The sequence below is a fragment of the Epibacterium ulvae genome (assembly GCF_900102795.1).
In the GTDB taxonomy this organism is placed as follows: domain Bacteria; phylum Pseudomonadota; class Alphaproteobacteria; order Rhodobacterales; family Rhodobacteraceae; genus Epibacterium; species Epibacterium ulvae.
On record NZ_FMWG01000006.1, the window covers coordinates 114,318 to 168,614 of the forward strand.

Consider the following 54,297-nt stretch of genomic DNA (forward strand, 5'->3'; position numbering starts at 1 on the left):
CTTCGCGACGGAGCCCGAACAGATCACCGCCAATGTGCTGCGTGTTGTTGGTATCGGAGCGGTTGGGGTGAATTTTGAAGATCAGATCATCGGAGAGACCGGGCTTTATGGTATCGCGCGACAGGCGGAACGGGTCGCGGCGGTGCGTGCGGCCCATCAGGATCTGTTTGTGAATGCACGTACAGATTTGTTTTTGAAAGAAAAAGATCCGTTGAAACATGCGGATCTTTTGCCTGAAGCGCTGGAGCGTGCCGCAGCTTATAGCGAAGCGGGGGCAAGCGGTTTTTTTGCGCCGGGCCTGCGGGATCCTGATCTGATCGCGCAGCTTTGTGAAAAGCTGGCCTTGCCCGTGAACGTGATGATGCGCGGTCTTACACTTGATATCGTTCGCGAAGCGGGCGTGGCCCGCGCCAGCTATGGCCCCTTGCCATATGCCGATGCGATGCAAGCGATTGCGGAGCGATTTACAAACCTAGCTTAGCTCTAGCTGGTTTCGAGACAATGCCGCCGGAAGGCACGTTTTAGCATGTCAAGCTCTGCGCGCAGCAACTCCACCTCTGCGCGCAGATCATCCGCTGGGGGTGGTCCGCCATTCAGGGTGAAATGACCCAGAGTTTGGTTGGTCTCTGGATTGATGATCAGGAAGACCTCGGCACTTTCGCACACGGCTTCGGAAGGGATTGGAACCACAAGATCCCAGTCCAGCCCGGGCGTTACCATCTCGATTGCAACACCTTTTAGGGGAGCATCCTGCCACATCACCTGTACGGCAGGTGGTGTGCTGCGCTTTTTGCGGCTTGAAACACGGCCTTCCCATCTGGCGTTTTCAAAACGGATTGGAGCAAGGGTCAAATCAGTCATCTTCGGCTCCTCAGAAAGCGGCGCGAGGCTGGCGCAAAAAGGTCAAATCACGCAGAATGATTTCATTCATTTCCGCCGCTTCAAAGATCAGGTCTACCCAGATTTTTTCCAATCGATTTTCATTCAGACTGGTATAGGCAAGATCAAATTCTACTTTGATGTCTTCGTCATCTAACGGTAGCTCACGCACCAATTGTTCCGTGTTTGGGCCGTGTTTGATGTTGAGGCGGATAAAAATCTGTAATGGTTTTTCAAATTCCACAATACTGTTGACGCGCAGGATATGCTCTTTGGTGAGGCCGGTCAGCGCAGTTTCAGGCAGATCAATGGCCAGGCTCAGGAACGATCCATCAAATTTGAAAACATCCAGTCGCAGCCCAAAGGGGGCAATATCCGCAGCGCGCCGGTTGCGTAATTGCCGCAGGGTCAGCTCGGATGTGCTGCAGTCATGAAAGATCTGAACGCCGTCGCCAAGCTGCGCTTTTGTGCTGACAGAAGAGATACCGCGTATTTCCAAAGGGCTGCGCCAGAGGGCAGGGCGCCAGCTCCAATCGGTGCCATGCGGGCGCGCGAATGCGTTTGTGCCGGTTTGCGGCAACGCAAGGCGGGTATCCGCAGTAAAGAGGAATCGATCTAGCTGTTGACGGAGCAGGCGCGCCTTATCCCGGATGCGGCGGAGTTCGGGAAGGGAGCGCTTGGTTGCCATGTCCGCTTCAGAACGCCAATGATGCAAGCTGCGCCGGAATAACAGCCAATTGAGCCTATGCCCCATGTTGCCCTCAAAGTGATGCAGCCGATCTGACTGTTGGAAGTGATTTTACTTAAATTAGCGAAGGACGTGTTGGAAACAAACCAGCAATTTGCTGCTCTGCCCAAGTTTTCCCAAGCGCGAGACTAAGATGATTTGGCAAACGCTTTCAAAGCACAGGGCGCAAACGGGGGCGCAGTACAGCTGCGGCAGTGCTTTTCTGTGCGACGTGATCAGCGTTCTTTGTTTGGGGCGCGCGCGCATTTGATCGTTGGGCCATCTCGCTTAGCAAAAGCGCGCCTTGTTTGGTCAGAAGGTGGCCGCGATCCGGGGCATAAAGTGTCAGCGCGATCATATGCCTGTGTTGGGTGAAGACGCCCCGCCAATGGGTTTGCGCAGCCTGTACCGGATGTGTTGTATCGGCTTTGACCTGGACCAAAGGCAGTGCGAGATCTTCGCGTATGTCAACAATCTCTCCTGTCGGAACAGCGGCTTTTAAAGCCGCGATGTCAGGCGGCGTTTGATTTTCCGCTAAAGGCGCAACAGAAGCAGTGATGAGCCCAAGATCGCGTGCATTGCGTGACTGTGTATTTGCAGAAAGCACGTCGCAGCGCGCCAAGAGCGCAAAACCATTCTCGCGGGTCTCTGCCAGAGTTTCACGGTCAAAACAAAATCCTGCCGGGGCAGATAAGACAACATTTTCCTCGGCAAACCGAATTGTTGTAAGCCCTGTTGCATGAGATCGAGAAGGCGATTCTGTCGTTGCAAAGGAGAGCCCTGTCGACTGCAGGCAGCCGCTGAGCGCAATGATTGCGCCAATCTGTCCGGTCAGCTTGGTAAAATTCAGAATGCGGCGCACGTCTCTGTCCCTTGGGCTTTTTGAATAAAATCATATGGTAAGTGATGTGTGTCACACAAGAACGGAGTTGGCGGAACTGAGACATCAGGTTCCAAAGCACCGCCATTGTCTTCGGAAGGGTCGGTGCAAGTGGCGAAATTCCCCGCGTCGAGGCTATTTGGAGGGCAGGCGTTGATTGCAATTGCAGACAAGGCAGCTTATTTGATGGCCGAAACAGCACCGAGCGAAAGCAAGCAATGAACTGGATCAACAACTACGTCCGGCCGCGGATCAACTCAATCTTTTCGCGCCGCGAAGTCCCTGAGAATTTGTGGAAGAAATGCGGTGAGTGCGGCACCATGCTGTTTCACCGTGAGCTGAGTGACAATCAGATGGTGTGCACCAATTGCGGGCACCATATGCATATCACGCCACGTGCCCGGTTTGAGGCGCTGTTTGATGGCGGTGTTTTCACCGAAGTGGACGTGCCTGAGCCGATCACGGATCCGCTGAAGTTCAAGGACCAAAAGAAATATCCCGACCGGATGAAGGCTGCCCAAAAGAAAACCGGTGAAGAAGAGGCCATGCTGGTCGCTGCCGGTGAAATTGGACGCACGCCTATTGTCGCTGCTGCGCAGGATTTTTCCTTTATGGGTGGCTCCATGGGGATGTATGTGGGCAATGCCATCATTGCGGCGGCTGAGGAGGCGGTGAAATTGCATCGTCCTTTGGTGCTGTTCTCTGCTGCAGGTGGCGCGCGCATGCAGGAAGGTATTCTGTCTTTGATGCAGATGCCCCGTACCACCGTGGCTGTGCAGATGCTGAAAGAGGCGGGACTGCCCTATATCGTGGTTCTGACCCACCCCACTACGGGTGGTGTGACCGCCTCATATGCAATGCTTGGGGATGTGCATATTTCAGAACCCAATGCATTGATCTGTTTTGCAGGACCACGCGTGATTGAACAGACCATTCGGGAAAAATTGCCCGAAGGCTTCCAACGCGCAGAATATCTGCTGGATCACGGGATGTTGGACCGCGTCACGCCACGTACTGAATTGCGGGATGAGCTGATCACCATCACACGTATGATGATGGGGCTGCCGCCGCAGATCGTTGGGGATCTGCCTGCACCGGACGAGGCTGCTGCGCCAGATCCTGCGCCTGTGGAGGCGGCATCTGAAGCGGTTGAAGAGACCGCACAGACGAGCAGCTGATCGTTTTGAATATCATTTAATAAAACAGCCCGTTTCCTATTCAGGGGCGGGCTGTTTTCACATTGTCCGCGTGTGAGGCGCGTAACCAGCTGTCAGAGGCATATATGACCGCATCTTCTTCCTCCGATCAGATCCTGGCCCGTATGATGGCACTGCATCCAAAGATCATTGATTTGACGCTTGACCGCGTCTGGCGTCTGCTGGCTGCGTTGGAAAACCCACAGGAAACATTGCCCCCGGTCATCCATATTGCCGGCACCAATGGCAAAGGATCGACACAGGCGATGATCCGGGCTGGTCTGGAGGGCTGGGGAAAATCGGTGCATGCCTATACCTCCCCGCACTTAGCCCGTTTTCATGAACGCATTCGACTGGCGGGTGAACTGATCACAGAAGCGCATCTGACGGACATTCTGGACGAATGTTACGCGAAAAATGGCGGCGAAAATATCACCTATTTCGAGATCACCACAGTTGCAGGTCTGTTGGCGTTTTCCAGAATGCCAGCGGATTTCACATTGCTTGAGGTTGGTCTGGGGGGGCGTTTGGATGCCACCAATGTGGTTACACCAGAGGTTTCGGTGATCACGCCGATCTCGATCGATCACGAACAGTTCTTGGGCGATACGATTGCCAAGATTGCGGCAGAAAAAGCGGGGATTATCAAACGCGGAGTGCCGGTGATTGTGGGTCCGCAGCCAGAGGATGCGCTGGAGGTGATTGAGGCCACGGCGCAGAGACTGGGCGCACCCGTGATTGCCTATGGCCAGCACTGGCATGTCTATGAAGAGCGGGGGCGTCTGGTGTATCAGGATGAGCGCGGCCTGTTGGACCTGCCTCTGCCGAACTTGCTAGGGGCACATCAGATCCAGAATGCCGGGGCCGCGCTTGCGGTCTTGCGCCATCTTGGGGCGGATGAAACCGCCTGTGAGGCGGCCATGACAGAGGCGAGTTGGCCTGCCCGCATGCAGCGGTTGCAAAAGGGGCCTTTGGTTGAGACAGCTGGCGCGGCCGAGCTTTGGCTGGATGGCGGTCACAATGCAGCGGCGGGCCAGGCTTTGGCAGCGGTTCTGGCGGGGCTGCCCAAACGCCCAACGCATTTGATCTGCGGGATGCTGAACACCAAAGATGTGAGCGGGTATTTGCGCCCTCTGGCGGCACAGGCTGATCGCCTGATTGCGGTTACGATCCCGGAGGAAGTGAATACGCTGCCTGCTGAGGCCACCTGTGATGCGGCACGCGCGGTGGGTTTAAACGCAGAGACTGCTGCGGATGTTAATGCTGCGCTAGAGGCGATTGTGGCCCAGACGCCGGAAGCGCGTGTGCTCATCTGTGGATCGCTCTATCTGGCGGGGCATATTCTGCGGCAAAACAGCTGATGTTGCCCCCGGCCGCAAGCGAGGGCTCCCGCCCGGCTGCGATCTGAAGATCTTATCCCGTTGGGCCAAGCGCCGCTGGCGCGGCGCGGTTGGGGTTTCTTACTTAGAGCCTGCCCCAATCCCGGTCCTGCATTTCGCGCAGACGGCTGGCTGTACGTTCAAATTCAAACGCGCCATCGCCCTCAACATAAAGAAATTCTGGCGCAGCTGCGGCGGAGCAGATTAGCCGGACCTTGGCCTCATAGAGGGCATCAATGAGGGTCACAAAGCGTTTTGCTTCGTTGAAATTGCTGCGGCTGAGTTGGGGAATGTCTTCGAGGATCAACACTTTGACGGCATCTGCGACGGCCAGATAATCTCCGGGACCCAGCATCTTGCCGCAAAGATCAAAGAAACTTGCACGGGCCACCCCATTGCGGAAGGCAGGCAGGGTTACCTCACGTCCTTTGACCTCTAGGATCAACGGTTCAGCAGGGCCGCCGGATAGATCTGACCAGATATCAGACAGTTGCTGGCGTGTGGTGGCGTTGATCGGGGTGAAATAGACATCCGACCCTGTGAGGCGATCTTGCCGGTAGTCCGTGGGCGAGATCATCTCCCAGACTTCCATCTTGTCTTTGATCAGGTCAATGAAGGGCAGGAAAAGCTGGCGGTTCAACCCGTCTTTATAAAGGTCGTCTGGCACCCGGTTGGAGGTTGTGATCACGGTGACGCCAGCCGCAAACAGAGCTTCAAACAAACGACCGACGATCATTGCGTCGGTGATATCGGTGATCTGCATTTCATCAAAAGCCAAGAGGCGCACGGATTGTGCCACCTCTTTGGCAACGGGAGCCAGCGCGTCTTCGATATTGTTCTGGCGCGCTTCATGCATCTTCGCATGGATTTCCTGCATGAAGGCGTGAAAATGCACGCGTCGCGCAGGAATGCCACCCAGACTGTCCACAAAGAGATCCATCAACATGGATTTGCCGCGACCGACACCGCCCCAAAGATACAGGCCTTTTGGCGCAGGGGAGGGGGTGTTGCGTCGAAACAGGCCACGTTTGACCGGAGGCGCTTTGAGCGCGGTGCCGATGCGGTCAAATTCAGGCAAAACAGCCTCTTGCGCGGGGTCTGTGCGCAGCGTGTTTGCGTCTATTTTGGCTTTGTATAAGGTCTGAAGGTCGGTCATGGCGTAGGGATAACGCGGTCGATCGGGGATGAAAAGCTTTCTGCGCCCGCCACAGGATCACGTATCAGTTTTTCTTAAGTCTGTGTTCAGAAGCTTTGATTTGACCTGCTGCCGCTGCGCGGTCAGACATAAGCAGGCTGTCTGGAGACCTTTGAAATGCCAAGTCGCGTGCCTTTGTTTACGCCTGTTTTGATCGTGGGCTGTATTATTATCATGATCAGTTTCGCAGTGCGGGCCTCTTTTGGGGTGTTTCAAATTCCAATCGCAGAAGAGTTTCAGTGGCCCCGTACAGAGTTTTCGCTGGCGATTGCGATTCAAAACCTTGCCTGGGGTATTGGCCAGCCGATTTTTGGTGCGGTCGCCGAAAAGATTGGTGACAGAAAAGCAATTATCATCGGTGCGATTATATACGCGGCTGGATTGGTGCTGAGCGCAGGTGCCACAACCCCGTTTGAAATGCAGGCCTATGAATGGCTGGTTGGGTTTGGCATTGCGGGTACTGGTTTTGGTGTTGTGCTGGCTGTGGTGGGGCGCGCAAGTGCGGCACAGCATCGCTCGATGTCGCTTGCGATTGTCACGGCGGCAGGCTCTGCCGGGCAGATCATTGGGGCCCCAACCGCCGAAGCCCTGTTGGGCTGGATGTCGTGGCAAATGGTTTTTGTGGTCTTTGCGGGTGTCGTTCTGGCCCTGATTTTGACTTTACCTTTGATGAAAGCGCCTCAGATGGCGAGCCAGGATGAGCTGGAAGAAAGCTTGGGAGCGATCCTCGTTAAGGCCTTCAAAGACCCCAGCTATACACTGATTTTTCTAGGCTTTTTCAGTTGCGGATATCAGTTGGCCTTTATCACAGCGCATTTTCCCGCCTTTGTGACTGAAATGTGTGGGCCGATCATGCCCGGTGGGCTGCTACACGGTCTGGGCATCACAACGACATCGGCGCTAGGCGCGGTGTCCATCGCGTTGATTGGAGCAGCCAATATCTGCGGAACCCTGTTGGCGGGCTGGGCTGGAAAACGCTACAGCAAGAAATATCTTCTGGCAGGGATTTATCTGGCGCGCACCGTTGTTGCTGGCGCGTTTATCCTGCTGCCTATTACACCGCTATCAGTGATTGTTTTTTCTATCGTCATGGGGTCGTTGTGGCTGGCCACTGTGCCGCTGACGTCGGGTTTGGTGGCCCATATCTACGGGCTGCGCTATATGGGAACGCTTTATGGCATCGTCTTCTTCAGTCATCAGCTGGGCGGCTTTATGGGTGTTTGGCTGGGCGGACGTATGTATGACGTCTATGGAGACTACACCCTTGTGTGGTGGATTGGCGTCGCCGTCGGGGCCTTTAGCGCGATTGTGCATTTGCCGATACGAGAGAAGCCTTTGGTCGCTGCTGCTGCCTGATCCGCATGCATTTCAATGGGTGTCTTGGGCCTTCCATAGATCCAGAATATGGCGGCCGGTGATCAGATCCAGATGCGCACCGCCGCCGTTTTTAAACAGTGTGATTTGATTGGGATCATATTCTGGAAACTGGTCGAGCGCATAGAAATCGGCCCGCACATCGCTGCGCGTAATCTTGCCTTGCGACAGGGGAATTTTAAATTCCCCGATGTGGTCAAGCGTGGTGTCAAAGCTATCCGTATAGATCTGTGCACGTGACAGAGCCTGGTCATCGGTTTCCCGCATGTCTGGGCGGTAGGCACCGATCAGGTTGAGATGCTGCCCCGGACGCAGCCAATCGCCTAAGACAAGTGGCGTAGATGACATCGTGCAGGTCAAAATAATATCTGCAGCTTCCACAGCGGTGCGTAGATCCGGCACAGCTGCAGTTTCGGGGTATTGCGCTACCAAGGTTTCCGCCTTTGCATTTGTGCGATTCCAGATTTGGAATTGGGCTTTGGGGTAGCAGGCTGAGAAGGCTTCAATCAGGGAGGCACCCACTGTGCCTGCGCCGACAATGAGAATACGGCGGCTGTCGGGATTAGCGAGGCGCAACGCACCAAGCAGACTGTCGCCTGCTGTTTTCCATTTGGTAACCAGATGGAAGTCAATCAGGGCTTCGGGCATGCCATTTTGATCAGAATAAAGCGTCACCGCGCCGTTCACCATCGGGCTGCCTGTTTTGGGGTTGCCGGGAAAGATCGTGGCCGTTTTCACCGCCATGCCCAGCCCATCAATCCAAGCCGCGCGGCTTAATAACGTGTCCTCGCCGCGATATAGAAATGTGTCATCAACTGACGCTTTTGGGTGTTCGTGCCCCTTTGCAAGAGCTTTGGCAAAGCCGGGCCAGTCCAGCAGGGCTTCGCCCGTTTGAAAATCTACGAACGGCAGACTCATGCTGCTTCCTCTTTGGTGAGTAGCCCGTCTTGAACAAGACGCTCTGCCCAGCCTTCTGGTGTGGTGAACAGATGCGTTTGCCAGCCACGCTTTGCGGCGGCTTCAATATTTTCCGGGCGATCATCCGCAAACAATAATTCTGTTGGCGAAACGGCGGTCTCCCGTTCCAGAATTTCATAAATTTCCGCATCGGGTTTGATGCATTTCAGATGGCCCGAGATAAATGCCTGATCAAATTCGGTTAGCACCGGATATTCCACCTTGGCGATTTCAAATGTTTCAATCCCGAAATTTGACAACGCAAGGACAGGAATGCCTTTGGCACGCAGTGCCCGCAAAAGGCGCGCAGAATGTGGAATATCCGGGGTTACCATTTCAATCCAGTGGTCGTGCCACATCATGATTTCACGGGCCCATTCAGGGTGGCGTTCTGCCAGATCCGTGATGGTTTTTTTGAAGGGCGCACCGCGGTCTACCTCTAGATTGGCGTCGTGCAGGGGCACGCTTTCCAAAAGGGTGATACGTTTGTCTTTGCCAATTTCACGGTCGTAAAACTGTTCAGGTTCCCAAGCGATCAGAACGCGCCCGATGTCAAAAACGACGGCAGAGATGGTCATGTGAAAATCCTTTTGAAACAAATAAGCGGGCTCCAAAGCCCGTGAATAACGGTGGCGTATCGACGTCTATTCTACAATCATAAACACAAAAGAGCGCCCTAAAAACGCGGATAGATCTACCTTTTGGCGGCGCGCAATTCGCGCTCCAACGCATCCAGAAACCGGGACCGGTCCGCTTTGGAAAAGGATTTGCCGCCGCCTTGCATGCCCAAAGGGTTGGCGGCGCGCAGATCGGCCATCAGATCACGCATGGCCAGCTGTTGGCCGATATTGGCCTCGGTGAACCGTTCCCCGTTGTGGCGCAGCACACGGGCACCAGCTTCGATGCATTTGGCCGCAAGCGGGATGTCTCCGGTGACCACAACATCGCCCGGCCCGCAGCGCTCAGCGATCCACATATCCGCCACATCTGCGCCCTGATCCACGATGATGGTTTGCACCAATGGATTTGCTGACGGGCGCAGGCCGCCGTTTGACACCACAAACATAGAGAGGCCGTGGCGGGTGGCGACCCGCTCGGCCTCTGCTTTGACCGGACAGGCGTCCGCATCAATATAAAGCGCGCTCACTCGGCGGCCTTTTTGGCTTTGGGGGCAGGTTTTTCTGCGGGTTTTGCCTTGGCTTTCTTGGGCTCTTTGAATTCATCCGGGATCGGCATCCGGTTAAAGGCATCAAGACCCGCAATTTTATAGGCTTCGGCCAAGGTGGGGTAGTTGAACGTGTTTTGCACGAAATAGTCTACAGTGCCTTTCAGGTTCAGCACGGCTTGCGCGATATGGATCAGTTCAGTTGCGCCTTCACCGACAATCTGCACACCCAAGACACGACGGGTTTTAAGGGAAAACAGCATTTTTAGCATGCCATGTTCAACGCCCATAATATGCCCGCGTGAGGTTTCGCGAAAGCGCGCAATCCCCACTTCGTAAGGCACGTCGCGCTCTTTCAGCTCTTCTTCTGACATGCCACAGGTCGACATTTCTGGTACAGAATAGATGCCGTAAGGATACCAGGGGCTTTCCGGGATGGTGGCAACATCCATTGCATGGCAGGCCGCGACACGGCCCTGTTGCAGCGAGGTTGATGCCAGTGACGGGTGCCCGATGACGTCGCCGGTTGCATAGATATGCGGCACGGCGGTTTGATAGGTCTTGCGTTCAATGGCCACGCGCCCACGGTGATCGGTTTCAAGGCCAACGGCTTTGAGGTTCAAGCGTTCCGTATTGCCCATGCGGCCTGCCGCGAACAGCAGCATTTCACCCCGCACATGACGCCCATTGGCGAGGCTGACCTCGATGTGATCGCCTTCGTCTTCGATTTTTTCAATGGCTGAGCCAAGGCGCAGATCCAGACCATTTTCGCGGATCTGATGGGTGAATTCCTGAATGAGCGTGCGGTCAATAAAATCAAGGAAGGTATCGCGTGGCTCGATCAGGGTGACGCGCACATCAAGGGCGGCAAACATGGTGGCGTATTCCACACCAATGACGCCAGCGCCAACAACGATCAGCGAGCGCGGAATTTCTTCCATCTCCAAGAATTCATCGCCATCTACAATGGTTTTACCATTAAAGGGCACATAATCCGGGCGGTAGGTGCGTGTGCCAGTGGCAATCAGGAACTTTTCGCCTGTAACCTGTGTGGTGTCACCGGCTTCGGTCTCTACCTCAACCGTGTTGGCATCCACGAAATGGGCCATACCTGCCAAAGTGTCCACATGGTTGCGATTGAACTGGTGTTCCAACACGTCGACTTCATGGTCCAGCGTCATGTGCAGCCGGGCCTTCAGGTCGTCTGCTTTGATCGAATCCTTCACACGATAAGAGCGGCCATAAAAGCTCCGCTCGCGCCAACCGGTGAGGTTCAGCACGGTTTCGCGCAACGTCTTTGACGGGATCGTGCCCGTGTGAACGGAAACCCCGCCCAGCCTGTCATGGCGGTCAATCACAAGGACGCTACGTTTCAGTTTGGCTGCCTGAATGGCGGCTGTGCGCCCAGAAGGTCCAGAGCCGATGACGATCAGGTCGTAGTCAAATTTGCTCATGTGAGAGATCCTTTCACGTCAGCGCGCATAAAGCGCATCTGCATGGAAGGCGATGTGCTCTTCCATGAAGGTGGAAACAAAGAAATAGCTGTGATCATATCCGGGCTGCAGGCGCAGTGTAGCTTGTTGACGGCGGCTGTTGGCGGCTGAGGCTAGGGCTTCAGGTTTTAGGAGATCAAGGAATTGATCCTCGGTGCCGGTATCAATCAAAACCGGTCCATCAAAGCCAGACTGTTCCATCATGAGCGTTGCGTCATGTTTTGCCCATGTGGCTTCATCCGCGCCGAGATAGGCGGTGAGCTGTTTGCGGCCCCAGTCTGATGCTGTGGGATTGCAGATGGGCGCAAAGGCTGAGACGGAAGTAAATCGTCCCGGCAATCCCATCGCCAGTGTCAATGCACCATGCCCGCCCATTGAATGACCTGTGATTGCCTGCCGGTCCAGATCAATCGAAAACTCCTTGCCAAGCAATGTCGGCAGTTCGTCGGCGATATAGTCCCACATATTGAAATGAGGTGCCCATGGTGTTTCCGTGGCGTTTACGTAAAACCCCGCACCCTGACCCAGATCGTAAGCTTCATCATCTGCAACACCTTCCCCCCGTGGTGAGGTGTCTGGAAAGACAATTGCAATACCTTGCTCTGCACACCAAGCCTGTGCGCCTGCCTTGGTCATCGCGTTTTCATGGGTGCATGTGAGGCCAGACAGATACCACAAAACCGGCACCGGGCCATCACTGGCTTCTTCGGGCAGAAAGACGCCAAAGGTCATGTCGCATTGGGTGCTTGTGCTTTTGTGGCGATAGACGCCCTGCGTGCCGCCAAACGCCTTGTTCTGGGATAGGGTTTCCATGCCATGCCTCCTGATCAGTTTGGCTTATCGCTAGCGGTCCAAACGCAAGTCGTCCAGCGTGTCAGAGGCCGCAGCTGCTGTTTTGCAGTCAATTGATTGCAATTCACTAAAGTTTCATCACCTAAAGGGCAGAAACCCAAGTGATGACGACGGGTAGGGACAATACAGCCAGAACGGTGGAAATCAGGATCGCTGCCGACACCCGTTGCGGTGCAATGCCATAGTGTTGGGCAAGGATGTATATATTGCCCGCTACGGGCAAGGCGCTGGCTGCAATCGCGATCTTTGCCGCATAGGGATCAACAGGCATCAGCCACAAGACACCAATCGCAACGCATAGGGGATGAACCACCAGCTTTCCAAAGCTCAGCCAAAGGGCCACTTCTACTCGTTCAGCAGATTTACTGGCAAGCGATGCACCAATTGCAAAGAGCGCACCGGGCACTGCAGCTCCGGCCAGAAGTGATAGAAATTCAGCTGCAGGATCAGGGATCGGCAGGGCAAACCCCGACCAAAGCAGCCCGGCGGTGATCGATAGGATCATGGGATTCGCCAATAGCCCGCGGACCACACGCCATAGCGTTGCCAGCGTAATGCCGTTGCCACGGCCAAGATTGATCAGGATCACAATAAGTGAGGAAAACACCACCAGATCCACACTTAGGATCAGCATCATGGGCGCAATGGAGGCTTCCCCAAAGAAAAGGGCCATCATGGGCAGGCCCAAAAAGCCAACATTTCCGATGGCAAAGCATTGCGCCTCTACTGCGGCGGTTGGGCCGTCTTGTCCGCGCATAACGGCAACTGCGGTTGCCACACCATAGGCCACACCACAGCCTGCAAGGTATCCAAATAGCAAATCGACATCAAACAGCTCTCCAAAGGACAAGGTTGCAGCAAATCGGAAAATCATTGCCGAAAGCGCAAAGTAAAACACAAATTTGGTCAGAGCAGCCGTCGCGTCTTCGCTAAAAAAACGAGACCGGGCAGCACCATAGCCCAGCCCGATGAGCGCAAAAAACGGCAGGGTTCGTAGGAGAACATCAATCATGCAGTTGAAAATTTCGATAAAGGAGCACTTTGCAAAAGCTATACGCCAAAACAGTCTGTGTCTCAATCATAGGACGTTCTTCGAAGGTGATCACAATAACATGATCCCTCCTCTGCAAGCGACGTGGATGCTTGTTTGCCTATGGTACAATCGCTAAGTTCGGAGTTCATTCACGAGACCGGAGCCTTTATGACCTTGGACATGAAAGACCAGCCCATTCAACGAACCGGGCGCAAGTTCGCGCAGGTGCTTGAGGGCGCGCGCGTGGTCTTTATGGCCAAAGGCTTTGAAGGCGCGAGTGTCGATGATATCGCCAAAGAAGCTGGCGTTTCTAAGGCAACGCTTTACAGCTACTTTCCAGATAAGCGACTTTTGTTCAGCGAAGTTGTACGCACCGAATGTCAGCGCCAGTGCGAAGCCACCGGCGCGGGGGTGGACTTTCACGAAAACCATCCACCCGCAGAGTCGCTTTATGCGGGGGCACGTATGATCATTGCGAGCTACCTGTCAGAGATTTCACAACAGATGTTCCGCATTTGTGTCGCCGAAGCCACGCGTTTCCCAGAGTTGGGCGAGCTTTTTTACCAAAGTGGTCCGATGATCTGGCGCACCGATATGCGCAGTTATCTGCAACAGGCCACAGCGCGTGGGGATCTGGCTGTCGAAGATTTTGATATGGCTGCTGATCAGTTTATCGAACTCTGCAAAGCGGATCTTTTGCTGCGCGCTGTATTTCTGAATGAAACGGAGTTTTCAGAGGATGAGCAGCACCGGGTTGCAGCCGCTGCTGTTGATCTGTTTCTGGCAAAACACGGGCGCTAAAACCGGTTGGGTTTAATGCGTCGTGAATTCACGATCTTGCAATTTATAGCGTTCGTGGCAGCTGTGGCAGCCTTTGATCATCGCTGGTAGGCTTTGGCGCAATGTATCTGCGCTGCGGGGGTTCAGGCGTTTTGCTGCGCGCTGGGCGTTTTTGGCGCGCAACTCGAAATCTTCCCAATTTGTCCAAAGGTTCGGGCGCGCCAGAGTGTGCGCATCCATTTCAATGTGTTTGAAATGCGGTTTGATGCCCTTGGTTGTCTCGATCAAAGTGTTTTTTGCGTCTCGCGCATGGCGTTTGTTAAAGGCACGTCTCCCGGATGCCATGTCTGTGAGGACAGAGAGCGCAGTTTTCTGTGTGTTCATCAAAGCAACGCGTGCTTCAATCTGTTCATTTTCATAAGGAACTTTGGCCATCAGCACGCTTCCCAGAACCAGCGAGAGGCCAAACACAATCCCATAGCCGAAAAAGCGAGTGAAAGGCGCATGAGCGGCGCTAAGATGTTTCAGCATGGTCTGTTCCAGAGCAGTAGAAATATGAGATCGTTCAGCGGTCTGATCACTATGCCTTACAGGAGTTAGATGAGCGTTAAGAGCATCCGCCTTGCTGTGGCAGAGGTCTTAACACTCTAAAAGCGCTTGATTTTCTTTCTGAATGGTCGCAGGCTGCTCTTATGAGCTTTCAACACATAGAGCCTTTTCCACCCACCTACGACACGCAAGTGGCTTTTGATAAACGCGAGCTGCAGGTTATCTTATCTCTGTACGGCCGGATGGTTGCTGCTGGGGAATGGCGCGATTATGGCATTTCCTCTCTCAAAGAAATGGCCGTCTTTTCCGTGTTTCGCCGGACCGCAGAGTTTCCGCTGTACCGTATCGAAAAACGCCCCAAACTGCGCCATCGTCAAGGGCAGTATTCTGTTGTCACCATGGATGGGCAGATCCTGAAACGCGGCAAAGATCTGCGCACCGTGTTGCGGGTGCTAGAGCGGAAATTGATCCGGGCTGTCGAGTGATGACATGCGTTTATGGGCCGTCACGGGCCCGTCGCCCTGGGTTTCAATCCGGGTGATGGCGGCATGAATGTTTTCATATGCCACAGCCATATGGTGCACATTGGCGTGGATCAGGGTTTCCGGCGTCGCAACAAGCGCAACATGCCCTTTCCAAAATAACAAATCCCCGCGCAAATAGGGGGTTCCGTGTTTCAGCGCAGTGCCAAGCGTCTGTTCTTGCTGATCACTGTCACCGGGGCAAGGCTGCCCCGTCGACACCAAAGCAGCCTGCACCAGACCAGAGCAATCAATGCCAAAGCTGCTGTTGCCGCCCCATAAATAAGGCGTGCCCAGAAAGCTTTCGGCCACTGCAACGCCATCAGGTTCCTTCACGTCCAGCGCAGATATATGCGCACGGGGTACAAAGCCTGCTGATGTTTCAACAAAACGCGCGTTTGTCTCTGAGCTTGGTACAACTGTTAAAAGGCTGCCCTGCGAAAGCGCTTTACGTTCGGGGGATTTGAAATCCGGGGCGCTGTAGACGTGGGTCATTGGGGCCTGAATCTGATGTGTCACGGTGTGATATGGTCCGATATCATCGCTGCGCAGATAGCCGACGTACCCGTCTTTTTCGGCCTGCACAAAAGCATAGCCGTTGCGTTGATCATAAAGCGTGACGCTTTCCCCCAAAAGCAGTTGACGGTCGCGCGCGCCATCCGGAGCGCGCAACAGATCGGCCACAGGTGTGCAAACAGAGGCCCGCTGGCCCGCCACCACCTGACGCCCTTCTGCAGCGAAAGGCAGGTGGTCCGCGATGATATGCGCATTCATTGGCGTTGTGCGCCGGTCAAAATCGGACATGGTTACAGGTCCAGCATATCAGGCAGGGCTGTAAACAAAGCTCGGATGCCTTGGCTTGTGCCACCTTTGCTGCGGCCCGGCGCGGGTTTTGGGGACCATGCATAGATGTCAAAATGCATATAACGGCTGTTGCCTGCAAAACGGCGCAGGAACAACGCGGCCGTGATTGAACCGGCGAACCCGCCCGCAGGGGCATTGTCCAGATCCGCAATATCGGGTTCGATCATGGTTTCATAAGGGGTGTGGAAGGGCATCCGCCACACCGGATCTGCTGTATCTGTTGCCGCTTTGGTCAGCGCGCCTGCATCACGGTCGTCGTCGGTATAAAACGGCGCAAGATCCGGCCCAACTGCCACACGCGCCGCCCCGGTGAGGGTCGCCATCGAGATTAGCAAATCTGGTGTCTCTTCATCTGCAAGAGCCAGCGCGTCTGCCAGCACCAATCGCCCTTCGGCGTCAGTGTTATTGATCTCAACTGTAAGACCTTTGCGCGAAGTTAAAACATCTCCGGGGCGGAAGGCATTGCCCGAAACTGCGTTTTCCACGGCGGGAATCAGCACCCGCAATTGCACCGGTAGATCTGCCGCAAGAATCATTTGCGTCAGCCCCAGCACATTTGCCGCCCCGCCCATGTCTTTCTTCATGATTCCCATGCTCGCGCCCGGTTTCAGGTTCAGCCCACCGGTATCAAAACACACCCCTTTGCCAACCAGAGTGAGTTTCGGCCCCGAGGTGCCTTTGCGAATCTCGATCAAACGCGGTGCGCGGTCTGCCGCGCGGCCCACGGTGTGGATCATCGGGAGGTTTTCATCCAACAGTGCGTCGCCTGTGATCACGGAACAGGCCGCGTCATAGGTCTGTGCAAGATCCCGTGCCGCGGTTTCCAGTGCTTCCGGCCCCATGTCCGCTGCGGGCGTGTTGATCAGATCCCGTGTGAGCTGCTCAGCCTTGGCCATTTTCTCTACTTTGGCGGCATCAATGTTTTCTGGTGCGACCAGTGACGCTGCAGCAGAAGATTTGCTGCGATAGCGGTCATAGACGTATCCTCCCAAAAGCCAGCCCAGACATTCCACCTCAACCTGATCTGCTGGCAGACCCGATGCGATATGATAGGTGCCTTTGGGAAGCTTTTGTGCGGCAGCCGCTAAAATGAAACGTCGACGCGCGCGGCTCTCTTTCGTGCCAAAGCCTGCCAGCGCCTGCTGGATGCTTCCGTCAGGTGCGGGGAGAGCCAGCGCTTGTCCCGCCGCTGCAGTAAAACCAGATACTGTTGCCCAGGTTTTGACCTCAGCACTTTGATCTTCAAGCCAAACAGAAAAACTTCCCTCATCCACAACGTGGAGGGGAATGCTGTCTGTCGAGGCAGGTGCAAAGGTAAGCGACATGGGCAAGCTCCGGAAAATAGATTGTCTTCCCGTGCTAGACTAGTCGCCTGTGGTGGGGCTGCAAGGCCCCACGCTCCACAGAAACTCTATAAAATCGCCTGAGGGCGTTAGATTGTTAGATCATGTTGATCCCAAATCGCGGTGAGAGAGCGTTCACCCACACGGATCAAACGGAACAGCGTTGCTGCAACCGCTGCATAGTCTTCGGAATCAATTGCCTGCGTTACATCACCTGCGATGCTGCTCATGGCAGACATGCCGACCTGATCTGATATTGCAATCAGCGATCGCGCGCTTTTGCGCAGGTTCACGATATCGTTCTGGCGCCATAACCGCTCGCAATGCGTCAGGCGTACCGCCAGTTCCTCAATCGCGCGGCAGACCACATCTTCTGCCCCGGTTTCACCCAGTTCGTTATATAAATCGGACAATTTGCCCGGATCCAGACGCACGTTTTCTTTGTGCACAACAGTGAGAATATTAGCCACCACAGTTACCCCAAAATTTCTTGTGCCCCCACGGCACGAGAACCAATCTGCCCCTTAACGGTTTTCAAAAGGTTTCCAACTGGTGTGTAAATCTCTCGAATTTGCTAACAATACAGTTTAACAAACCTGACAGTTGACCCAAAGAGAGCAAGAATATGGAACATGCCAAACCTCTCCCTAGCTATCTGGTGACCCGTTACCACGGTTGGAAAGCAACATCTTATAGCGAGAACCAGGGCTGGTATCGCCGTCTCGCAACCGAGGGTCAGCGCCCTCGTGCGATGGTGATTTCCTGCTGTGACAGCCGCGTGCATGTGACCTCTATTTTCGGCGCGGATCAGGGTGAATTTTTTATCCACCGCAATATTGCAAACCTTGTGCCGCCCTTTGCGCCAGATGGAGATCATCACGGCACCAGTGCGGCGGTTGAATATGCTGTCACCGCTTTGAAAGTGTCGCATCTAATTGTTCTGGGCCATTCACAATGCGGTGGTGTGCAGGGCTGTATCGATATGTGCAAAGGCCATGCCCCGCAGCTGGAAGAAAAGACCAGCTTTGTCGGACGCTGGATGGAAATTCTTAAACCGAAATTTGAAAAGGTTGAGGATATTCAGGATGATAACGAGCAAGCTCGCCAGTTTGAACGCCATGCTGTTGTCGCCTCTCTAGAGAACTTGATGACCTTCCCGTTCATCTCTGATGCCGTCGAAAAGGGCGCGTTGAGCCTGCATGGCCTGTGGACGGACATCGGTGAAGGGGGATTGGAATGCTACGATCCCGCATCCGACAAATTCACCAAGGTCTAAGATCGTTCTAAGAAAGTGATTTGGCGGCTTGTGTATAGCCGCCAGATGCCCCGTCGATGAAATGCACATGATCGTCGCGCAAGGCGGATGGAACGATGCAGGTCATCAATGCTTCGTCCTGTTCGTGCCAGCCAAACTGAATGAGCCCACTATCACGCGCCTCTTCCAGCAGGCCGCGCAATGCGCTTTGCACCTCTGGCGTAGAATCCAGTGTCATCTTTAGACCGTCATCAAATTTTCTGTAATCGGCATTGGCGCTTAAGGTCGTACGATAGTGTTCGGGATCGAATCCCAGCACCTTTTTTCCTCGCCAGAAGACGAGCATGAATAGGATAAATTGAATCATTAGGCGCAGACGATTGATCAAGGCTGATCGATTCTGGCGCACCAGACGCGATTCGTCGCGAAATCTGCCCTGTGGCAAGCCAATCGTCGGGCCGGATTTGGGAATCGGGTGTCCGCTGCGGTCTAACGTTGCTGCAAGGCGTAGAATACGGGCGGCAAGTTCGGAAAAAGCGCGATCACTTCCTTCTGGGGTTGGTAAGATCAGCAAGGACAGGATAACGCCATTTCGCGATTTCATATTCTGCCATCGGCAGGACAGCCCTGTTAGATCTGGTGGCATGACATGCTCGGCTGGCAAGACTTCAAAACCGCCGGCTTTCATCTGTTGTTCGCTCCAAGCCAGCCCACCCCCAGCAAACATGGCATAATCTGCGCCAGCTGAGACTGCATAGCGCGCGACCGAGACTTCAAGACCTTCTTGCCTGATCCAGTCCACGGGCAGGAGCGCAGCCCGTAAAGAGATGCCAAATTCCCGATCAATCCAACTGCGTAGATTGGCAAGCGTGTGATGGGCAATGTCATGATCCTCTGGTGGCACCGCGAATGACACGCCATCGCCTCCAAATACAAATGGGAACGCCCGCCCTGACATGGCGTTGATCATTGCGGCAATCACAGAGGCAGCCACCATATTGACGGTCTTATAACGCCCCTCTTCAATCAATGCTGTGCTGTTGACGATATCTGTGCAGCAGACCAGCCAATCTTTGGGCAACGGGGTATAGGCCGACGCGCGGCTTAGCTCGGCGAAATCACTGATCCGGGGCAGGGCTTCGTAAAAGTCATGGGTCGTCATGCAAGCGCGCCTGTATCAAAGAGGAACACGCCTACTTTGGCCGATTGCGCAGCATTGGCAAGTCTTTGGCTGAATTGTATCAATATTGTATCATGTTAGAGGGTCGTGCTGAGGCCCATATGAATGGGCTGATTTGGCGTTGTTGGCTATTCTCACGGTGATGTGGGGCGAAACATGTGTTGATTCGGGCTTTAGCTTCCCCTTTTTGTGATAAATGTAGTTTTTTGATACAATGCTGCTCTGGTTGATACAATTTAACAACTAAAGCGATGAGATAGCCGGATTGCGGCTCTTTTATTGTTTGGCATTTGCCATTAGATCTCGGACACCGGCCATGGGGCCGGATCTATCTGGAGAAACGATTATGGGTTATCGCGTCGTTGTCGTCGGCGCCACAGGTAATGTGGGTCGCGAAATGCTGAACATCCTGGCCGAGCGCCAGTTCCCCGCGGATGAGGTTGCCGTTCTGGCCAGCCGTCGCTCGCTTGGAACCGAGGTGACGTTCGGTGAGACAACATTGAAGACGCAGGACCTCGACACCTTCGATTTCACTGGCTGGGATATGGCATTGTTTGCGGTTGGCTCAGATGCCACCAAACAATACGCGCCCAAAGCGGCAGCTGCAGGCTGTGTCGTCATCGATAACTCGTCGCTGTATCGCTATGATCCCGAAATCCCACTGATCGTGCCCGAGGTGAACCCCGAGGCGATTCACGATTATGCCAAGAAGAACATCATCGCCAACCCCAACTGTTCAACAGCGCAGATGGTTGTCGCTCTGAAACCCTTGCATGACCGTGCCAAGATCAAACGCGTTGTTGTGTCCACCTACCAGTCTGTATCAGGTGGCGGCAAAGAAGCGATGGAAGAGCTGTGGGATCAGACCAAAGCGGTCTATAACCCCACCTCTGACGTTCCGCCCAAGAAATTCACCAAAGAGATCGCCTTTAACGTGATCCCGCACATTGATGTATTCTTGGACGATGGCTCCACCAAAGAAGAGTGGAAGATGGTTGCAGAAACCAAAAAGATCATCGATCCCAGCGTCAAAGTCACAGCAACCTGTGTGCGTGTGCCTGTGTTTGTAGGCCACTCTGAAGCCGTGAACATCGAAACCGAAGATTTCCTGGATGAAGATGAAGCACGCGACATCCTGCGTGAAGCCCCAGGCATCATGGTGATCGATAAGCGTGAAGATGGCGGATACGTCACGCCCAAAGAGTGTGTTGGTGATTTCGCGACCTTCATCAGCCGCATCCGTCAAGATTCGACCATCGAAAACGGTCTGAACCTCTGGTGCGTGTCTGATAACCTGCGCAAAGGCGCGGCTTTGAATGCGGTTCAAATTGCCGAACTTCTGGGTCGTGAGGTCCTAAAGAAAGGCTGATCTGACGTTTCGGATCAAAGGCTACAACCAAAAGGATAGGGGCTGCTTCGGAAGAGGCAGCCCCTCTTCTTTTGCCAGTCTGTTATGCATTGGAAGAGTGCGGCACCTTGGGTTCAACACAAATTTGATCGGCCCACAGGAGACACCCAATGTTCAACTTGCTTACCACTCAGGAACGTCGCATTGAAACCAAAACCAACCCGCTGCGCCAGTCTGCTTGGGCCAGCGCCCGTGTTTCCAAGCGTCTCGACTCCGAACTGGCGAGCCAGTTGCGCATGTTCCTACGGGCCGATTTTGAACAGGCCAACTGCTGGAGCATGCTGCGCCGGGTGTTACGCAGCAAGGGCTTTAGCCTGAAGCTGGACCAAGGGCGTCTGCGTCTGGTTGACAGCCACAGCCGTGTGGCGATCTGCTCCACTGGTTTTCTTGGCTTCCCTCTGGCCGCGCTGGAACGCCAGTTCGGTGCCTCTGTTCAGTCAAACCTCTGGAACAACTGGTTGATCGGCTGACTCTCAACCAAACCCTCACGTCCGATCTACGGGGAAAAGGTGCTGTTTACAGCACCTTTTTCTTTTGAGTGAGCGCTGTAAACTGCTGGTAATTTCTGCGCATGAGGTGGTTCATATGATGCGATTGTCTATTCTTTCCAGCCTGTGTCTGGGGACGTTTTTGTCTTCAACAGCTTTGGCCGCACAATTTGAAGTGCCAAGCCTGCCCACTGCGGCAACGGTGTTTTCAGATCTTGCGCGGGTTACGCGCAAAGCCAGTATTGATTTGCCAGCAGGCACCCATCAACTGCGGCTCACTGGGTTGCCGCTCAGCACGCGCCTTGAAACCCTGCAAGTGGATCTACCTGGTGCAAAACTGCTTTCTGCGACAATCAACACAGACGAACAGACCTTGCTGCAAGAGAAATCCGCAGCATTGATTGCAGCGGAAGCAGAGATACAAACGATAGAAAACCAAATTGCGCAGGTCAAAGCACAGGCTGCAACCGCACGGGCCGAGGCGGTTGGCGCTGAGGCTACACTGCAGTTTCTACAGCAGTTGGGTGCAAATGATGGTCTTGGAGGTGCGAGTGCAGCGCAGCTTCAAGATATCGCTGCGATGATTGCAACTCAGGCTCAAACAGCAACGCGAACTGTGGTGGCTGCACAGGAAACGGGGCGCGAAATTGAACAACAGCTACCGCCATTGCGCGCGGCGCTGAAACAGGCGAAAACCCGCCGTGATTTGGTGAATCGTGAAGACCGTGAACGGATGTTTCTGACTGTCGCAGTCGAGGTGACAGAACCGGGGGTGCAGGATGTTACCCTCAATTATTACACGGATGAGGTCGTTTTTTGGGCCCCTTATTACGAGCTACACCTCAGCACGGGCGAGGCGGCGCAGCTCGAAATCAAACGGGGTGTTCAAGTTTTGCAGGATACCGGCGAGGATTGGCACGATGTGGCCATAACCCTGTCAACGGCCAGCCCCACCGATCAAAGCGCACCATCGATTTTACCCCCACAATTGCGCCGCATTGAAGAACCACGCCCGGCGCCGATCTACAAAAACAGTGCGCGTGCCGATCTGCAGGTTTTGGCTGAACCCCTTCTTGAACCCTCTGTGATTGCGGAATCTGCACCGGATTGGACGCCAGATCGTTCAGGGGCCGTGCTGCAATATGAATTGGGTCATCAGGCTTCGATCGCCACGGGAGAGGCGTTTATTCTTGATATGGATGTGCTCAGCACCGTGGTGACGCAACGTGCCGAAGCGGTCCCGCTTTATGATGATAAGGCGTATCGGGTGGTGGCCTTTGAAAATACATTTGATGAGCGCCTATTGGGCGCAAGTGAGGTGCCTTATTTTGTAGATGGTGATCTTGTTGCGATCCGTGAATTTGCCGCGCTCGCTGCAGGGGAAACCACCGAGATTGGCTTTGGCCCCATTCATGGTCTTACCATTGCGCGGGATGTTCTGCGCAAAAATGAAGGCGATAGGGGGGTGATTTCTCGCAGCAATCTGGAAGAGCAGGATGTTGAAATCACAGTTGAAAATCTCACATCCGAGATCTGGCCTATGCGTTTGCTGGATCGTGTGCCTTATACTGAACAGGAAGATCTGGAAATCTCATGGACGGCAGAACCTCGCCCCGATCAGGAGAATGTGGACAACAGACGAGGCATTTTGGCGTGGGAGTTTGACCTCACGCCCAAGGGGCAACAGCAGATTTCCCTGAAAATCCGCTTGCAATGGCCCGAAGGGATGGAGCTGCGCTAGGCACGCAGCTTCTGTTTCTCGCGCTTCAGTCTAGGAGGCGGGCATCATAAGCAGGATTTGCACATCTGCGACATTGGTGCCCGTGCCACCGGTCATCAACAGGGCCTCGGCTTTTTCAAGCGCAGCGTAGCTGTCATTGTTTTGCAAAAGGGCGTCTGCCTCAGCCCCAATGCGTGCCCATGTCGTGCCATCAACCAGACCGCCTGCTGCATCGGTAGGGCCGTCGCGCCCATCGGTGCCGCCTGAAAGGAAAACCCAGTTTCCAGACAGTTCAGTCGCGCCAAGTTTTGCAACACGTGCTGCAAGCTCTTGATTGCGGCCACCGCGTCCCGTTCCGCTGAGCTGGACAGTGGTTTCGCCGCCAAACAGTAGCGCAACAGGGCGGTCTGTGGGCACGGCTTTGGCGGCTGCAATTACTTCTTGAGCGGCGTCTGCCACATCCCCAACAAGCTGATCGCTCACAATGTGTACATCCCAATCGCCGCCTTTGCGGGCAGCTTTGGCCATTGCATCCAGACTGTGGCGGTTTGAACCGATCAGGGTGTTTTCACTTGCGGGCAGATCCAGCGGTTCCACGGGTTGGGACAGGTGGTGTTGCACCTTTTCAGGAATCGCGTCCCACAAGCTTTCGTTTTCCAGTAACGCTTTTGCACCGGCGCGATCCGACAGCGGGGCAACTGTTGGTCCGGATGCAATAGCGCGCAGGTCGTCGCCAATCACATCAGAAAGAATCAAAGCGTGGACCGGGGCAGGGCGCGCCGCGCGTAACACCCCTCCTCCTTTGAGGTCGGAAAGCTGCTGACGCACAAGGTTCATCTGATTGATTTCAAGGCCTGAGGCGAGCAAAAGCTGGTTCACGGCAGCCTTATCCGCAAGCGAGAGATCGCCGCTGGGCGCAATGGCAAGCGCAGAGCCGCCCCCTGAGACCAATGCAATAATGTGGTCTTTGGCTTCGGCCTCAGAGACGAAATCCAGTATGGCGCGCCCGGCTTTGGCACTTGCCTCATCTGGCACCGGATGACTGCCCGCCATAACTGTTGCGCCTTCGACGCTGGCTATGTTTTCGGGATTGGTCACAACCAAGGCGCGCCTTGGTTCTGGGATATGGTTCAGCGCCGCACGCATCATGGGCACTGCAGCTTTACCAAGGGCGACAATAAAATAGCGACCGCCAGATTCGAGAGCGGGCAGAGGGCTGTTCGTAAAGTAACCTGCAACCGCCTGCGCCGGGTTTGCCCTGTCGACTGCGGCCTGAAACAAGTCCTTGGCAGTTGCCGTGATGTCCATTTTATACGCCCCTCCCATGGGCACATGTCATTGCCCGCAGTAATGCGCGGCTGAATGTGCGGCGTACCTTAAGGCTTGAACCTGTCTGGTCAATCTCGGTCGCGCCAAAAATGTGTGCGCTAACATTTCTTGGGTTCAATCACACAGCGTGATATCGCACCCATCCGGTGTAAAGCTTTCTGGCAGGGTATCAGTGATGAATTGATGCACATCAGCAAAGGGGCCGACGTGGTGATGTGCATTGCGATTCCATTTGCTGCTATCGGCCAGCAACAGCGTCCGGCGCGAGGTCTGTTGAATGGTATTGCTGACATCGGCATCAAATTGCTTGTAGTCCAAGATACCGTGATCTTCATCCAGCCCACCACAGCTGATAATGCCAAAATCCGCGACAAAGCGGCGATACCCTTTTAGGGTTGAAGGGCCAATCAGATCGCGGTCTTCAGGACGCAGTTCGCCCCCCACCAGATGGACCTTGCAATGGGGTGCACTGCACATCAGTGTCGCAACTTCCAGATTGTTGGTAACCAATGTGATATCAGGGGTTTGTAGCAGCGCTTCGGCAGTGAATTGAACGGTTGTGCCAATGCCCAGTAAAACGGTCGCACCTGAGGGGATCATTGCAGCGGCTTCAGCCGCAATGGCGCGTTTGGCCTTTTCGTTTAAAATGGAACGGGCGCGAAAATTCAGGTTCACCGGGTTTGACGGGCGCGCAACGCCTCCGTGGACACGACGGGCAAGGCCTTGATCACAAAGATCATTGATATCACGGCGCACGGTTTGGGTGGCGACACCATAGTGGGCTGCAAGCTCATTGATAGATTGCTGACCCTTGCTGCGCAGACGTTCGACAATTTCGCGCTGCCTGTCGTTCAGTTCAGTCATCGTATTTGACCCGTTGTTCCCACCCAATGGCTTTACCTTCGCAAACGCGTGCCTACTGTCAAAGGATGTTAAATCGAGGGCACGATCCAGTCAGGTTTAATGCCGCTTTTGGTGATAAAACCATCAACATCAAGGCCTGCGAACAATCCGTGATCCGTGACCAGAACACTATGCCAACTGCGTGACTGCGCGCCCAGCACATCCGTGTGCAGGGTGTCGCCAACCATAGCGATCCGATCTGGCGCAATCCCGGGCAGACGGGCCTCAACTTCTTCATAGACCGAGGGAAAGGGCTTGCCATGAAACTGCGCTTGCAGGTTTAGCTTATCCTGCAGTTCCTGTGCAAAAAAGCCGGGCTCCAGCGACAGCCCGGTCTCCCGCGGGGCGACCAGATCGGGGTTTGCCACGATGACGGGGCGTGGCACCTGGGTCAGACTGGCCATCAGCATGGCTTGTCGGCCGGGTGTCCATGTGGCGCTTGAAAGCAGCAGAAACCCTTCGACCCTGCCATAAATTTCTGGGTTGTCATCCAGCGCAACGGCGCGCACGGGCAGGTCGTTGGCGTCAAACCCGTCTGGTGCCATCACGCCCCACAGGCCTTCCGCAGGCAGGCGCGCTTCGCAGACTTCACGGCTTGAGATGATTTCATGGGGTGCAAAATCAAATCCAAGGCCTTTGAATTTGGCTTCTGTTTGGGCGCGGTTGAAACTGGCGGCGTTGGTGAGCACCAGCACTTCTTTTCCCGCCGCCCGCAGCGCGTGAATGCGCTGAAACGCCCCCTCAATTGGTGTGTCCCCGACGTTCAAAACGCCGTAGGCATCAAACACAAAAGCATCCACATGGTCTTGCATATCGGCCAATGAAGTAAGGGCAACACCTGCGCCCTGCGGCCCTGCATCGGGCAGGCGCGGGCGCAGGGTTTCGTACCTGTCAAAGGCTTCATGTGGGCTCATATCTTGCATCAAATTGATCCTAGCGTTGACCGTCTCGCAGCAACACTGCAGGACCGGGCATGTCAGAAATGAGACCATCAACCCCTTTTTCAATGTCAGAGGTCAAATTTTCTGTACCATTTACGGTCCAGGTCATAACCTTCAACCCCAGATCTTGTGCTTTGTGCAACATCTCGGGGGTTAGGTCTTTGTAATAGGGGCTCCAGACCTTTGCGCCACGCGCTACAAGATCCTGCAGCATGCGATCGGGATCCGCGCTGACACCATCCATCCAAGGGGATCCCTCATACAGCGTGCCGTCAGGATCGGTTTTTCTAGAAATCGACAGATGCGACCGGCGCCAGCTTGGCGCAACTTTGGCCGCAGCTGATAAGATGCCCCAGTGAAAAGCGTGCACATAGCTTTGCTCAATCAGACCGTGTTTGCGCACACGGGCCTCCACAAGACTGACAAACCGTTCAAAGGACGGGGCATCCTGTGCATCCGGGTCATGTTTCAGCTCGATCAGCAGCTCAATCCGGCGGGGTTGCGCGGCAACCAATGCCAGAAAAGCGTCCAGCGTGGGAATAGGGGTGAACCCCTGCGCTTGTTGATCAGGATGTTTGCGATCATAGGCACTGCCGGGCTGGATGGCACCGACGTCATAGGCCTGCAGTTCTTCCAGTGTGAGACTGGCAAGCGCAGGCCCTTCTTGGGGGAGCCAGCGCCCGCCTGCATCACGGGTCGTGTCCGCCAAAAGGCGGGGGTTATGCGTGACCACTGGCGTGTGATCACCGGTCAATAGCACGTCCAGCTCCAGCCCATCAGCCCCGGCATCAATGGCATGTTGAAACCCAGCAAGCGTGTTTTCCGGCAAAACCGAAGGGGCACCGCGATGGCCAAAGATGAGAGGAGCTGTCATGTGAGGGACCCTAGTTCAGACGTTTGCCTGTTGCACTATCAAACAAATGGATGTTTTCAAGCGCGCTGTGCAGAGAAAAGCTTTCCCCTGTGGCAATGCTGTGCACGCCTGTTAGGCGCAGCGTCAGCGGGTCCGTTTGGCCGGTCAATTTACCATGCACTACGGTATCTGCGCCCAGCTGTTCGATGAAATCAACCGTCAGCCCAAATTGTGCCGCGCTAGAAGAGGTGGCTTGCAGGTGTTCCGGGCGAATGCCGACGTCCACTTTGGTACCGGGCTGGGCGTCGATCGGTGCGGCAAAACGCAGCGTGCTTTCATTGCCCATATCAACCGTATGACCATCTGCTCCAATTGTGCCTTGAAGCATATTCATTGAAGGACTGCCGATGAAATCCGCCACAAAACGGGACGCAGGTTGCAGATACAGATCCATCGGCGTACCGATCTGCTCGACCTGTCCGGCGCTCATGATGATGATCCGGTCTGCAAGGCTCATCGCTTCAACCTGATCGTGTGTCACATAGACAAAGGTGCCTGACAGACGTTTGTGTAATGCTTTTAGCTCTGCCCGCAGCTGGGTCCGCAGCTTTGCGTCCAGATTTGACAAAGGTTCGTCAAACAAAAAGACCTTTGGATTGCGGACAATTGCGCGCCCCATGGCCACACGCTGACGTTGTCCCCCAGACAGCTGGCCCGGCTTGCGCTCCAGAAACTCTTCCAGACGCAGGGTTTTGGCCGCTTCTGTGATCCGCTCGGCGATGGCGTCTTTGCTCATGCGTTGGTTTTTAAGGCCATACGCCATATTCTGGCGCACGGTCATATGAGGGTAGAGCGCATAGTTCTGGAACACCATCGCGATATCCCGTCGCGCAGGGTCAACGTCATTGACCACGGTGTCTCCAATGATGATCTCGCCGTCGGTCACGTCTTCAAGACCGGCGATCATCCGCAAGAGCGTGGATTTGCCACAACCGGATGGGCCGACAAGTACGATGAACTCACCGTCAGAGATGTTAAAATCCGCGCCGTGCACAGCCTTATAGCCGTTGGGATAGGTTTTGCGGACGCTGTCCAAAATGACATGTGCCATGTCCGAGTTTCCTTATTTGTCCGATTCCGTCAGGCCCTTGACGAACCAGTTCTGGAAGAAAATTACGATTGCGATGGGAGGGGCCATTGCGAGGATCGCCAAGGCCATTGCGCCACTGTATTCGGGGATGTCATTGCCGCCGCCAACCCAGGCTTGCATGATCTGTTTGACACCACGCACGAGGGTAAACATGCTTTCATCCGTCGTCATCAGCGTGGGCCATAGGTACTGGTTCCAGCCAAAGACAAACATGATGATGAAGATCGCAGCAATCATCGTCTGGCTCAGCGGAAACAGGATATCCACAAAGAATTTGAACGGCCCGGCCCCATCAATCCGCGCAGCTTCCAAAAGCTCTTCAGGCACAGAGCGGAAGAACTGACGGAAAAAGAACGTGCCCGTTGCAGAGGCAATCAAAGGAATGATCAACCCGCTGTAGGTGTTCAGCATGCCCAGCGATTGAACCACTTCATATGACGGCAGAATACGCACCTCTAGGGGCAGTAGCAGCGTGGTGAAGATGATCCAGAAGGCAAATGTGCCAAAGCGAAAGCGGAAGTAGACAATTGCATAAGCTGCCATCATCGAAATGATGATTTTGCCAACAGCAAACCCAAGCCCAAGAATGAGCGAGTTTACCATCATCCGCGCCCCGTCCACGTTTTGCGAGAACCCGCCTTTTTTGAACATTGCATCGTGGTAGTTGCTGCCGCCTTCGCTGCCGAAAAAGAACTGAACCCCCTCTTTGTGAATCGTCACATCAGTGTGGGTTGAGGTGAAAAAGGCCAGCAGAACAGGCAGCAACATAAACAGGGATCCCGTGATCAGGATCGCATGGTTGCCGATCAATCCCCAGCGAATAGGTTTTGACCGTGGACGCCGAACTGTTGATGCCGCGCTATTTGTTTGAATATCAGCCATTTGGGCGCTCCATCAATTGTAGTGCACGCGGCGTTCCATGAAACGGAACTGAACCACTGTCAGGATCAAAACAAGCACCATGAGGATGACTGACTGTGCAGAGGATCCGCCCAGATCACCGCCACGGAAGCCATCCAAAAAGACCTTGTAAACCAGAGTCACAGGATTGTTGCCGGGCTCACCTTTGTGGATCAGATCGACCACACCAAAGGTGTCAAACAGCGCGTAGGTGATGTTGATGATCAGCAAAAAGAAACCAGTTGGCGCGAGCAGCGGAAAGGTCACGCTGAAAAAACGGCTCAACCCGTTTGGATTGTCGATCAGCGCAGCTTCACGCACGCTGCGCGGGATCGACTGCAGTCCAGCAAGGAAAAAGATGAAATTGATGGGAATTTGCTTCCACACAGAAACAATCACCATAGCTGTTGCCGTATCCCAGTAGTTCACACCCAGTGTAAAATCCCAGCCAAAGAACTGTGCCATATGGGTGAAGGGGCCAAGGCGCTGATCAAACAGCAAAATCGCCATCAGGCCTGCAACCGGTGGGGCAATCGCATAGACCCACATCAAAGCAACTCGATAGCTACGGGCACCGCGCAGAACGGTGTCAGCCTTCACAGCCAGCAGAAGGGCAATCGCCAACGAGAAGAACGCAACCAAAGTGGTGAAAATCAGTGTGAACCAGGCAACACGCCCGTATTCACTGCCTGAAAGCGTGTCGCGGTAATTGTCCAATCCGACAAATGTTGACCCAAAGCCAAAGGGATCTTCCAGATAAAACGAGGCGCGGATCGCCTCAGCCGCTGGCCAGTAAAAGAAGATCATGATGATCGACAGCTGCGGCACCAGCAATAGGTACGGAAACAGCGGACGGGAAAACTGTACTTTCTTCATGTTGAAGTCCTTTTGACGCGCAGCCACGCGGGGCGCACACCCATCGAAAAAAAGCGGCGGGCTCCGGTTTTGGAGCCCGCCGCGCTGTCTTTATTCAGGCGTTAGCCTTGTGTTTTTGCGAAGCGCGCCAGCAGTTTGTTGGCTTCTTCTTCGATGGTTGCAAAGGCATCGTCGATGGAGACGTCACCAGACAGGAACTTTGCGTATTCACGGTTCATTACGTCACGGATCTGAACGTAAAAGCCCATGCGATAGCCTTTGGTCCACTCACCTTCGGGCAGGGTCAACTGCTGAATGCCAACTTCGGCTGCAGGCGCACGGTCATAGTAACCGTCGGTTTTTGCCAGATCATAAGCAGCGTTGGTGATTGGCACGTAGCCAGTTTCTTTGTGCCAGAAATACTGTGTCTGTGCAGAGGTCAGGAAGCGGAAGAACTCAGCCGTCGCTTTGTTCTCATCCTCAGGCTGGCCTTCCATCGCAAACAGCGCCGCGCCACCGATAAAGGTGTTTGTTGGTTCAGATGTCACGCCTTCCCAGTATGGCAGGTAGGTCGCAGAGAAGGGAAATTCAGCTGTTTTGGACAGGCCACCGAACGACCCGGACGAACCCAGCCACATGGCAACATCACCTTGCTCAAATGGCTTTGCATTGTCGCCCCAGCCGGTGCCGTAATAGCCAAACAGATCTGCGTCGATCCACTCTTTCATCGAAGTGAAATGCGCTTTGATCGCGTCATTGTTGATCAGGATCTTGGTTTCACCTTCAGCGTAGCCGTTGTTGTTGGTTGCGAAGGGCAGGTTGTGGCGTGAAAAGAAGTTCTCAGTGAAGATCCAAGGCATGTGCGACTGAGACATAGGTGTGTAACCTGCCTCTTTCAGCGCAGGCGCTGTTACGGATGCAAATTCTTCCCATGTTTTTGGCGGTGTTACACCCGCTTTTTCCATCGCGTCTTCGTTGAAGTACATGATGGGCGTGGAAGAGTTGAACGGCATGCCGATCATCTTGCCTTCGGTGTCCGCGTAGAAGTTGCGAACGCCCGAGATGTAATCGTTTGCGTCAAACGCGATACCGTTGTTGGTCAGCAGGTCTTGTGCTGGGATAACGGCGCCTTTTGCACCAATAATGGTTGCAGCGCCTGCGTCAAACACCTGAATGATGTTTGGCTGTTCGCCTGCACGGAATGCCGCGATACCAGCGGTCAGCGTTTCTTCGTAGGTGCCTTTGAAGACAGGAACCAATTTGTAATCATCTTGGCTTTCGTTGAAATCAACGGCGATTTCATTCACCACTTCACCCAGACGACCGCCCATGGCGTGCCAGAATTCAATTTCAACTTTTTCAGCAAGTGCAGCGGTCCCTGCAAAAGCAAAGGCAGACGCCATCAGTACGGACTTCAGGTTCATTTCAATCTCCTTCGAACAAGCGGCCACACGTGCCGCTGCTCCCCTGTGACTTAGACATGAGCGTCAAGGCGCTCCTCACGCCGTGCTGATTAAATTTGCTTTGTGACGTTCATATGAATTCATTCTGAGTTCAAATGAGCATAACTTTCAACATTCAAGTTTCTGTCGGGTGTACTTTTTTGAATTATCGTTATTTATCATATTGTTAATATCTTAACGCTCCGGATTTTGAGCAAAGGTGAAATTTTTGCGACAGAGAGAAAGTGGAACTTTTACGATTGGCAAGGAGAAATAGAATGTTTTTGAGCGATTTCGCCAGCTGAAAGGCGGAAAAGTGTCTCAAGTCACGAATCAAATGAGATTATGGCGGTTTTGCTCGGAATGATTCACGTGTGTTTTTGAGCTCTGTAGGGAAAGTTCGATTAAGAATCCGGTTGCGTTTAGTGCATTTTCTTTCAAGTGAATATTTTGCGACGGTGTGGCATTTGTTTGCGACACATCCAGCACGCTAACAGCATACAGAACATTGGTGTGCAAATTTTCAGAACCACAGGTTTTGCGCCAAGCATTGACACCTATGATGACGGCTATGTGTTGGTTCACGCCCTTACGCCTCGGAAAAAGCTGGTGTAGGAAGGCCGCCGCACGAGCCCTATGGGTTGATTCTTTCGTTAGGTCGTTCCCAAATATCGTGTAATATTCACCAGCTTGGGATGTCGTATCCAGCTCTGTCATCGCGCGCGCTGACAGGGACGACAGACGAAAGGATCACCATGGTCGCTCAATGCGATAAGACACCGCGGGCCGCAATGGCGGCACAGCCCTTGATCACCTGGTTGGTGGAACAGGGGCTGGAAGGCACAAGCCAGGAAGCGCTGTTGCAGGGCTATTGCGACCGTTTGGTCGATCTGGGTGTGCCGCTCTGGCGGTTCTTTCTGGGGCAGCGTGCCTTTCATCCTCGGTTTGGCGGGATTGGCTTTCAATGGACAGCTGCTGAAGGCATCTCCTCCCGCGCCTTTGCCTATGAAGAAACCCCGCGGAATGACTGGTTGCGCAGCCCGCTGTTTTCCTTTGTGCAAAACGGCATGTCAGATCAACGCTATGATCTGCAAACCGGGACCGATTATCAGCAGTATCCTTTGTTGGAAGATCTCAAAGCGCAGGGCGCGACCGATTATTTTATCTCGGGGCTGCATTTTGCAAAGGTTGACACCGAAAACTATCAAGACCCGAACCAGGCACCTGAAGGTGTGTTGATCAGCTGGTGTACAGATCGCGATGGTGGCTTTAGCGCCTATGAGGTTGAGCTGATGAAAACGGCGATGCCCTATCTTGGCCTTGCGCTCAAATCGACCGCGAACCGGCGCATGGCTGCTGATTTGCTCAAGGTGTATCTTGGCCGTGAATCCGGGCGCCGGGTGCTGTCAGGAGAAATCCAGCGCGGCTCGTCTCGCCAGATCGATGCGGTGATCTGCTTGTTTGATCTGAAAGGGTTCACCAGCCTTGCTGAGCAAATCCCAGGCCCCGATCTGATTGATATGCTCAATGATTATTTCGGGATTGCGGTTGCAGCCATCCAAAGCCATGGCGGCAATATTTTGAAATTCATCGGCGATGGTATTCTGACGATGTTTGATCTTGGCAGCAGCCAGCTCGACGCGCGCGCGGCACTTGAGGCGGCAAAAGATCTGCGCGCTCAGATCAGCCAGCGCAACAGTGAACGTCTGGCAGAAGGCCTCCCGGTCGCAGATTTCACACTTGCGTTGCACGCGGGTGAAATCCTCTATGGAAACATCGGCGCTGAGAACAGGCTTGATTTCACCGTGATTGGTCCCGCGGTAAACCTAACGGCACGGCTGTCCAACATGCACGAAGCTGTGGGTCAGAACATTATCCTGTCTGAGAAAGTGCAGAAGGCAGCAGGCACCACGGATCATGATCTGGTCTCGCTGGGGCGCTATATGCTGCGCGGAGTCGCGGACCCGATTGAACTGTTTACGGTCTATGTGCCGGATGAAGACACAGCCTGATCTGGCCGGGGTTTTACACCCGGCCTAGACATCAGATATCAACTTCGATGCCTGGCAAGTTCACCGCTTTCAGCATGTCCCGCAGTTCCTGACGGGCAGCAATATTGGAAATGTTCATCTGCTTTACGCCGATGTCTTTCAAGTCCAGCAGTGTCAGGCCCCGGGGAAACAGTTCGCGAAAGATCACCCGTTCAGAAAAACCGGGCGACACGCGAAAACCGATCCGCTTGGCCAGTTGAGAGACCGCGCGCTCCATCTTTTCTTTGTTCACCATGCGCTGACTGCCAACCCGGTTTCGGATCACAACCCAATCGATAGGCTTCAGCCCGGCTTGTGATCGCAATTGCCGCGCATTCCAAACCATTTCTGAATAGACCGACGGGCCAAGGATTTTTTCGCCCTTCTGATCCGTGCGTGCGAGCAAATCAAAATCCACAAAACTGTCGTTCAGTGGCGTGATGAGCGTATCCGCAAGCGAATGTGCCACCTGACTGAGCCGCGTATGAGAGCCGGGGCAGTCAATGACGATGAATTCATATTCCGGTTCCAGCTCAGTGATCGCCGCAGACAGCCGCTGATCATAGATGTTTTCCCCCGGACCGAGCGTGTCGGGATCAATATCAGGAAGCTCTGCAATGTCGATGTTTGGCAGTTTTATGCCAGCATCAGATGTGAACTTGTCGCGGTTCTCAATGTAGCGACCCAGCGATCGCTGTCGCAAGTCCAGGTCCAGCGCTGCAACGGTGCGCCCCATGCGCGCCAAGGTTGTTGCCACATGCATAGAGACCGTCGATTTACCCGCGCCGCCCTTTTCGTTTCCTACTACGATAATATGTGCCATGGATCGCCTCTTACCCCAGATGTTGAGTGATCTACTGCTTATTGTGAATCAATTATTATCCGCCCGTAAAGCTAAAGTTTTCCACAGGGCGTTGCATTGTTTTTTGGGCCACAAACAGTGTGTTCGCTGTCAGATAGCAGTGCAAATGCTTCGGGAAAAGGAGCTAATTACGTAGTTTTTCCGCATCTGCGCCGTTTGCTTAGGAATTCATTAACCATGGCCGCCTAAGATGAGGGATTGGGGGTCACGCTTCACATTTTGCTGCCTTCAATCACAATTCCCAGGTGATTCGTTTTGCCCATGTTGCGACCTGATCGCGCGGCGTCCTCATCCTTCTCTAGCAGACGTGTTTTAACCTTATCGAAGCGTGACACGGTCTGGATAATCTGGCTTTCCAGGCTTGTAATCTTTTGCTAGGTGTATTTTGTTCACTTTATGTTCCTATATTTACCAGAGTAAAAATGTCCATGAGATCAAGCTTGCGTAGTAAAGCCATCGCGATATGCGATCAGAAAATCGCGAAAAAGGGCGACACTGTTGGGGTGTCCTTTTATGCGTTTTTCTCAAATAAGAATGACAATCCTGGGCTTTTAATGGAAGCGGCAGAATGGTGGATTAAAACACATGAACTGGACCATTTCGAAAAAGCCGCCAAAGTGCGCGCACTGTTGCTTGCGGGTGAATGACCCTTGGCACAAAAGAAAACGCCGCTCCAAAAGGAACGGCGTTTCGATCAGAATTCCAAAAGCTGTGCTTAGAATCCCAGACCTTCGTATTTCTTTTTGAACTTGGAAACACGGCCACCAGCGTCCAGCAGGCGAGAGTTACCGCCAGTCCATGCAGGGTGCACAGATGGGTCGATGTCCAGCGCCAGTGTGTCGCCTTCTTTGCCCCAGGTTGACTTCATTTTGACGATGGTACCATCGGTCATTTTGACGTCGATGACGTGGTAATCGGGATGTGTATCGGATTTCATTGATCCACTCCTTACGCTTTTTTGGGCTTATAGTTGGTGACTTCTGCGATACGTGCGGATTTACCACGACGTGCACGCAGGTAGTACAGTTTGGCGCGACGCACGCGACCACGGCGAACCACGGTGATGCTGTCGATGTTGGTGGAGTGCAGAGGGAATACGCGCTCAACACCTTCGCCGAAAGAGATTTTGCGAACAGTGAAGGAACCCGCGATGCCAGAACCGTTTTTACGGCTGATGCAAACGCCTTCGTAGTTCTGAACGCGCGAACGCGAACCTTCGGTTACTTTGTAACCAACGCGGATGGTGTCACCCGCCTTGAAATCAGGGATATCTTTCCCCAGGGCGGCAACTTGTTCCGCCTCAAGCTGTGCGATCAGATCCATGATCGTCTCCTATGTTGCCCGTGGTTTGGCCCACGACGTTGATTGCTCACATTCAAGAGCTCTGTGCCTTCATCGGGTCCGCATAAAGCGCCCGCCAGAGATTGCCTGTGCTTCCTTTAGGTATTCGGTTTCGCTGCGATCCCAGTTCGAAGAAAAACGGGGCAAACATCAAAACCCCGGCGACTCAGTTTTCTGGGTCCCGGATGGGCGCGGTTTAGGGCAAAACGCCCTGTCTGGCAAGGGGTTTCGCAGCGAAACGGTTGCGACTGGGGCGTACGCTCCGTCTAGACGCGCGTAACCATTTTTCACGTTTGAGAGGCGTCTTTTATGAAATGTTTACGCGGCCTGCTCCTTTATGTGGCACACGATGGCAAAGCCTCGCTCATTCCTGTCTGTGCGGCTAATTTCCTTGTCATCCGCCTGTCACACCAGCCCCATACACCAAAGCAAACATGTAGTGGAGCCAGATGTGTCCTATCGAACCTTGTTTCTGTCAGATTTGCATCTTGGCACACGCGGGTGTCAGGCGGATCTGCTCATGGACTTTTTAGGACGCTATGACGCGGAAACCATCTATTTGGTGGGTGATATCTTTGATGGCTGGAAACTACAGCGTGGCTGGCACTGGCCGCAGCGGCACAATGATGTGGTGCAGGCCTTCCTGAAAAAAGCGCAAGAAGGCACGCGGATTGTCTTTGTGCCGGGCAATCATGACGAGGTGATGCGCAGCTATCTGGGGACGCATTTTGGCGGTATTGAGGTCGCGGAAACCGCAGATTTCATTGCGCAAGATGGCCGCCGCTATCTGGTGACGCATGGCGACCAATTTGATGTGATTGTCAAAAATGCCCGATGGCTTGCCCTATTGGGGGATCGCGCCTACGAGCTGTTGATCTGGTGCAATCCCCGCCTGAACAAGATCCGCCGTCTGTGGAGCAAACGCTATTGGTCCCTGTCAAAATGGGCCAAGGCGCAAGTCAAACAGGCGGTAAATTTCATTGGAAAATTTGAAGAGACACTGGCCGAAGATGCGCGCCAGGGGGGCTATGATGGTGTGATTTGCGGCCATATCCACCATGCCAATATTCGTATGATTGATGATATTCATTACCTTAACACGGGTGATTGGGTCGAAAGCTGCACCGCCATCGTTGAAGACGCAGATGGCACCCTGCGCCTGATTGACTGGGAAGCCGCCATTGCGCGCAGGCATAAACTGGCCCGCAAAGTCTCCCGTTCCAAATCTCGTAAAACCAAAGAGCTGACATGACCCAAGCCCAGACTCTCGACCATACCAGCGATCAAAGCATCGAACATCGTATCGGGACCGCCGTAAACCAGAACGCAGCGCACACGCGCGAAGGTCTTTTGGAACGCCTGTTTGGTTGGTTTTTCAAAGGTCTTGTCTATGCCCAGATCTGGGAAGATCCGGTGGCGGATATGAATGCGCTGCAGATCACGGAACAAGATGATCTGGTTTGTATTGCTTCAGGGGGATGTAATGTCATGTCTTACCTGATGGCCCAGCCAGCATCGATCACAGCTGTTGATCTGTCTCCAGCGCATGTTGCACTGAACAAATTAAAGGTCGCTGCGCCACGCTATCTGGATCAAAACGCTTTTTATGATCTGTTTGGCCACGCCAATAAAGACAGCAATATCAGAGCGCTGGATCAGCATGTCTTGCCGCACCTTGATCAGATAACGCGCGCCTATTGGAACAAGGCGACGTGGCGCGGGCAGCGCAAACAGATGTTTGCACGTGGGCTGTATCGCCATGGGTTGTTGGGGCAGTTTCTGAAATTTGCCCATGCCCTGTGCTGGGCGGGGGGCGTCAAGTTTGACAAACTGCTAACTGCCCAGTCGCTTGACGATCAAAATGCTTTTTTTGATCAGGAAATCGCACCGCTATACGATTCTCGCTTTGTGCGCTTTTTGGCCAATCGCCGCGCGTCGTTATTTGGCCTTGGTATCCCGCCTGCCCAATACGATAAACTGGCGGCTGATACCGGAGGTGATATCATTGCCGTTTTGCGCGAACGCACGCGCAAACTATTTTGCGATTTTCCCATTCACGACAATTACTTTGCCTGGCAAGCGGCCAATCGGGGGTACAAATCCGATGGCACAGGCCCGGTGCCGCCTTATCTGGAGGCGCAGAATTTTGAAACCCTGCGCGCCTGTGTTGACCGGGTTGAGGTGCTGAACCAATCCGTGACCGAAATGCTCGCGGCGCAGCCGGAAGGCAGCAAAAGCGTTTATGTTCTGTTGGACGCGCAGGACTGGATGAATGATGATCAGCTGAATGATCTTTGGCATCAGATCACCCGCACAGCCCGACCCGGCGCGCGGGTGTTGTTTCGCACTGGTGGCCTAACGGATATCTTGCCCGGACGGGTCGAGGGTGCGATTTTGAACCATTGGCGCTATGATGCTGAGGCTTCAACCCGTGCCACGGCTGAAGACCGCTCTGCGATCTATGGTGCGGTGCACATGTATCGCTATGAGGGAGCCTGAGATGAACCACACCCCCCATGCCTCTTTGATGGATGAAGTCTATCGCCATCAGCGCAAGATCTATGATGCGACGCGCAAATATTATCTGCTTGGACGGGATCGCTTGATTGATGAGATGGACCCAAGCCCAAATGCGCGCATTCTGGAAATTGCTTGCGGCACCGGGCGCAATCTGGATCTGATTGATCAACGTTATCCGGGGCGGCGGCTGTATGGGTTTGATATTTCATCTCAGATGCTTGAAACCGCGCGCGCAAAACTGGGCAATCGCGCCTATCTGGCGCAAGGGGATGCTTGCGCTTTTGAGGCGCGCACCCTGTTTGGCACGGCCGAGTTTGATCACATCATTATGTCTTACAGCCTGTCGATGATCCCAAATTGGCAAGTCGCAATTGCGGAAGCCCTGCGCCATCTTGCGCCGGGCGGAATGCTGCATCTGGTGGATTTCGGCGATCAGGCCCGGCTGCCGATTGGTTTTAAATCTGTGTTACGGGCATGGTTGCGCAAATTCCATGTCAGCCCGCGCGACGATCTGGATGCCGTTCTGCAAGACCTGACGGCGGGGCGGCCTTTGGATATGCGGCATGACTATCTGTTTCGCAATTACGCGCAGATTGCCCGTATTCGGGCCGCTTAACTGGATTTATCCGCCTGCCATTTTTCCCACATATCAGGGCGGCGGGTGCGGGTGATTTCTTGGCTTTGGTCTTCGCGCCATTCGGCAATTTTTCCGTGATGGCCCGACATCAAAATATCGGGGATTTTGCGCCCCTGCCATTCGGCGGGCCGGGTGTATTGCGGATGTTCCAACAAGCCTGAGGAATGGCTTTCCTCTTCGGTGGACGCCTGATTGCCCAACACACCGGGGATCAGACGGACCGTGGCATCAATCATCGCCTGTGCGGCCAATTCGCCACCGGTCATCACAAAGTCCCCCAGCGAGACTTCAAGAATATTATAGTGCTCCAGCACCCGTTCATCGACACCTTCGAAGCGTCCGCAGAGGAAGGTTGCGCCATCACAGCGGGCCAGATTTTGCATCATCTGCTGATCCATGCGCCGTCCACGCGGCGACAGGTAGATCAGGGGCCAATTGCCAGAGGTGCCTTGCATCGCCTGTTCAATCGCAGGCCCCAGAACATCCGCGCGCAACACCATGCCGGCTCCGCCTCCGGCGGGGGTGTCATCAACGTTGCGGTGCTTGCCAATCCCGTGTTCACGCAGATCAAAGGTTTCAAGCTGCCACAGGCCCTGCTGCAAGGCTTTACCGGTCAGGCTTTCGCCTAAGAGACCGGGAAAGGCGCCGGGGAACAGCGTCAGAATCTTTGCCTTCCACACGCCCACCAGATCCGGCGTATCTGTGATCAGCGCGCGGGGTTTGAACGTGGGGCGGATGGCTTTGCGGCCATGGGATTTCTGAGGCGGTGTGTCTGAGCTGGTCATGACAGGCTGTTTAGTCCAAATTGGAACCTATGCAATAAAAAGCGTGAGGCAGCAGTGAAACCAGAGGCACAAGCGGCTCTTTCCGAGAGCGCCGAGCAGGTAGAGGCGCGTACGCGTGCCTATTGGCCGGATATTTCGAAAGCCACCGGACTGCCCGCTGAAGGGGTGCGGTTCCGCCCCTTGCACGTCAATGCCAACGTCAGGGACCGGCGCTGTGTGCTGGAGGCGCGCTTGGAGGACAAACGGCGTTTTGTTTTGCGTGCCGACTATGAAGAGCGTAGGCGCGTCCCCTTAATGAAACAGCTGCAGCGGCATCGGATTGCAGCCGAAGCTTTGCGCGAATCGTCAAAGGCACATGTGCCGCAGGTCTTGTGGGAGGCCTCAGATACACCTTGTGCTTTGTTGGAGTTTGTACCGGGGGAAACCGCGGTGCAGGAGCTGCAGTTTGCAGATCTGGGAGCGGTGCAGCGCGACCTGGTTTGGGAACGCATTGGGGCTGCAATCGGCGCACTGCATGCTGTTTCGCGAACCCGTGAGAAACGCTTTTGGCCCAAGCCTTTTTTGCAGCAAGTCTCGGAACAGGCAGAAGCCGTGCGGCGCGACGCGGGGAACTATCCGCATCCACAGCGGTTTTTGGGTCTGTGTGCCCTGCTGCATCGTTTTGGCAAGCGGGCGCGGGGCCTGCCCTATCTGGGAGCTTTAGAGCATGGGGATATGCATTTGTGCAATATCCTGATCGCCGAAGAAAAAGTGTCTTTTATTGATTTTTCCAACTTTAAAAATGACCATCCGCAGCGGGATCTGGCCAATCTTTGGGTCACGGCTGTCGTGAACGAAGAGCAGGGCCTGCGGCAGGGGACGGGCTATGGCATGATTGCCCCGTCAGAAATGCGCGCCTTTGAGGCAGGATATGGAGAAGCCCTGATCGAGGACCCGATTTTCCGCTTTTTTCATGCCTATCGGCTGTTTCGGGTCTGGGGCACAATTGCCAGAATGGAGAAAGCGCGCGGTCCACGGGTTAAGAAAAAGCGCGCGGCGCTGGTTGCGGTGCTGGACAGTCTGCAGGATGCTGAGCGGACCTTAGAATAGGCCCTCTGGTGGATCAGCGATAATGCGACCTTGGTCTAGGTCGACAGTCGGAACCGCTGCCAGTGTGAATGGCATCAAAACGGTTGCGCTGCCGTGCAGCGGTTGAATTTCCAACAGATCCCCTGCGCCATGGTTTTGAACGGTTTTGATCGTGCCAAGGGGCGCTCCGCCGGTATCAAAGACCTTTAGCCCGATCAGATCGGCATGATAAAATTCATCATCAGGCAGATTGGGCATACGATCGCGTTGCGTAAAAAGCCGTAGGCCTTTCAGCGCATCCGCATCTTCTTTGGTTTCAATATTGCTGAGACGTGCCGCAAACCCACCTTTCACCGCACGGGTGATTGTGATCGTATACGTGGTTTTGCCGTCTTCGCTGGTCAGCGGAGAGTAGTCTTCGATCTCTTCGGGGATGGCGCAAAAGCTTTTCAGGCGCACTTCGCCGCGCACGCCATATGAGCCTGAGAGGGCACCAACACAGATGAGATCAGTCATGGGTTCACTTTCCAGCGCAGAAGAGGCCCCGTCAGTCTGGATCTTAAGGGCAACAAATATCAGGCATGGTGATAGCGCTGTGAACGCAAGGCTGCAAGCTAAGCTGCGCGGTCGCCATCAGCGCGTGACAAGCGGGACATTGCCGCGGCGTTTTTCCCAGCCGACCAGCTCCAGTTCGGGGGTGTCGTTGCGGCGTTCCGGGTAGCCAATGCAGAAATACCCCATCAAATGCCAATCAGGGGAGACATCCAAGTCTTGGCGCAAGCGATCGGGATCAAGAATAGAGACCCAGCCAAGGCCCAGCCCTTCGGCGCGCAGGGCCAGCCAAAACAGCGTGATGGCAGCAACCACAGAATAGCGGCGCATTTCCGGCATCGTGCTGGAGCCCAATCCGTGCCCTTTGGTGGTTGAATCATCGCTAAAGACTGCGATCTGTTCCGGCGCTTCGCGCATGCCTGAAAGTTTCAGTTTGGCGTAGGTTTCGGCTTTGGAATTTGTGTAGCCTGACAACGCTTTGGAATTTGCGGCTTCGAAATTTTCAAGCGCTGCGGTGCGGGCGTCGTTACTTTGAACGCGGACCACACGCCAAGGTTCGCTTAGCCCGACGGAGGGGGCAAGCTGAAATGAATCGAGGCAGCGCATAAACACTGCCTCGTCAATCGGATCCGTGCGAAAGCGGCGCACATCGCGCCGCAAACGCATCAGCATTTCAAACTGGTTGCGGAAGTCTTCTGAAAATTCGTCGTTCTTCCCCAGCATTATGCCTTTACTCCGCTGCGGCTTCCTCAGCTGCTTCAGCTGCTTTTGCCGCTTTTTCTTCAGCACGTTCCTGCGCTTTTTTGCCAGGGACGGCTTTGTTCGGGTTGTTACGTTCTTTCTTGGCCAGAACGCCTGCTGCTTCAAGGAAGCGAGCAACGCGATCGGTGGGCTGTGCGCCCTGATCCAGCCAGTGCTGAACGCGCTCCATGTTCAATTTTACACGCTCTTCGCTGTCTTTTGGCAAGAGCGGATTGTAGGTGCCGAGCTTTTCGATGAAACGACCATCGCGTGGCATACGGCTGTCAGCCGCAACAACACGGTAGAAAGGGCGTTTTTTCGAGCCACCACGGGCCAGGCGGATTTTCATTGCCATGGATACATTCTCCTTTAAATGGCGTGTTCAGGGAACCCCTGAAATCTCTAGTTGTGTCTTTTTTTCAGGATTATTCCTGATGTTTTTTATGGTGGCGGATGACTTCGTCGATGATGAAGTTCAAGAACGCCTTGGCAAAATCGGGATCCAGGTCGGCGCGATTCGCCAGTTCTTCAAGACGCGCGATCTGTGTGGCTTCGCGCGTTGGGTCGGACGGGGGCAGATCGTGCTGCGCTTTCAGCGCACCAACGGCCTGAGTATGTTTGAACCGCTCGCCCAGAGTGTAAACAAGGATGGCATCCAGCCGGTCAATGCTTTCGCGGTGGCCTTTCAGGACTTCGGCGGCGCGGGTCACGGGGTCGCTCATACGCGGATCTCCTGTGGGCTGGGGTGACGGTAGACCAAGCAAGGCTGGTCTGGTTTGGGATAAGCTGCATTTGGGTCAAGTTCTGCGCCCAGCCGTTCCGCTAGTTTGATCGAGCGGTGATTTTCTGGTGCGATGTAGCTGACAGCTGTAGACCAGCCCAAGGTTTCAAAGGCATGGCTGCGCGCTGCGCGCACAGCTTCTTGGGCAATGCCGCGTCCTTCGGAGCCTTCAAACATCACCCAGCCTAATTCATGTTCGGGCCAGCCGTCAGGGTAGTAGGGACCAACAAGGCCAAGAATACTGTCATCGCCCTTTGCGGTCACTGCCCAGAGGCCAAAGCTCTGCATCTCCCAGTGGCCAAGAACGGCTGAGAAGTTTTTCCAGGCCACAAAACGTGGCACATTCCCGCCCGCATATTGCGACCGTTCGGACATGTAAAAAGCAATGGCCGCCTCAAGATCCCGCGCAGCGGGACGGCGCAGCACAAGCCGATCCGTGGTTATGACGGGCGCTGCAGTCACTTATTTCTTCTTTCCAAAACCGGAGAGACCACCGGGCAGGCCCATGCCGCCCATCCCACCAAGACCGGGAAGCCCGCCGGGGAGGCCTTTGGATTGGCCCATGGCTTTGGCAGCCGCTTCCAGCGCTTTTGGATCCATTTGTGAGGGATCCATCCCGGCCATATCAGGCATGCCGCCTTTGCCGCCGAACATGCCTTTCATGGCCTGTTTCAGCATCTTGCCTTTGCCCATCTTGGACATCTTTTTCATGACGTCTGACATCTGGCGGTGCATTTTAAGCAGTTTGTTCAGTTCAGAAACCTGAAGACCGGCACCCGCTGCGATGCGTTTCTTGCGCGAGGCTTGCAAAAGCGCAGGATTGGCGCGCTCTTTCTTGGTCATCGAATTGATCAGAGCGACCTGACGCGCGATGATTTTATCATCCATGCCGCTTTCTTCGACCTGTTTGGCCATTTTGCCCATGCCCGGCATCATCTGCATCATGCCCTGCATGCCGCCCATCTGCTGCATTTGTTCCAGCTGCATTTTCAGGTCATTCATATTGAAATGACCTTTCATCATGCGCTTCATCATGCGTTCGGCCTGTTCGGCCTCGATGGTTTCCTGTGCTTTTTCAACAAGGGCGACGATGTCACCCATGCCCAGGATGCGGCCGGCAATCCGATCGGGTTCAAAGGTTTCGATCGCGTCCATCTTTTCGCCAAGACCGACATAGCGGATTGGCTTGCCAGTCACGGCGCGCATGGAAAGCGCTGCACCACCTCGCCCGTCCCCGTCCATCCGGGTCAGCACAACGCCGGAGATGCCGATTTTGGCGTCAAATTCTTCTGCAACTTCAACGGCAACCTGACCGGTGAGACCGTCAACAACGAGCAATGTTTCACGTGGCTCAACCACGTTGCGGACCTGTTCGACTTCATCCATCAGGACTTCGTCGATGTGCAGACGGCCTGCGGTATCCAGCATATAGACGTCATAGCCACCCAGCATCGCCTGCTGTTTGGCGCGTTTGGCGATATCAACCGGGCTTTGGCCTTTGACGATGGGCAGGGTATCAACACCGATCTGGGTGCCAAGGATAGCCAACTGATCCATCGCCGCCGGGCGATAGACGTCAAGCGAGGCCATTAAGACTTTTTTGCCCTCTTTTTCTTTCAGACGTTTGGCCAGTTTGCCGGTGGTGGTGGTTTTACCAGAGCCTTGCAGACCCACCATCAGAACCGGCGCAGGCGGGTTGTCGATTTTCAGCGCACCGGGATCGCCTTCGCCGCGCAGGGTGTCGACCAATGCGTCATGGACGATTTTCACAACCTGCTGGCCGGGGGTGACGGATTTGGTGACGGCCTGACCGGTGGCCTGATCCTGAACTTTTTTGACAAATTCGCGCGCAACCGGCAGCGAGACGTCGGCTTCCAGCAGCGCAACACGCACTTCGCGCAGTGCGGTTTTGACGTCTTCTTCAGACAGGGCGCCTTGTTTTGTCAGGCGGTCAAAGACGCCGGAAAGGCGTTCGGATAAATTTTCAAACATGCCTGCGGCCTCCTGTGCCGGTTTAGATGGGCTCCCGATAGATAGGGAGCATGACGGTTGTGCGCAATCACCTGCTGAATGTCGCAGCAAGCCAAGCAGTTTTGCCCCCACGGGCGCAACGCGCTGGTGGAGGGCGATCCCTAGCAAATGCCGGGGACCGGAAGACGCAATAAGGCTTCCGGGATTGAGGGCGTGTTAGGGGGTTTGGATCAAAGAGTCAACCGCCCAGCGATATCAGTGTCGCACACCAAAGGCTGGGCGGTTGGGGTATGTATATAGTTGGACCAGCTTGGCCCAGATGCGCGCTGGCTTAAGCCGCCAGTGCGTCAACAGCGGCTTTTGCGCCGCTGACTGAGGTTTCAGGATCAATCATTTGTTGATCTGCTGCGATCAGTTCAATGTTCGTGATGCCAATAAACCCAAGTGCGTGACGCAGGTAAGTGGTGGCGTGATCCATTTCGCTGCCTGCGGGCGTGCCGCCTGCGGTGGAAACCAGAATGACCCGTTTGCCTTCGATCAGGCCTTTGGGGCCTGTTTCGGTGTAGCTGAATGTCTCGCCCACACGGAAGATCAGATCAATCCAGGCTTTCAGCGTTGAGGGAACCGAGAAATTATAAACGGGTGCGCCGATGACGATGGTGTCTGCGCGTTTCAGTTCGGCGATAAGGGCATCAGAGAGGGAGAGTGCCTCTTTCTGTTCATTGCTGCGTGCGTCAGGAGCCGTGAAATTTGCGCCAACCCAGGTTTCGTCCAGAACAGGCAAGGGGGATTGAGCGAGATCACGGCGGATCACTTCGGTGCCGCCAAGTTTTGCGACGGCTGTCGCTGTGAGTTCGCGGCTGACGGAACCCTCAAAGCGGGCAGAGCTATCAATATGCAGGATTGTGTGGGTCATTTTGTGTCCATCTCAATGGGAAGCTTGTATTGGCACAAGATGTTTCTTTGCATTTTCGGACACAATTGCTGATATTAAACAGAAGTTGTGCGATAGTGCGCAGAAATCTGTGAGGGACCACTGTGGAAAATTGGGATGAAGTGCGCACCGCTTATCAGGTTGCACGTATGGGGACTGTCAGCGGCGCGGCTGAGGTCATGGGGGTGCACCATGCCACAGTTATTCGCCACATTGACGCGATTGAAGCACGGCTTGGGGTCAAACTGTTTCAGCGTCATGCGCGGGGGTATACGCCAACGGAGGCCGGGCAGGATTTGCTGCGGGTCGCCCAGACGACCGATGATCAATTCAATCAATTGGTGGGGCGTCTGAAAGGGCAGGGTGAAGATATGTCTGGTGAGCTGGTGGTGACATCGCTGCAGGGCATGGCCTCGATGTTGGTGCCTGTTTTGACGGATTACCAAAAACTGCATCCCGATCTGACCATTCGTTATCTGACCGGGGACCGGTTGTTCCGTCTGGAATACGGCGAAGCGCATGTTGCGATTCGGGCGGGCAATGCGCCGGATCAGCCGGATAATGTGGTGCAAGCCTTTCGGACACAGAAATATGCGCTTTATGCGACCGAAGATTATGTTGCGCGCCATGGCCGCCTGAAAGATGTTCAGGATCTTGGCAATCACCGTCTTATTGCTGGGGATGAGAAAAACAGCCGTGTGCCTTATTTCAAATGGCTGCGTGAAAATGCGCCTGAAGAAAACCTGATGTTCCGGGTCAGTCACACAAACGCGATGCATGAGGCGGTTCTGGCAGGCACTGGTATCGGCTTTATGCCGTGCTGGCAGGCAGAACGTGTGGAAGGGCTGGTGCAGATGATGGCGCCTCTGCCGGAATGGCAAGGGCGGTTGTGGCTGGTGACCCATGTTGATCTGCACAGGACTGCAAAGGTTCAGAGCTTTTTGACGTTTCTGAAAGAAGAGGCAAAATCTTGGAGCGACTGACGGATGGTCAACGTGGCCATCTGGCGATGTTGGTGTTTTCTGCCTTGGTGGCAGGATCTTTTACGCTGGGCACGCGCGTGGCCAATGAGATTGCACCGCTGGCCCTGACCGCCGTGCGGTTTTTGATTGCGGGTGTTGTCATCGGGGTTATGGCCCATGTGATGGGTCGGTTTAAGCCCGCGCATCTTCAGGGGCTGTGGCGGTATGGTGTTCTGGGGGGGCTTTTATCAGCCTATTTTGTGCTGATGTTTTACGGGTTGCAGACGGCACCCCCGGTCAGCGCAGCTGCGGTGTTTACCCTGACACCTGTGATCAGTGGCGTGATCGGCTGGCTGTTCCTGCGTCAGGTCACCACCCGCTGGATGGCTTTGGCGCTGACGGTCGGGGGCATCGGGGCGGTGATTGTCATTTTTCGGGCGGATTGGCAGTTGATACGCGCCTTTGACATTGGGCGCGGTGAGGCGCTTTATTTCATCGGCTGTGTGGCCCATGCGATCTATACGCCCTTTGTCCGGCTGCTGAACCGGGGAGAGCCTGCGATTGTGTCAACTTTTGGCGTTCTTGTTGCTGGAACGGTTATTCTGACGGTTGTCGGCTGGGGTGATATTCAGGCAACCCCATGGATGGATCTGCCTGTGATGGTGTGGATTGTCATCCTGTATCTGGCTTTGTTCACCAGTGGAATGACATTTGTTTTGTTGCAATACGCGGCCCTGCGCCTGCCGTCTGCCAAGGTGATGGCCTATACCTATCTGGTGCCAAGCTGGGTGATCTTGTGGGAGCTGGCCTTTGGTGGGGCGCTGCCCGGTGGGTTGGTGTTTGTTGGGATTGTGTTGACGGGTATTGCGCTGCTGATGCTGCTTGAAACCAAATCGGAAAGGGCGGTCTAACCCGCATCAAGGCCGAGTTCGGCCTCCAGGAATTTTTCAAAATCTTCAAGATTCACAGGATCAAACTGACCAAACCCATGCATCCAGACGCTGGCTTCGCGCAGGGCGTCCGGTTGCAGTTTGCACCATTTGACGCGCCCGCGCTTTTCCTGCGCGATGAGACCCGCGCGCGTCAGAATGGTGAGGTGCTTTGAAATCGCAGCCAGCGACATGTCAAAAGGGTCCGCCACATCTGTCACCGCCATATCGTCCTCAAGCAGCATTGCAAGGATCCTGCGGCGGGTCGGGTCGGCCAGGGCTGAAAAGACAGTGTCGAGAGGATTGCTCATAGGTTTCACACCTAATGCGCAAAAAACGGATCGACAATGGGGCGTGTGTGTCGTTTTAGGGAGGAAAGCTGAGGAGGCGATCAGATGGCATTGCGATATTGGGGCATTATCTTTGTGCTGGGGATCGGCTGGGGCATGTCTTTTATGTTCAATGCGATCTTGCTGCGTGAACTGGGCCCCGTGACCATTTCCCTTGGTCGCGTTGGATTTGGGGCCTTGGGCTGCTGGGTGTACCTGTGCCTGCGGGGGAGCGACTGGCGTCTACCAATCGGGCAAATTGCGGCTTTGTTTGGGTTTGGCATGTTGAGCTATGCGCTGCCGTTTACATTTTACGCACTGGGTCAGCAGCATATCGCGAGCGGAATTGCAGGGATTGTGAATGCCACAACCCCCGCGCTGGCAGTGGTGGCTGCACATCTATGGCCAGGCGGAGAGCGGGCAACGCTGCTTAAAAGCCTGGGCGTCATGGCGGGTGTTCTTGGCATGATCGTTTTGTCGGTGCCGATTTTACAGGGCGGGGCCAGCTCTGAAATCTGGGCTGTCTTGATCGTGCTAGGGGCTCCGGTTTGCTACGCGATATCTGTGAACGTCGCGCGGCAGTTCAAAGGCATGGAGCCGGTGGTTCTGGTTGCATGGGCCCTGACCGGAGCAACGCTGGGGCTTTTGCCTGTTGCGCTTTGGCAAGATGGGGTGCCCGGACACATTGGATTGGCAAGCTTAGGCGCCTTTCTTGTGCTTGGTTTTGTGCTGACCTCTGCCGCTTTCATCGTGTTTTATTGGGTGATGCCACGTGTGGGGCCAACGAATATCACGCTGCCCACGCTGATTGCCCCAACCTCGGCGCTGTTTTTGGGGATCTCGGTGCTGGGAGAACCGCTGTTTGCCTCACATCTTTATGGTCTGGCGCTGATCCTCTTTGGTTTGTTGCTGATTGATGGGCGTTTGTTCAAGCGCAAGCGCATTGGGTGAGGCAAAGCAGAGTCAACCGAAAGGTTAAATAAGGATTTCGCGCCATTTTCCCGGTGAGATTGGCAATGGTCTATCGTCTGTCACAGTAGTTTTGATGTATATATTTGAAATTGTTCAATAAATTTATGTGACCTTCTGCTGGTTTGTGTCGTTGACTCTGTGCCGCCTAGCCCTTAGCACAAGCGCAGACTTCGTGTGAGGATGGCACCCGTGACAGACGACGAACAAAAGCAGCGCATGGCGCAGCTTGAGGCCCGTCTGGCAGAGGCGCGTAAGGTCCAAGAGCCCAAGCCGCGCACGGAAGAACACTATACGATGGCCAATCAGGCTTGGCGGATGGTGATTGAATTGGTGTCCGGTCTGGTGATCGGGCTTGCCATTGGAATGGGGCTGGACAGCCTGTTCGGGACGATCCCGATCTTTCTGGTGGTGTTTACATTGCTGGGTCTGGTGGCCGGGGTCAAAACAATGATCCGCAGCGCCAACGAGATCCAGACCAACGAGATGGCCCAAGCGGCCGACGAAAAAGACGCGCAAGACCGGGATTGATCCCCCGGCGACAGGAGAAACGGGACGATGGGCAAGATTTTTCTATATGTGGCACTCGCCGCAGTTCTACTTTCAGGGCTGATTTTTGCGCCTGAGCACGCCGGTCTGGCCATCCACCCAACCGACCAGTTTCTGGTGAAGCCCTTGTTTGGTGGCGACCACGTTGCATGGTACACGCCGACAAATGTCACCCTGTGGCTGGCACTTGCTGTTGCTGCGATTTTTGCGCTGCTGGTTCTGGGATCGTCTGCCCGTTCGATCGTTCCATCACGCGCACAGTCTGTGGCTGAGCTGGCATATGGCTTTATCTACAAGATGGTTGAAGATGTTGCAGGCAAAGACGCTGTACGTTTCTTCCCATATATCATGACACTGTTCATGTTTATTGTGACAGCCAACTTCCTTGGTCTGATCCCAATGAGCTTTACCACCACCTCTCACTTTGCGGTAACTGGCGTACTGGCGATTGCGGTCTTTGTTACTGTAACTGCGATCGGCTTTGCGCTGCACGGTGTTAAGTTCCTGTCGCTGTTCTGGGTGTCTTCTGCGCCTCTGCCATTGCGTCCGGTTCTGGCCCTAATCGAGGTGATCTCATATTTCGTGCGCCCCGTGAGCCTGTGCATTCGTCTTGCAGGCAACATCATGGCGGGCCACGCTGTTCTGAAAGTTTTCGCAGGCTTTGCTGCTGGTCTCAGCATCTTTGGCTTCCTTCCGATCTTTGCAATCAGCGCCTTTTATGCGCTGGAAGTTCTGGTGGCCTTTATCCAAGCCTACGTATTTACCATTCTGACCTGTGTTTACCTGAAAGATGCGCTGCATCCGTCGCACTAAGCGGCACAGAAACACACTGGTTTGAACACTAAACTCAACTTCCAATCGTAAGGAGAATTCACAATGGAAGGCGAACTCGCACACATCGGCGCTGGTCTGGCAGGCATGGGCACAGGCATCGCGGCACTTGGCGTTGGTAACGTTGCTGCTAACTTCCTGGCAGGCGCACTGCGCAATCCTTCTGCAGCTGCATCGCAGACTGCAACCCTCTTCATCGGTATCGCATTTGCAGAAGCTCTGGGCATCTTCTCGTTCCTGGTTGCTCTGCTGCTGATGTTCGCCGTCTAAGACCTAACGGAACCTTTTTCCTTACGGCCGGGCAGTCTGGCTAACCAGATTGCCCGGTGTAACGGCAAGTTCCTTAGGAGGACGACATGGCATCAAATACGCATGACGCAGGTCACGATGCAGCCCACGGTGCTGCTGACGCTGCACACCACGCGGCTGACGCTGCGCATGGTTCAGGCGGCATGCCGCAGCTGGACTTCTCGACTTACGGGAACCAGATCTTCTGGCTCGTGGTCACGCTTGTCGCGATCTACTTTATCCTGTCGCGCATTGCGCTGCCTCGTATCGCGGCAGTTCTGGCTGAGCGTCAGGGCACTATCACAAACGACCTCTCTGCTGCGGAAGATCTGAAAGCCAAAGCGACAGAGGCCGAAAACGCTTATAATAAAGCTCTGGCAGATGCCCGTGCTGAGGCGCAGCGTATTGCTGCAGATGCCCGCGCGGAAATTCAGGCAGAGCTGGACGAGGCCATTGCTAAGGCAGACGCGGAAATCGCAGCCAAAGCGGCGGAATCGGAAAAAGCCATTGCAGATATCAAAGCTGGTGCTTTGGACGCTGTTAAGGTTGTTGCAAACGACACCGCAGCTGAGCTGGTGACTGCACTTGGTGGTCAGGCGGATGCGGATGCAATCGCGACCTCAGTTGCTGACCGGATGAAGGGATAAGAACATGCGCAACGTTATTGCTCTTACCCTGACGCCGCTGGCGACACTGGTTGCTGGTCCTGCATTGGCTGCAGGTGGTGGCAAGTTCCTTGCACTGGACAACACCGATTTTGTTGTTCTGCTGGCTTTCCTGCTGTTCATTGGCATTCTGCTGGCGGTTAAGGTTCCTGGATTGCTGAACAAGCAGCTGGACGACCGTGCCGAAGGTATTCGCAAAGAATTGGATGAAGCGCGTGCGCTGCGTGAAGAGGCCCAGACTATTCTGGCGTCTTATGAGCGCAAGCAGCGTGAAGTTCAGGAACAGGCGGATCGCATTGTTGCAAGCGCGCGTGAAGACGCAACTGCCGCGGCAGAGCAAGCCAAAGCGGATCTTGAGACATCTATCGCGCGCCGTTTGGCGACCGCAGCTGAGCAGATTGCATCTGCAGAAGCTTCGGCAGTGAAAGAAGTCCGTGATCAGGCGATTGAAATTGCGATTGCGGCAGCGGATGAGGTTATCTCAAAGCAACTGTCTGCAGCAGAAGCAAACAAGCTGATCGATGCGGCGATTGCAGACGTGGACGCAAAGCTCCACTAAACGCAGCGCCAACATCTGAGATGTTTAAGAACCCGGCCTTTGTGCCGGGTTTTTTACATTCGTTCGGAGAGATCAATCCTGTCCGTCGAGGGGTGTGGGGCGCATTTAGCGTTTGCGGCTGAGCATCGCAAGGCGGATCATTGCGCGTTCCATCACAGCAAGGGCAGGGGCCGTTTGCCCGGCTGAACGCAGTTGAAGATCCGTGTCCGTCAGCAATGTAAGCGCATTTTCCAGACGCGCTGCGCCCCAGTTTTGAGCCTGGCGCAACATCCGGTCCCGGCGTTTGCCATAAAGCGGGGGCCTTAGCCGACCGATCCCCTGCGCAGGGCCGCCGGGGTCAGAGGCGATAGAGTACAGGGTGCGAAAATGACGGGTTGCACCGATACACAGCGTAACAGCCTGTGTTCCCTGTGCTTGCAGACGGCTAAGCACAGGGCCAATTTCCTGACTGCGGCCCTCGGCCACCACATTTAACAGATCATCAAGCGCGGCTTCAGTGGATTGCGGGGCCACCGCGTCGATGTCATCAAGCGTCAGCGGGCCTTGATCCTGATATTTATAAAGGGCCAGTTTTTCGATCATGCGTGAGAAATCACCGGGACCGATTTCAGCAGCAATATCTGACAAGGCTGACATGCTGTCAGTCGGGATATTTTGAATGCCTTCGCTGCCCAAAATCCGTTCGATCTCGGAACGGGAGGGGGGATCGTCATAGATCCCAACCGCATAAGCATTATTGTGTGTTTCGAATGCCTTACGGAGTTTGGAGCTGGCTTTGAGTTGCCCGGCGGTGATGATGATCTGCGCGTCCCCCGGTGCCCATTCGGACAATGCGCTGACAATAGCCGGGGTCGCACTGTCGTTGGCTTCTTCTACAAAAACGGCGCGGGGGCCGGGAAAAAAGCCCACGGCCTTAACCGCATCTAACAGCTGGGCAGGGTCTTTGCGCAGGTCGCCACCAGAAAGACGGGTCAGGCGCATTTCTTCTTCGGCGGTGGAGCCAAGCAGTGCGCGTAGTACCTGTTGACGTTTGAGCGCGACGCGCATGGCATCAGCGCCATAGATCAACAGGCCGACCTTTTGCGGATCTGGTTTGGCAAAATAGCCATCCGCCTCGCGCCCGCCAAGTTTCATTCGGTGGGGGCCGCTGTCAGATCTGTTGATAAGAGGCGCGTCACAATCTGATCCGCCAGAATCACCATCAAGCGTTGTTCGGCATCGCGTTCCCCTGCAAGGGTTTCCACCGTCGATCCGGTCGCAGAGTAGCCGGTGAAATTGTTCACGGTTCCACTGGCGACAATCACCCCGTCGCTGCGCCGGGTCAGCGTGTAATCAGAACGCCCTTCGATGGAAAAGCGGGTGATTTCGTTTTCAGCTGTAATCGCCTGACCTTCGCTGCGTTGCGACAGGGTCAGATCAAGCGCATAGGTGCTGCCGCCGCGGCCCAGCCGCTCTTCTAGCGCGCGCACTAATGCGAAAGCCGCAACTGTGTTGCGAGTCTTGATCTTTTCAGGTGCGACGACTTCAATCTGATTAAACAGTGCTTCACCGGTACCGCCGGGGGCGTATACCGGTGTGAAGCCGCAACCGACTGCCCCAAACATCAGGGCAGTCGCAGCAAAAAGTGTTTTTCTGCGGTTAAGCAACAACATTGACGATCCGTCCTGGCACCACGATGACTTTCTTAGGCGCGTTGCCATCCAACGCACGCTGTACAGCTTCGTGGGCTAGCGCAAGTTTTTCAACCTCAGATTTATCGAGATCTTTGGCGACCTCGATCTCTCCCTTGCGTTTGCCGTTGATCTGGATGGGCAGGGTGACGGTGTTTTCCACCAGCATGGCTTCATCCGCGACGGGCCAGGGGGCTTTTGCAATGAGCCCTTCACCGCCCAAGAGCTGCCAGATCTCTTCCGAGAGGTGCGGGGTCATGGGCGACATCAGTTGTGCCAGCACCTTGGCCGCTTCTTTTTTGGCGGCTGCACCGGCTTTGGATTTCGCCAATGTGTTGGTGAAACCATAAAGTTTTGCGATCGAAGCGTTAAAGCCGAAGGAATCAACGCCAAGCGTCACATCACGGATGGCTTTATGCATTTCGCGCAAAAGGTCTTCGTCGCCTTTGCCTTCACCGGTGGCCGCTGCGGCATCCATGGCGATGCGGTGTACACGGTTGAGGTGCTTAAACGAAGCTTCGGCACCGGAGGCGGTCCATTCTACGTCTCGTTCGGGGGGGGAATCAGACAGAACAAACCAGCGCGCGGTGTCAGCGCCATAGGCCGAGATAATTGCCAATGGGTCGACCACGTTGTTTTTCGACTTCGACATTTTGGCCGAAGGAATGACTTTGACCTTTTCGCCGGTTTCTTTGACGAAGGTTGCGCCATCA

Annotated in this window: 63 protein-coding genes (2 of these 63 running past the window's edge); 24 read left to right on the forward strand and 39 right to left on the reverse strand. The window is 54.6% G+C overall.

The window, feature by feature from the left end; translation table 11 throughout:
• Nucleotides 1–481, forward strand: partial view of an isocitrate lyase/PEP mutase family protein gene (locus BLP79_RS11035; RefSeq protein WP_090218957.1) — the 3' portion only. 263 nt of this gene lie to the left of the window's left edge; 481 of the gene's 744 nt are visible here — the last part of the coding sequence; its start codon lies beyond the left edge, outside the window; its stop codon occupies nt 479–481.
• 2 nt (nt 482–483) lie between these two features.
• Here BLP79_RS11035 and BLP79_RS11040 read toward each other — a convergent pair whose 3' ends face one another.
• From BLP79_RS11040 to BLP79_RS11050, 3 genes are all read right to left on the reverse strand, one after another.
• Entirely contained in the window at nt 484–861 is a 378-nt protein-coding gene (locus BLP79_RS11040; RefSeq protein WP_090218958.1) for a hypothetical protein, read from the reverse strand.
• Nucleotides 862–871: 10 nt separating this feature from the next.
• Entirely contained in the window at nt 872–1,633 is a 762-nt protein-coding gene (locus BLP79_RS11045) for a DUF6478 family protein (RefSeq protein WP_090218960.1), read from the reverse strand.
• 145 nt (nt 1,634–1,778) lie between these two features.
• On the reverse strand, nt 1,779–2,468 hold the full coding sequence (locus BLP79_RS11050) for a hypothetical protein (protein WP_090218962.1): 690 nt from the start codon (nt 2,466–2,468) through the stop codon (nt 1,779–1,781).
• A 236-nt stretch (nt 2,469–2,704) separates the two neighbouring features.
• Here BLP79_RS11050 and accD point away from each other — a divergent pair, with 236 nt between their 5' ends.
• Nucleotides 2,705–3,664 carry an acetyl-CoA carboxylase, carboxyltransferase subunit beta gene (gene accD / locus BLP79_RS11055; RefSeq protein ID WP_090218963.1) on the forward strand — a complete coding sequence of 320 codons (960 nt, stop codon included), beginning with the start codon at nt 2,705–2,707 and terminating at the stop codon, nt 3,662–3,664.
• A gap of 104 nt (nt 3,665–3,768) precedes the next feature.
• Nucleotides 3,769–5,043 (forward strand): bifunctional folylpolyglutamate synthase/dihydrofolate synthase, encoded by a 1,275-nt coding sequence (locus BLP79_RS11060; RefSeq protein WP_090218965.1) that lies wholly within the window; start codon nt 3,769–3,771, stop codon nt 5,041–5,043.
• 103 nt (nt 5,044–5,146) lie between these two features.
• On the opposite strand, the gene zapE is transcribed toward BLP79_RS11060, so the two are convergent.
• Nucleotides 5,147–6,217 (reverse strand): cell division protein ZapE, encoded by a 1,071-nt coding sequence (gene zapE / locus BLP79_RS11065; RefSeq protein WP_090218966.1) that lies wholly within the window; start codon nt 6,215–6,217, stop codon nt 5,147–5,149.
• A gap of 156 nt (nt 6,218–6,373) precedes the next feature.
• Here zapE and BLP79_RS11070 point away from each other — a divergent pair, with 156 nt between their 5' ends.
• The gene (locus BLP79_RS11070) at nt 6,374–7,612 is read left to right on the forward strand and encodes an MFS transporter (RefSeq protein ID WP_090218968.1); all 1,239 of its coding nucleotides are present in this window, start codon (nt 6,374–6,376) and stop codon (nt 7,610–7,612) included.
• Between the two features lie 12 nt (nt 7,613–7,624).
• On the opposite strand, the gene BLP79_RS11075 is transcribed toward BLP79_RS11070, so the two are convergent.
• From BLP79_RS11075 to BLP79_RS11100, 6 genes are all read right to left on the reverse strand, one after another.
• Entirely contained in the window at nt 7,625–8,548 is a 924-nt protein-coding gene (locus tag BLP79_RS11075; RefSeq protein ID WP_090218971.1) for an ornithine cyclodeaminase family protein, read from the reverse strand.
• A complete protein-coding gene (locus tag BLP79_RS11080) occupies nt 8,545–9,165 on the reverse strand; it encodes an HAD family hydrolase (protein WP_090218972.1) in 621 nt (206 codons plus the stop codon). The genes BLP79_RS11075 and BLP79_RS11080 overlap by 4 nt, the downstream gene beginning before the upstream one ends.
• Before the next feature lie 116 nt (nt 9,166–9,281).
• Nucleotides 9,282–9,734 carry a YaiI/YqxD family protein gene (locus BLP79_RS11085; RefSeq protein ID WP_090218974.1) on the reverse strand — a complete coding sequence of 151 codons (453 nt, stop codon included), beginning with the start codon at nt 9,732–9,734 and terminating at the stop codon, nt 9,282–9,284.
• Nucleotides 9,731–11,206 carry a Si-specific NAD(P)(+) transhydrogenase gene (gene sthA / locus BLP79_RS11090; protein ID WP_090218975.1) on the reverse strand — a complete coding sequence of 492 codons (1,476 nt, stop codon included), beginning with the start codon at nt 11,204–11,206 and terminating at the stop codon, nt 9,731–9,733. Before sthA ends, BLP79_RS11085 begins: the two co-directional genes overlap by 4 nt.
• A gap of 18 nt (nt 11,207–11,224) precedes the next feature.
• Nucleotides 11,225–12,058 (reverse strand): S-formylglutathione hydrolase, encoded by an 834-nt coding sequence (gene fghA / locus BLP79_RS11095; RefSeq protein WP_090218977.1) that lies wholly within the window; start codon nt 12,056–12,058, stop codon nt 11,225–11,227.
• A 121-nt stretch (nt 12,059–12,179) separates the two neighbouring features.
• Nucleotides 12,180–13,109, reverse strand: coding sequence for an AEC family transporter (locus tag BLP79_RS11100; protein ID WP_090218979.1), 930 nt, complete (start codon nt 13,107–13,109; stop codon nt 12,180–12,182).
• 201 nt (nt 13,110–13,310) lie between these two features.
• On the opposite strand from BLP79_RS11100, the gene BLP79_RS11105 reads away from it, so the two are divergent.
• A complete protein-coding gene (locus BLP79_RS11105; RefSeq protein WP_090219197.1) occupies nt 13,311–13,931 on the forward strand; it encodes a TetR/AcrR family transcriptional regulator in 621 nt (206 codons plus the stop codon).
• A gap of 12 nt (nt 13,932–13,943) precedes the next feature.
• Here BLP79_RS11105 and BLP79_RS11110 read toward each other — a convergent pair whose 3' ends face one another.
• Complete coding sequence (locus BLP79_RS11110) at nt 13,944–14,441, reverse strand: c-type cytochrome (protein ID WP_090218981.1); 498 nt, start codon at nt 14,439–14,441, stop codon at nt 13,944–13,946.
• A 161-nt stretch (nt 14,442–14,602) separates the two neighbouring features.
• Here BLP79_RS11110 and BLP79_RS11115 point away from each other — a divergent pair, with 161 nt between their 5' ends.
• Entirely contained in the window at nt 14,603–14,944 is a 342-nt protein-coding gene (locus BLP79_RS11115; RefSeq protein WP_090218983.1) for a DUF2794 domain-containing protein, read from the forward strand.
• Here BLP79_RS11115 and BLP79_RS11120 read toward each other — a convergent pair.
• The 3 genes from BLP79_RS11120 to BLP79_RS11130 form a co-directional block, all read right to left on the reverse strand.
• Nucleotides 14,912–15,784: a C40 family peptidase gene (locus BLP79_RS11120; protein ID WP_090218985.1), complete on the reverse strand. Its 873-nt coding sequence runs from the start codon at nt 15,782–15,784 to the stop codon at nt 14,912–14,914. The two genes, BLP79_RS11115 and BLP79_RS11120, sit on opposite strands and share 33 nt — an antisense overlap.
• Nucleotides 15,785–15,786: 2 nt before the next feature.
• Entirely contained in the window at nt 15,787–17,169 is a 1,383-nt protein-coding gene (locus tag BLP79_RS11125; protein WP_090218987.1) for a leucyl aminopeptidase family protein, read from the reverse strand.
• A 107-nt stretch (nt 17,170–17,276) separates the two neighbouring features.
• Nucleotides 17,277–17,657 (reverse strand): hypothetical protein, encoded by a 381-nt coding sequence (locus BLP79_RS11130; RefSeq protein WP_232716430.1) that lies wholly within the window; start codon nt 17,655–17,657, stop codon nt 17,277–17,279.
• Between the two features lie 155 nt (nt 17,658–17,812).
• Between BLP79_RS11130 and BLP79_RS11135 the strand changes: the two genes are divergently transcribed.
• Complete coding sequence (locus BLP79_RS11135) at nt 17,813–18,463, forward strand: carbonic anhydrase (RefSeq protein WP_090218989.1); 651 nt, start codon at nt 17,813–17,815, stop codon at nt 18,461–18,463.
• A 7-nt stretch (nt 18,464–18,470) separates the two neighbouring features.
• On the opposite strand, the gene BLP79_RS11140 is transcribed toward BLP79_RS11135, so the two are convergent.
• On the reverse strand, nt 18,471–19,604 hold the full coding sequence (locus BLP79_RS11140; protein WP_090218991.1) for a DUF3095 domain-containing protein: 1,134 nt from the start codon (nt 19,602–19,604) through the stop codon (nt 18,471–18,473).
• A 364-nt stretch (nt 19,605–19,968) separates the two neighbouring features.
• Here BLP79_RS11140 and BLP79_RS11145 point away from each other — a divergent pair, with 364 nt between their 5' ends.
• The 3 genes from BLP79_RS11145 (at nt 19,969) to BLP79_RS11155 (ending at nt 23,259) form a co-directional block, all read left to right on the forward strand.
• Nucleotides 19,969–20,991, forward strand: a complete 1,023-nt coding sequence (locus tag BLP79_RS11145; protein ID WP_090218993.1) for an aspartate-semialdehyde dehydrogenase — start codon at nt 19,969–19,971, stop codon at nt 20,989–20,991.
• A 149-nt stretch (nt 20,992–21,140) separates the two neighbouring features.
• Nucleotides 21,141–21,500: a hypothetical protein gene (locus BLP79_RS11150; RefSeq protein WP_090218994.1), complete on the forward strand. Its 360-nt coding sequence runs from the start codon at nt 21,141–21,143 to the stop codon at nt 21,498–21,500.
• Nucleotides 21,501–21,615: 115 nt separating this feature from the next.
• A complete protein-coding gene (locus BLP79_RS11155) occupies nt 21,616–23,259 on the forward strand; it encodes a DUF4139 domain-containing protein (RefSeq protein ID WP_139163197.1) in 1,644 nt (547 codons plus the stop codon).
• A gap of 30 nt (nt 23,260–23,289) precedes the next feature.
• Here the strand turns inward: BLP79_RS11155 and BLP79_RS11160 are convergent, their stop codons facing one another.
• The 9 genes from BLP79_RS11160 to BLP79_RS11200 form a co-directional block, all read right to left on the reverse strand.
• On the reverse strand, nt 23,290–24,546 hold the full coding sequence (locus tag BLP79_RS11160) for a glycerate kinase type-2 family protein (protein WP_090218998.1): 1,257 nt from the start codon (nt 24,544–24,546) through the stop codon (nt 23,290–23,292).
• 135 nt (nt 24,547–24,681) lie between these two features.
• On the reverse strand, nt 24,682–25,431 hold the full coding sequence (locus tag BLP79_RS11165) for a DeoR/GlpR family DNA-binding transcription regulator (RefSeq protein ID WP_090219000.1): 750 nt from the start codon (nt 25,429–25,431) through the stop codon (nt 24,682–24,684).
• Between the two features lie 68 nt (nt 25,432–25,499).
• Entirely contained in the window at nt 25,500–26,393 is an 894-nt protein-coding gene (locus tag BLP79_RS11170; RefSeq protein WP_090219002.1) for an HAD-IIA family hydrolase, read from the reverse strand.
• Nucleotides 26,394–26,403: 10 nt separating this feature from the next.
• On the reverse strand, nt 26,404–27,285 hold the full coding sequence (locus BLP79_RS11175; protein ID WP_090219004.1) for a glycerophosphodiester phosphodiesterase family protein: 882 nt from the start codon (nt 27,283–27,285) through the stop codon (nt 26,404–26,406).
• 10 nt (nt 27,286–27,295) lie between these two features.
• The gene (gene ugpC / locus BLP79_RS11180; RefSeq protein WP_090219005.1) at nt 27,296–28,375 is read right to left on the reverse strand and encodes a sn-glycerol-3-phosphate ABC transporter ATP-binding protein UgpC; all 1,080 of its coding nucleotides are present in this window, start codon (nt 28,373–28,375) and stop codon (nt 27,296–27,298) included.
• Nucleotides 28,376–28,387: 12 nt separating this feature from the next.
• Nucleotides 28,388–29,296 carry an ABC transporter permease subunit gene (locus tag BLP79_RS11185; RefSeq protein ID WP_090219007.1) on the reverse strand — a complete coding sequence of 303 codons (909 nt, stop codon included), beginning with the start codon at nt 29,294–29,296 and terminating at the stop codon, nt 28,388–28,390.
• Nucleotides 29,297–29,308: 12 nt separating this feature from the next.
• Nucleotides 29,309–30,190, reverse strand: coding sequence for an ABC transporter permease subunit (locus tag BLP79_RS11190; protein WP_090219009.1), 882 nt, complete (start codon nt 30,188–30,190; stop codon nt 29,309–29,311).
• Between the two features lie 101 nt (nt 30,191–30,291).
• A complete protein-coding gene (locus tag BLP79_RS11195; RefSeq protein ID WP_090219011.1) occupies nt 30,292–31,593 on the reverse strand; it encodes an extracellular solute-binding protein in 1,302 nt (433 codons plus the stop codon).
• Between the two features lie 351 nt (nt 31,594–31,944).
• Nucleotides 31,945–32,328, reverse strand: coding sequence for a hypothetical protein (locus tag BLP79_RS11200; RefSeq protein WP_100269078.1), 384 nt, complete (start codon nt 32,326–32,328; stop codon nt 31,945–31,947).
• Between the two features lie 38 nt (nt 32,329–32,366).
• Between BLP79_RS11200 and BLP79_RS11205 the strand changes: the two genes are divergently transcribed.
• The gene (locus BLP79_RS11205) at nt 32,367–33,623 is read left to right on the forward strand and encodes an adenylate/guanylate cyclase domain-containing protein (protein ID WP_090219014.1); all 1,257 of its coding nucleotides are present in this window, start codon (nt 32,367–32,369) and stop codon (nt 33,621–33,623) included.
• A gap of 31 nt (nt 33,624–33,654) precedes the next feature.
• Here the strand turns inward: BLP79_RS11205 and BLP79_RS11210 are convergent, their stop codons facing one another.
• Entirely contained in the window at nt 33,655–34,464 is an 810-nt protein-coding gene (locus tag BLP79_RS11210; protein WP_090219015.1) for a division plane positioning ATPase MipZ, read from the reverse strand.
• A 479-nt stretch (nt 34,465–34,943) separates the two neighbouring features.
• On the opposite strand from BLP79_RS11210, the gene BLP79_RS11215 reads away from it, so the two are divergent.
• Entirely contained in the window at nt 34,944–35,150 is a 207-nt protein-coding gene (locus BLP79_RS11215; RefSeq protein ID WP_232716432.1) for a DUF6500 family protein, read from the forward strand.
• A gap of 68 nt (nt 35,151–35,218) precedes the next feature.
• On the opposite strand, the gene rpmE is transcribed toward BLP79_RS11215, so the two are convergent.
• Together rpmE and rplS are read right to left on the reverse strand one after the other, a co-directional pair.
• Nucleotides 35,219–35,440, reverse strand: coding sequence for a 50S ribosomal protein L31 (gene rpmE, locus BLP79_RS11220; protein ID WP_090219019.1), 222 nt, complete (start codon nt 35,438–35,440; stop codon nt 35,219–35,221).
• Nucleotides 35,441–35,451: 11 nt separating this feature from the next.
• A complete protein-coding gene (rplS, locus tag BLP79_RS11225) occupies nt 35,452–35,826 on the reverse strand; it encodes a 50S ribosomal protein L19 (RefSeq protein WP_090219020.1) in 375 nt (124 codons plus the stop codon).
• A 469-nt stretch (nt 35,827–36,295) separates the two neighbouring features.
• Here rplS and BLP79_RS11230 point away from each other — a divergent pair, with 469 nt between their 5' ends.
• The 3 genes from BLP79_RS11230 to BLP79_RS11240 are packed head-to-tail and all read left to right on the forward strand — an operon-like array spanning nt 36,296 to nt 38,980.
• The gene (locus tag BLP79_RS11230) at nt 36,296–37,096 is read left to right on the forward strand and encodes a UDP-2,3-diacylglucosamine diphosphatase (protein ID WP_232716434.1); all 801 of its coding nucleotides are present in this window, start codon (nt 36,296–36,298) and stop codon (nt 37,094–37,096) included.
• Nucleotides 37,093–38,343: a BtaA family protein gene (locus BLP79_RS11235; RefSeq protein WP_090219023.1), complete on the forward strand. Its 1,251-nt coding sequence runs from the start codon at nt 37,093–37,095 to the stop codon at nt 38,341–38,343. The genes BLP79_RS11230 and BLP79_RS11235 overlap by 4 nt, the downstream gene beginning before the upstream one ends.
• A gap of 1 nt (nt 38,344) precedes the next feature.
• Nucleotides 38,345–38,980, forward strand: coding sequence for a class I SAM-dependent methyltransferase (locus tag BLP79_RS11240; protein ID WP_090219026.1), 636 nt, complete (start codon nt 38,345–38,347; stop codon nt 38,978–38,980).
• Here the strand turns inward: BLP79_RS11240 and trmD are convergent.
• Complete coding sequence (trmD, locus tag BLP79_RS11245) at nt 38,977–39,786, reverse strand: tRNA (guanosine(37)-N1)-methyltransferase TrmD (RefSeq protein ID WP_090219027.1); 810 nt, start codon at nt 39,784–39,786, stop codon at nt 38,977–38,979. The two genes, BLP79_RS11240 and trmD, sit on opposite strands and share 4 nt — an antisense overlap.
• A 54-nt stretch (nt 39,787–39,840) precedes the next feature.
• On the opposite strand from trmD, the gene BLP79_RS11250 reads away from it, so the two are divergent.
• Nucleotides 39,841–40,875 carry a phosphotransferase gene (locus BLP79_RS11250; RefSeq protein ID WP_157843982.1) on the forward strand — a complete coding sequence of 345 codons (1,035 nt, stop codon included), beginning with the start codon at nt 39,841–39,843 and terminating at the stop codon, nt 40,873–40,875.
• Here BLP79_RS11250 and rimM read toward each other — a convergent pair.
• The 7 genes from rimM to BLP79_RS11285 all read right to left on the reverse strand — a co-directional run bounded on the left by rimM (nt 40,867) and on the right by BLP79_RS11285 (nt 45,815).
• Nucleotides 40,867–41,370, reverse strand: coding sequence for a ribosome maturation factor RimM (gene rimM / locus BLP79_RS11255; RefSeq protein WP_090219030.1), 504 nt, complete (start codon nt 41,368–41,370; stop codon nt 40,867–40,869). The genes BLP79_RS11250 and rimM overlap by 9 nt on opposite strands.
• A gap of 117 nt (nt 41,371–41,487) precedes the next feature.
• Nucleotides 41,488–42,129 (reverse strand): 5,6-dimethylbenzimidazole synthase, encoded by a 642-nt coding sequence (gene bluB, locus BLP79_RS11260; protein WP_090219032.1) that lies wholly within the window; start codon nt 42,127–42,129, stop codon nt 41,488–41,490.
• A 7-nt stretch (nt 42,130–42,136) separates the two neighbouring features.
• On the reverse strand, nt 42,137–42,502 hold the full coding sequence (gene rpsP / locus BLP79_RS11265; protein ID WP_090219033.1) for a 30S ribosomal protein S16: 366 nt from the start codon (nt 42,500–42,502) through the stop codon (nt 42,137–42,139).
• A 70-nt stretch (nt 42,503–42,572) separates the two neighbouring features.
• On the reverse strand, nt 42,573–42,869 hold the full coding sequence (locus BLP79_RS11270) for a chorismate mutase (RefSeq protein ID WP_090219035.1): 297 nt from the start codon (nt 42,867–42,869) through the stop codon (nt 42,573–42,575).
• A complete protein-coding gene (locus BLP79_RS11275) occupies nt 42,866–43,390 on the reverse strand; it encodes a GNAT family N-acetyltransferase (RefSeq protein ID WP_090219037.1) in 525 nt (174 codons plus the stop codon). Before BLP79_RS11275 ends, BLP79_RS11270 begins: the two co-directional genes overlap by 4 nt.
• Nucleotides 43,391–44,920 (reverse strand): signal recognition particle protein, encoded by a 1,530-nt coding sequence (ffh, locus tag BLP79_RS11280; protein WP_090219038.1) that lies wholly within the window; start codon nt 44,918–44,920, stop codon nt 43,391–43,393.
• A gap of 310 nt (nt 44,921–45,230) precedes the next feature.
• Nucleotides 45,231–45,815, reverse strand: coding sequence for an FMN-dependent NADH-azoreductase (locus BLP79_RS11285; RefSeq protein ID WP_090219040.1), 585 nt, complete (start codon nt 45,813–45,815; stop codon nt 45,231–45,233).
• A gap of 122 nt (nt 45,816–45,937) precedes the next feature.
• On the opposite strand from BLP79_RS11285, the gene BLP79_RS11290 reads away from it, so the two are divergent.
• Entirely contained in the window at nt 45,938–46,816 is an 879-nt protein-coding gene (locus tag BLP79_RS11290; RefSeq protein WP_090219042.1) for a LysR family transcriptional regulator, read from the forward strand.
• Nucleotides 46,813–47,706: a DMT family transporter gene (locus BLP79_RS11295; protein ID WP_232716448.1), complete on the forward strand. Its 894-nt coding sequence runs from the start codon at nt 46,813–46,815 to the stop codon at nt 47,704–47,706. Before BLP79_RS11290 ends, BLP79_RS11295 begins: the two co-directional genes overlap by 4 nt.
• Here the strand turns inward: BLP79_RS11295 and BLP79_RS11300 are convergent.
• On the reverse strand, nt 47,703–48,035 hold the full coding sequence (locus tag BLP79_RS11300; protein ID WP_090219044.1) for an ArsR/SmtB family transcription factor: 333 nt from the start codon (nt 48,033–48,035) through the stop codon (nt 47,703–47,705). The genes BLP79_RS11295 and BLP79_RS11300 overlap by 4 nt on opposite strands.
• Nucleotides 48,036–48,119: 84 nt before the next feature.
• Between BLP79_RS11300 and BLP79_RS11305 the strand changes: the two genes are divergently transcribed.
• From BLP79_RS11305 to BLP79_RS11330, 6 genes are all read left to right on the forward strand, one after another.
• Nucleotides 48,120–49,004 (forward strand): DMT family transporter, encoded by an 885-nt coding sequence (locus BLP79_RS11305; protein WP_090219046.1) that lies wholly within the window; start codon nt 48,120–48,122, stop codon nt 49,002–49,004.
• 210 nt (nt 49,005–49,214) lie between these two features.
• Nucleotides 49,215–49,553, forward strand: a complete 339-nt coding sequence (locus BLP79_RS11310) for an AtpZ/AtpI family protein (protein WP_090219203.1) — start codon at nt 49,215–49,217, stop codon at nt 49,551–49,553.
• 27 nt (nt 49,554–49,580) lie between these two features.
• Nucleotides 49,581–50,384, forward strand: a complete 804-nt coding sequence (locus tag BLP79_RS11315) for a F0F1 ATP synthase subunit A (RefSeq protein ID WP_090219047.1) — start codon at nt 49,581–49,583, stop codon at nt 50,382–50,384.
• Nucleotides 50,385–50,447: 63 nt separating this feature from the next.
• Nucleotides 50,448–50,672 (forward strand): F0F1 ATP synthase subunit C, encoded by a 225-nt coding sequence (locus BLP79_RS11320; RefSeq protein ID WP_008562443.1) that lies wholly within the window; start codon nt 50,448–50,450, stop codon nt 50,670–50,672.
• A gap of 86 nt (nt 50,673–50,758) precedes the next feature.
• The gene (locus BLP79_RS11325) at nt 50,759–51,337 is read left to right on the forward strand and encodes a F0F1 ATP synthase subunit B' (RefSeq protein WP_090219048.1); all 579 of its coding nucleotides are present in this window, start codon (nt 50,759–50,761) and stop codon (nt 51,335–51,337) included.
• Between the two features lie 4 nt (nt 51,338–51,341).
• A complete protein-coding gene (locus tag BLP79_RS11330; RefSeq protein ID WP_090219050.1) occupies nt 51,342–51,914 on the forward strand; it encodes a F0F1 ATP synthase subunit B in 573 nt (190 codons plus the stop codon).
• Nucleotides 51,915–52,019: 105 nt separating this feature from the next.
• Here the strand turns inward: BLP79_RS11330 and holA are convergent, their stop codons facing one another.
• The 3 genes in view from holA to leuS are tightly spaced (each overlapping or abutting the next) and all read right to left on the reverse strand, a layout consistent with a single transcriptional unit that may run on beyond the window.
• Nucleotides 52,020–53,048: a DNA polymerase III subunit delta gene (gene holA, locus BLP79_RS11335; RefSeq protein WP_090219051.1), complete on the reverse strand. Its 1,029-nt coding sequence runs from the start codon at nt 53,046–53,048 to the stop codon at nt 52,020–52,022.
• Nucleotides 53,045–53,566: an LPS assembly lipoprotein LptE gene (gene lptE, locus BLP79_RS11340; protein WP_090219053.1), complete on the reverse strand. Its 522-nt coding sequence runs from the start codon at nt 53,564–53,566 to the stop codon at nt 53,045–53,047. The genes holA and lptE overlap by 4 nt, the downstream gene beginning before the upstream one ends.
• Nucleotides 53,553–54,297, reverse strand: the 3' portion of a protein-coding gene (leuS, locus tag BLP79_RS11345; protein ID WP_090219054.1) for a leucine--tRNA ligase. Its footprint extends 1,808 nt past the window's final position; the window shows 745 of its 2,553 coding nt (coding positions 1,809–2,553); its start codon lies beyond the right edge, outside the window; the stop codon is at nt 53,553–53,555. The genes lptE and leuS overlap by 14 nt, the downstream gene beginning before the upstream one ends.

What these genes read in the sequence shown, in the direction of transcription:
- BLP79_RS11285 (WP_090219040.1), bottom strand. Translation starts at nt 45,815, where the DNA reads ATGACCCACACAATCCTGCATATTGATAGCTCTGCCCGCTTTGAGGGT.
- BLP79_RS11070 (WP_090218968.1), top strand. Translation starts at nt 6,374, where the DNA reads ATGCCAAGTCGCGTGCCTTTGTTTACGCCTGTTTTGATCGTGGGCTGT.
- BLP79_RS11210 (WP_090219015.1), bottom strand. Translation starts at nt 34,464, where the DNA reads ATGGCACATATTATCGTAGTAGGAAACGAAAAGGGCGGCGCGGGTAAA.
- BLP79_RS11300 (WP_090219044.1), bottom strand. Translation starts at nt 48,035, where the DNA reads ATGAGCAATCCTCTCGACACTGTCTTTTCAGCCCTGGCCGACCCGACC.
- BLP79_RS11325 (WP_090219048.1), top strand. Translation starts at nt 50,759, where the DNA reads ATGGCATCAAATACGCATGACGCAGGTCACGATGCAGCCCACGGTGCT.
- BLP79_RS11150 (WP_090218994.1), top strand. Translation starts at nt 21,141, where the DNA reads ATGTTCAACTTGCTTACCACTCAGGAACGTCGCATTGAAACCAAAACC.
- BLP79_RS11175 (WP_090219004.1), bottom strand. Translation starts at nt 27,285, where the DNA reads ATGACAGCTCCTCTCATCTTTGGCCATCGCGGTGCCCCTTCGGTTTTG.
- BLP79_RS11105 (WP_090219197.1), top strand. Translation starts at nt 13,311, where the DNA reads ATGAAAGACCAGCCCATTCAACGAACCGGGCGCAAGTTCGCGCAGGTG.
- BLP79_RS11145 (WP_090218993.1), top strand. Translation starts at nt 19,969, where the DNA reads ATGGGTTATCGCGTCGTTGTCGTCGGCGCCACAGGTAATGTGGGTCGC.
- BLP79_RS11140 (WP_090218991.1), bottom strand. Translation starts at nt 19,604, where the DNA reads ATGACGACCCATGACTTTTACGAAGCCCTGCCCCGGATCAGTGATTTC.
- rpmE (WP_090219019.1), bottom strand. Translation starts at nt 35,440, where the DNA reads ATGAAATCCGATACACATCCCGATTACCACGTCATCGACGTCAAAATG.
- ugpC (WP_090219005.1), bottom strand. Translation starts at nt 28,375, where the DNA reads ATGGCACATGTCATTTTGGACAGCGTCCGCAAAACCTATCCCAACGGC.
- sthA (WP_090218975.1), bottom strand. Translation starts at nt 11,206, where the DNA reads ATGAGCAAATTTGACTACGACCTGATCGTCATCGGCTCTGGACCTTCT.
- BLP79_RS11165 (WP_090219000.1), bottom strand. Translation starts at nt 25,431, where the DNA reads ATGACTGAACTGAACGACAGGCAGCGCGAAATTGTCGAACGTCTGCGC.
- bluB (WP_090219032.1), bottom strand. Translation starts at nt 42,129, where the DNA reads ATGCTGGGGAAGAACGACGAATTTTCAGAAGACTTCCGCAACCAGTTT.
- fghA (WP_090218977.1), bottom strand. Translation starts at nt 12,058, where the DNA reads ATGGAAACCCTATCCCAGAACAAGGCGTTTGGCGGCACGCAGGGCGTC.
- BLP79_RS11200 (WP_100269078.1), bottom strand. Translation starts at nt 32,328, where the DNA reads ATGACAGAGCTGGATACGACATCCCAAGCTGGTGAATATTACACGATA.
- BLP79_RS11075 (WP_090218971.1), bottom strand. Translation starts at nt 8,548, where the DNA reads ATGAGTCTGCCGTTCGTAGATTTTCAAACGGGCGAAGCCCTGCTGGAC.
- ffh (WP_090219038.1), bottom strand. Translation starts at nt 44,920, where the DNA reads ATGTTTGAAAATTTATCCGAACGCCTTTCCGGCGTCTTTGACCGCCTG.
- BLP79_RS11305 (WP_090219046.1), top strand. Translation starts at nt 48,120, where the DNA reads ATGGCATTGCGATATTGGGGCATTATCTTTGTGCTGGGGATCGGCTGG.
- BLP79_RS11270 (WP_090219035.1), bottom strand. Translation starts at nt 42,869, where the DNA reads ATGAGCGACCCCGTGACCCGCGCCGCCGAAGTCCTGAAAGGCCACCGC.
- accD (WP_090218963.1), top strand. Translation starts at nt 2,705, where the DNA reads ATGAACTGGATCAACAACTACGTCCGGCCGCGGATCAACTCAATCTTT.
- BLP79_RS11315 (WP_090219047.1), top strand. Translation starts at nt 49,581, where the DNA reads ATGGGCAAGATTTTTCTATATGTGGCACTCGCCGCAGTTCTACTTTCA.
- trmD (WP_090219027.1), bottom strand. Translation starts at nt 39,786, where the DNA reads ATGACCAGCTCAGACACACCGCCTCAGAAATCCCATGGCCGCAAAGCC.
- BLP79_RS11160 (WP_090218998.1), bottom strand. Translation starts at nt 24,546, where the DNA reads ATGGACATCACGGCAACTGCCAAGGACTTGTTTCAGGCCGCAGTCGAC.
- BLP79_RS11190 (WP_090219009.1), bottom strand. Translation starts at nt 30,190, where the DNA reads ATGAAGAAAGTACAGTTTTCCCGTCCGCTGTTTCCGTACCTATTGCTG.
- BLP79_RS11110 (WP_090218981.1), bottom strand. Translation starts at nt 14,441, where the DNA reads ATGCTGAAACATCTTAGCGCCGCTCATGCGCCTTTCACTCGCTTTTTC.
- rimM (WP_090219030.1), bottom strand. Translation starts at nt 41,370, where the DNA reads ATGACTGATCTCATCTGTGTTGGTGCCCTCTCAGGCTCATATGGCGTG.
- rplS (WP_090219020.1), bottom strand. Translation starts at nt 35,826, where the DNA reads ATGGATCTGATCGCACAGCTTGAGGCGGAACAAGTTGCCGCCCTGGGG.
- BLP79_RS11080 (WP_090218972.1), bottom strand. Translation starts at nt 9,165, where the DNA reads ATGACCATCTCTGCCGTCGTTTTTGACATCGGGCGCGTTCTGATCGCT.
- rpsP (WP_090219033.1), bottom strand. Translation starts at nt 42,502, where the DNA reads ATGGCAATGAAAATCCGCCTGGCCCGTGGTGGCTCGAAAAAACGCCCT.
- BLP79_RS11235 (WP_090219023.1), top strand. Translation starts at nt 37,093, where the DNA reads ATGACCCAAGCCCAGACTCTCGACCATACCAGCGATCAAAGCATCGAA.
- zapE (WP_090218966.1), bottom strand. Translation starts at nt 6,217, where the DNA reads ATGACCGACCTTCAGACCTTATACAAAGCCAAAATAGACGCAAACACG.
- lptE (WP_090219053.1), bottom strand. Translation starts at nt 53,566, where the DNA reads ATGTTGTTGCTTAACCGCAGAAAAACACTTTTTGCTGCGACTGCCCTG.
- BLP79_RS11060 (WP_090218965.1), top strand. Translation starts at nt 3,769, where the DNA reads ATGACCGCATCTTCTTCCTCCGATCAGATCCTGGCCCGTATGATGGCA.
- BLP79_RS11040 (WP_090218958.1), bottom strand. Translation starts at nt 861, where the DNA reads ATGACTGATTTGACCCTTGCTCCAATCCGTTTTGAAAACGCCAGATGG.
- BLP79_RS11240 (WP_090219026.1), top strand. Translation starts at nt 38,345, where the DNA reads ATGAACCACACCCCCCATGCCTCTTTGATGGATGAAGTCTATCGCCAT.
- BLP79_RS11330 (WP_090219050.1), top strand. Translation starts at nt 51,342, where the DNA reads ATGCGCAACGTTATTGCTCTTACCCTGACGCCGCTGGCGACACTGGTT.
- BLP79_RS11195 (WP_090219011.1), bottom strand. Translation starts at nt 31,593, where the DNA reads ATGAACCTGAAGTCCGTACTGATGGCGTCTGCCTTTGCTTTTGCAGGG.
- BLP79_RS11100 (WP_090218979.1), bottom strand. Translation starts at nt 13,109, where the DNA reads ATGATTGATGTTCTCCTACGAACCCTGCCGTTTTTTGCGCTCATCGGG.
- BLP79_RS11045 (WP_090218960.1), bottom strand. Translation starts at nt 1,633, where the DNA reads ATGGGGCATAGGCTCAATTGGCTGTTATTCCGGCGCAGCTTGCATCAT.
- BLP79_RS11170 (WP_090219002.1), bottom strand. Translation starts at nt 26,393, where the DNA reads ATGCAAGATATGAGCCCACATGAAGCCTTTGACAGGTACGAAACCCTG.
- holA (WP_090219051.1), bottom strand. Translation starts at nt 53,048, where the DNA reads ATGAAACTTGGCGGGCGCGAGGCGGATGGCTATTTTGCCAAACCAGAT.
- BLP79_RS11135 (WP_090218989.1), top strand. Translation starts at nt 17,813, where the DNA reads ATGGAACATGCCAAACCTCTCCCTAGCTATCTGGTGACCCGTTACCAC.
- BLP79_RS11320 (WP_008562443.1), top strand. Translation starts at nt 50,448, where the DNA reads ATGGAAGGCGAACTCGCACACATCGGCGCTGGTCTGGCAGGCATGGGC.
- BLP79_RS11115 (WP_090218983.1), top strand. Translation starts at nt 14,603, where the DNA reads ATGAGCTTTCAACACATAGAGCCTTTTCCACCCACCTACGACACGCAA.
- BLP79_RS11205 (WP_090219014.1), top strand. Translation starts at nt 32,367, where the DNA reads ATGGTCGCTCAATGCGATAAGACACCGCGGGCCGCAATGGCGGCACAG.
- BLP79_RS11155 (WP_139163197.1), top strand. Translation starts at nt 21,616, where the DNA reads ATGATGCGATTGTCTATTCTTTCCAGCCTGTGTCTGGGGACGTTTTTG.
- BLP79_RS11120 (WP_090218985.1), bottom strand. Translation starts at nt 15,784, where the DNA reads ATGTCCGATTTTGACCGGCGCACAACGCCAATGAATGCGCATATCATC.
- BLP79_RS11125 (WP_090218987.1), bottom strand. Translation starts at nt 17,169, where the DNA reads ATGTCGCTTACCTTTGCACCTGCCTCGACAGACAGCATTCCCCTCCAC.
- BLP79_RS11185 (WP_090219007.1), bottom strand. Translation starts at nt 29,296, where the DNA reads ATGGCTGATATTCAAACAAATAGCGCGGCATCAACAGTTCGGCGTCCA.